This window comes from Collinsella sp. AM43-1, assembly GCF_003467925.1.
In the GTDB taxonomy this organism is placed as follows: Bacteria; Actinomycetota; Coriobacteriia; order Coriobacteriales; family Coriobacteriaceae; genus Collinsella.
Genome location: NZ_QSFR01000003.1, coordinates 5353 through 63023, shown reverse-complemented (window position 1 = coordinate 63023; position 57671 = coordinate 5353). Strand labels below are relative to the sequence as shown.

Sequence of the window (57671 nt, the reverse complement as noted above, 5' to 3'; positions counted from 1 at the left end):
GCCGGTTGATCCCCGACAGTTCCCATTCTTCTCGCAGAACTAAACTGGGGATGGGATTCGCTCTCAACCCCGATACTTCAACTAAGCATCTTGACCCCGTTGTGTTATTCTAGAACAGACGTTCGTGAGTAGTGCGCGGGGCCTTGCCTTGCGCTTGGTAAAAGACGAGGGGAGGTTGGCTTGGTTATTTTGGGCATCGACCCCGGTTTGGCTCATACGGGTTGGGGGATTATCGAGGAGCGGCGTGGCGAGGTTCGCTGCCGTGCCTATGGCTGCATCGAGACCAGCGCAGGCAGTCCGCTCGCGGTGCGCCTGTCGCATATCGCCCGCGACCTCAAGGGTGTCGTGGAGCGCTATCGACCCGATACCGCTGCTATCGAGAGCATTTACTTTGGCGCCAACGTTCGCTCGGCCATCCCTACGGCGCATGCCCGTGGCGCCGCGCTCGTGGCGCTTTCGGAATGCGCGCTCGAGATTGGCGAGTATACGCCTATGCAGATTAAGCAGGCTGTTGTGGGCACCGGCGCTGCGGACAAACGGCAGGTCGCGTATATGGTTCGTACGCTCACGCAGCTCGATCACGACCCGCATCCCGACCATGCCGCCGATGCCCTGGCCTGCGCCATCTGCCACGTTAACCTCAGCCGCACCCGGGCGCTTACCGGCGGCGAGTTCTATCAACAGAGAGGAACCGGATACTGATGATCTCCCAGCTCCACGGAACGCTTGTCGAGGCCACGATGAGCTCTGCTGTCGTCGATGTGTCGGGCGTTGGCTTTGAGCTCGGCATCTCGGGCAGCACTGCGGCCACGTTGCCGACGCCCGGCGGTGAGGTTCGCCTCTATACCCGTATGCAGGTGCGCGAGGACGCCATGACGCTCTTTGGCTTTGCTTCCAAGGACGAGCGCACGATGTTCGATCGGCTCGTGTCCGTGTCGGGTGTCGGTCCGCGCCTGGCGCTTGCCGTGCTCTCCACCTATACCGTGGGCCAGCTGTATTCTCTGGTGATGGCCGAGGACGACAAAGGCATGGCTAAGGTGCCCGGTGTGGGCAAAAAGACCGCCCAGCGCCTCATCCTGGAGCTCAAGAGTACCTTTGCCAAGGACAAGGGCTTTGTTCCGGTCGGCGTAATTCCCGGTCAGGTTGCGATGCCGGTTCCCGCCGCCGCTCCCTCGGCGATCGATGACGCCCGTGCGGCGCTCCTTTCCATGGGCTTTAGTCCGCAAGAGACCGAGGTTGCCCTGAGCGGGTATGATGGGCAGGATATGCGTGTCGAGGACCTGCTCGGCGCGGCGCTTAAGCGACTCGGAATGGATGCGTGATGTGGGAAGCCGATGACTCTCAGGACCTGTGGGCGACGCCCGGCAGCTCGCCGGCGGCATCCATGGCGCACGGTGAGCGCATGGTGGGCTCGGAGTTGACGCCCGAAGACCTCGATGTCGACCGTACCCTGCGTCCCCAGCGCCTGGACGACTACTGCGGTCAGGAGCATATCAAGCAGAGCCTGCGCGTGCTCATCGAGGCGGCGCAGAGTCGTGGCGAGACGCTCGACCACGTGATCTTCTCGGGCCCTCCGGGTCTAGGCAAGACCACGCTGGCTACGGTTATCGCCAACGAGCTGGGCGCTCAGATCAAGACGACGAGTGGTCCGGCCATTGCGCGTACCGGTGACCTGGCGGCTATCCTTACCAACCTGCAGCCGGGTGACGTGCTGTTTATCGACGAGATCCATCGTCTTAACCGTTCGGTCGAGGAAGTCCTGTATCCCGCGATGGAGGACTTTGCGCTCGATATCGTGATCGGCAAAGGCCCGGCCGCACGTTCGATTCGCCTGGATATCCCCAAGTTTACGCTGGTGGCGGCAACGACCCGCTCGGGTATGCTGACCGGCCCGCTGCGCGACCGCTTTGGCATTTCGTATCGCCTGGACTACTACACGGTCGAGGAGCTTGCCCAGATCGTGACGCGCTCGGCGACCATTCTGGGCGTGACGATCGACCATCCGAGCGCGCTCGAGATCGGCTCGCGTTCGCGTGGTACGCCGCGTCTCGCCAACCGTCTGCTCAAGCGTGTGCGCGACTATGCGCAGGTGCGCGGCGACGGCCCCATCGAGCTCGATATCTGCCGTCAGGCACTCGAGTTCTTCGAGATTGATGAACTTGGTCTGGACTGGATGGACATTCGTATCTTGGAGACGCTTGCCAAGACGTTCTCCGGCCGTGCCGTGGGCCTGACGACCCTTGCCAGCGCGGTGGGCGAGGACCCGGGTACGCTCGAGGATGTCTATGAGCCCTACCTGCTGCAGTGCGGCTTGATGATTCGCACGCCCCAGGGCCGCCAGGCAACGCTTCGCACCTTTGAGCACTTGGGCATCGAGCCAGCCGTTTAGAGGCGGGTTTGTTTTGGCTGGTCTGTAGGCTATCGCTGGGCATCGGGTAAACATATCGCCATTCATCGGTTACGGGTGTTTTACTATTGCGCGCCCGTGCTATGCTGAATTGGTCTTTTTCTCATCCGGTAACGAAAGGACCGCCCATGCCTACTGACATCGAAATCGCACGTTCCGTCACGCCGCTGCCTATTACCGAGGTGGCTAAGAACGCCGGCGTCGACGTAAAGCACCTGATTCCGTACGGCTTCGACAAGGCTAAGGTCGACTATTCACTGCTCAACGAGCCGACTGACCACCAGGCCAAGCTCGTCCTCGTGACCGCCGTCAACCCCACGCCCGCCGGCGAGGGCAAGACCACCACGACCATCGGTCTGGCCGATGGCCTGCGCCGTCGCGGCGTCAAGAGCGCCGTGGCCCTGCGCGAGCCTTCGCTCGGCCCCGTTTTTGGCGTCAAGGGCGGCGCCGCCGGTGGCGGTTGGGCCCAGGTCATCCCCATGGAGGATATCAACCTGCACTTTACCGGCGACTTCCACGCTATCGGTGCCGCCAATAATCTGCTGGCCGCTATGCTCGACAACCATATTCAGCAGGGCAACCAGCTCGGTATCGATGTTAAGCGCATCACCTGGAAGCGCGTCGTCGACATGAACGACCGTCAGCTGCGCCACGTTATCGACGGCATTGGCGGCAAGGCCCAGGGCGTGCCGCGCGAGGATGGCTTCGACATTACTGTTGCTTCCGAGGTCATGGCGATCTTGTGCTTGTCCACGAGCATCAACGACCTCAAGGAGCGCCTGGGCGAGATCGTCGTCGGCTACAGCTTTGCCGGCGAGCCCGTCCGCGCCCGCGACCTCAAGGCTCAGGGCGCCATGGCTGCACTGCTTAAGGATGCGCTCAAGCCCAACCTGGTGCAGACGCTCGAGGGTACGCCCGCGTTTGTCCACGGCGGCCCCTTCGCCAATATCGCCCACGGCTGCAACTCCATCATGGCCACGCGCATGGCTATGCGCTTTGGCGATGTCGCCATTACCGAGGCAGGCTTTGGCGCCGATCTGGGTGCTGAGAAGTTCCTCGACATCAAGTGCCGCATGACGGGCGTTCGTCCCAGCGCCGTCGTGATTGTCGCCACCGCCCGTGCGCTTAAGTACAACGGCGGCGTTGCCAAGGCCGACCTCAACGACGAGAACCTCGATGCCCTCAAGGCCGGCATGCCTAACCTGCTGCGCCATGTTGACAATATCCAGAACGTCTATGGTCTTCCCTGCGTGGTCGCCATCAACCGCTTCCCGACGGACACCGAGGCCGAGCTTGCGCTCATCGAGTCCGAGTGCCAGCAGCTCGGCGTCAACGTTAAGCTTTCCGAGGTCTGGGCCAAGGGCGGCGAGGGCGCGCTCGACCTGGCCGATGAGGTCATGCGCCTGATTGAGCAGCCGAGCGAGCTCAAGTTTGCCTACGAGGACGGCGCCGATGTGGCCGATGCCCTCGAGGCCGTCGCCACCAAGGTTTACCGCGCCGATGGTGTCGACTTTACGCCGGCTGCCAAGCGTCAGCTCGCCGAGCTGCGCGAGAACGGCTTTGGCAACCTGCCGGTGTGCGTCGCCAAGACGCAGTACAGCTTTAGCGACAACGCCAAGGCGCTGGGCGCTCCCGAGGGCTTCCGCATCACCGTGCGCGAGCTCAAGGTTTCCGCCGGTGCCCACTTTGTGGTTGCGTTGACTGGCAGCGTTCTGACCATGCCGGGTCTGCCCAAGGTTCCCGCGGCCGAAAACATCGACGTCGACAACGACGGCAACATTACCGGCCTGTTCTAAGCCTGCTGCCCATAGCTGCTTGTCCGCCCCGCCGTGCCCACAAGGCCCGGCGGGGCTTTTGTTTTCTAGCCGCGCTTGTCTTGTAGATATGGACGGGCTCTGTCCGTCACGGGCTTTTGCGCGGGTAGAATGCATGGATAACTTGATGCTTACGGGCGACGGAAAGGAATCGTTGCATGGATCAGGACAAGACAACCGTGATGGGCGGCTACGGTTCCGCGCAGGCTGGCGATAGCGCCGATGCGACCCGCGTTGTTCCCAACCCCGGTTATACCGACCCCGCCGCGACGCAGCCTTCTGCCGAGCCAACCCGGGTTATGGGCTATGGCGACACAGCGCGGGATTCTTATGCCGTATCTTCGCAAGGCCCCTATGGCAACGCAGCTCCGGACCCGTTTGATTACGCGCCGCAGGATTCTTATGCCGCCTCGACGCCGAATCCCTATGATGACCTGCCGCAAAATCCCATTCCGCAGCCTCAGCAGACGACGTATATGCCTCGCACGGCGCAGTCTCGCTACGAGTCGCGCGAGCCGTATCGCGAGTACCCCAAGTCGATTCCGCAATATGGCGAGGACGAGGAGAAGAAGCCGTCGCGTTCGTCGAGCGTGATCAAGAAGATCCTCATCGTGCTGGCGATCTTCTTTGCGCTGTCGGTTGTGTTTGCCATTGTGTCGGGCATGCTCAACAAGCGAGGGAGTTCAACGGCTGATACCGCTGCCGAGCAAACCGAGTCCGCCTCGTCTAGCACCGTCGATCTGAGCGATATCCCGGGGCAGTACTGGTCCAACGCCAAGAAACTTCTCAAGTCGCGCGGCGCCAATCTTTCGAATGCCGTGGTCCTGACTGATGATGGCTCAACGCCCGTCATCGATGCCAACTGGGTCGTTACTTCTGCTTACTATAACGACAGCGGCAACCTCGAAATTCAACTCACGCACAAGAATAGCTCGGGCAACTCGCCCGACGGCCAAAGCGGTACCGACAGCTCGAGTTCCAATACGCTGGAGGACTTGAGCAACAAGGCACAGGAGTTGGGAGACAAGGCGCAAGAGCTGGGCGATACGGCACAAAACCTGGGCGACACCGCGCAGAACTTGGGCGACATGGCGACGGGTGCCTGGAATGCACTGCAAAACGGCATCTCGGGCGCGCAGGGAAACTAGCTGTTAAGCGGGCTACAGCTGCTCGGCCGGACGGTCGGGCGAGCTAAAGCCCGAGTCAAACGTAACGACGCATGAGGCATTGGGTCGGCGCTCGTGCACGATGCGCGTGACGAGCTCCAACAGCTCCTCGTCGGATATGTCAAAGTCGTCGGGACGCACCAGGTCAAACGAAACGAACCCGTCGTGCTCGTGCAGGTCGTGGATGGAAAGCGCGGGGTCGATCTGCGCTACGCCGCGCTTGACCCAGCCGCGCAGGTCATCACCGGTTGTTGCGATGGGGTCGCAGTGCAGCGTAATGCCAATGCCCATCTGGCGTTTGATATCGTGCTCGATGGTGTCCAGAATCTCGTGGTGCTCAAAGGCATCACCCTCGCCGGGCATTTCCACGTGTGCGCTGGCAAACTGACGGCCGGGGCCGTAGTCGTGTACCATGAGGTCGTGCGTGCCCAGGACCTGGGGGTACGACATGATCCTGTCGCGGATTTCCTGGACGAGCTTGGGGTCGGGCGCTTGCCCCAGCAGCGGGCTGATGGCGTCGCGCACCAGGCCCATGCCGCTGATGCAAATGAAGACGCCCACGCCCAGGCCCGCCCAGCCGTCGAGGTCAAAGCCGGTCGTTTGCGAAATAAGCGCCGCTGCTAAGACCGAGCCCGAGGTGATGACATCGTTTTTGGAGTCCTGCGCCGTGGCGATGAGCGTCTCCGAGTCGATGCGGTCGCCCAGCGTGCGGTTAAACGCGGCCATCCAGAGCTTAACGAGCATGGACGCAGCCAGTGCCGCAAGGGAAACGAGCGTGTAGGCGGTGGGGGAGGGCTTGATGATCTTGGTAACGGACTCGAGCACCAGGTTGATGCCGACGGCACAAACGAGGACGGCGACAAACAGGCCGGCGAGGTATTCGTAGCGGCCGTGGCCATAGGGGTGGCCTTCGTCTGCCGGGCGGCTGGCAAGGCGGAATCCGAGCAGGCTCACGATGTTGCTCGAGGCGTCGGAGAGGTTGTTGAAGGCGTCGGCGATGAGCGAGACGGAGCCGGCGAGCAGGCCCGCGATGCCCTTGGCTAGGCACAGGGCAATGTTGAGGCCAATGCAGATAAGGCTTGCGGCAAAGCCCGCGTTGGTGCGACAAGTTGTATCGACCGGCTCGTCCTCACTGCCGGGAACAAGCGTATGTACCAGCCGATTTACAAATAGCATGGCAATCGTCCTCACAATCATGGTTAAGGGGATAGTGTAGCTCGCATGGGCGCACCGTGCGCCGATGCTCAGAAAATGCAGCAATGGTCTGCTGGTGCTAACGAGTGGGGCTTCTTGTCCGACCGGGTGCTCCATTTTGGGCCACATGGGTATGGGCATGTGCCTGCCCGCCCGACATACTTAATGTCGACAGCCCCTGCGCAAAGGAGGACGTATCCATGGACGAGATGTTTGCCATTAAATGCCAAAACTGCGGCGGCCCTATGTACTCACACCAGGCTAAACGCAGCTTTGAGTGCGCCTATTGCGGCACGGTCGTTCCGTGGCAGGCCGATGCGGGGGAGCCCAAGAGCGCCCTGGGCATTCGCCATACGCCACTGACGGTTGTCGATGGACTGCTTAAGCTCACCTATGTGTCGCAGCTCGAGCGCCCGGAGGACCCGGACTGGTATTTCTTCAATTCGTACTGGCGCAACCAGTCGGTTCTGGAGCATCTGCTGTGGGAGGACCGCGGCACGGCTCAAGAGTTCCAAGAGGCAGCGCACGTGAGCATTCCCTGCCCCTTCTGCGGTGCGTCCTTTGAGGGGTCATCGACCCAGCGCGTGTTTGAGTGCCCGTCCTGCGGTAATACGATCGGCGTTGCCGACCTGCTCAAACCCGGTACCTTTAGCAAGCGCCTGACTATGGGCGTTGGTGCGGAGTATGTACCTGAGCAGGGTATTCCCTGCGAAATCTCGCCGCAGCAGGCACGTGCCAACGCGCTGCAGCTGGTGCGCCAGTACCCCGACGCCTTTGCCGGGCACGACGTGGAAGACGCGATTCAAAATGACATGATGCTCTTCTACTTCCCCATGGCGCTCGCGGATCTACGCATGATGGCGTCCTTCCCGGGCAAGGGGCTGAGCAAGGAGACCCTGGTGTACTACGAGGTGCTCGACTGGGCGTATTCCAGGGCAAACTACCTGGACGTTCGCCTTATGGGGATTTTGGAGCCGTGGGACTTTGCCAAGGTTGGGCCGTTTGACCCGGCCATGCAGGAAGGTGACTTCCGCGTTGTCTCCGTCGATGCATCTACCAAGGACCAGGTGGTCATTGATAAGCTGGCGCTCGACATTGCCGGCAACGATGCCGAGGCGGTGCTGGGGCTCAATAAAAAGAGCATCCGCACCTGGGCGCGCAAGGCCCGCAAGCACAAGGATGGTTTGCTGATGGTGCCGGTCTACTTTGTCGATCGTCCGGCGACAGACAGCCGCGATGGCGAGCAGGTGCGCATTGCCGTAAACGGCCAGACGGGCCGCGCGGCCGCGGTGGTGTTTAGCGACAAGCGCGAGACGCATGTGGTGGCGCCACTCAACCCGAGCCTGCATCTGTCCGGTGAAAGCACTGTGCATGCCACGCCCATCGAGGTCAAATACGTTAAATCACCCTTCCTATATCAGATCGTGCGCCGTGGAGGCGGCGAGCAACCGCGCCAGGTTACAGCCGCCGTCGAGGGTTCCTACCGAGAAGAGAAGCCCAAGCGCCGTGGTCTTCTGGGTGCGCTATTTGGGAAGTAGGGAGTAGTGCCGGGGTGTCGGGCTGCATCACAAGGTCATTAGATGAATTTAAAAGTGCTGGGAACGTGCTAACATTGCCGATAGCCTTAATCTTGCAAAAGCGGAGGTCGGATTATGGGTTTTGCCGATCAGCAGCTTCAGATTCAGATACCGTATTCTCCTGACGACACGTTTAATGCCTTGAAGGCAGCTATGGAAAAGCTACCTAAAGTAAAAGTTGATAGCGCATCGCCCACAACAAGAACAGTTGCAGCCGAGATTGGTATGAGCCTTTGGTCCTGGGGTGAAAATGTCAGTATTTCGGTTGTTCCAGTTGAAGGTGGATCTGGCGTTACTGTCAACTCGTCATCTAAGGTCAGGACAAACGTACTAAACGGGGGCAAAAATGCAAAGAATATTGCCGAGATAGTCGATGCCCTATCGAAGGAGCTCGAGCAGTATCCGCAGGTTTCACAGACTATTGAGACGCTGGTGGATAGTGGTGATGTAGTTGCAAGGCCCGAGAGACTTGCAGCGCTGCGTGATAGTGGAGTACTTACCGAGGAAGAGTTTGCTGCAGAAAAGGCGAAAATCCTTTCGTAGTTAGACACGATGGTTGGATTTGCATTCTGGTATTGAACTTGTTTATACCAGGCTGAAAACATCGTGTGGAATAAAAGTGCGCAGTAGCCTCGCCTTATACAGCAATAGGGACCTCTTTGGGGCGTCCCGCCTTTGGTGCGTCGGCGAGTCGTGCCTCGATGGAAGCTTTGGACACCATTCGCTTGGTGCCATCCTTCCATGAATCCAACAGTTCAGCATTTATCAGTTGCGATACTCTTGCCGAGCTAACGCCAAGCATGCGCGCGGCATCCGCTGCGGTGACGGCGGGGGTATCGTTGAGTTCGCAACTGACGGCCACGGCGATAATTTTGCCACCGTGCTGCGGCTCGTGGCCAAAGTCCGGCGCAGGCAGGTCGACGCCACCCATAAGGTGATCGTCGACCATACATGCGAGAAAATCAGCGGCGCTTTCGACGGCGTCGTTTAGGTCGGAGCCGAACGTCCCACCTCCGCCCAGCGAGCCACATGGCACAGCGTCGACGACGCCGTCCGAATCAAAGACTCGAATTCCCATGTCACCTAGCGCCTTCGTGCGGGATTCCCGAAGTGACTAAAATGTGACCATAGAGGCAGTTTTAGCGAACCCCATGGGAGTGACACGCATGGACAACAACACCTTGCTGTTTCAGGACAAGGGTTCGGGTAGGTTTAAAGACGTCAAGATCTACCCTAACCGTATCGAGGTGCTCAAGAAGGGCGCTTTCGGCGGCAAGCACACCGAGATTGTCTACCTTAAGGACATCACGGGCGTCAATAGAATCAAAGGCCGCGATGTTTTTCTGCGTAACAGGCTGTTGACTGCTTGCGTCTTTAGCCTGAGCAGCCGTGCGAAGGCCCAGGAGTTTGTTAACGTGCTGAATATGGTGATGTAGCCTATGGCGGCGTTCGGGCCAAGGTAAAAATTGGGGGCACAGAACGGTGTCCTGCGCCCCTCGTCGGGTCGATGTGTCCAAAAGGGTCGGCTTGCCTATTCGCTAGCGCCTTCGCTGTCTTCGCGATCGTTGGCAAGCATTGCCGCGCCGGCGACCGTTGTCGCCACGGCGGCAGCGGCGAGCCCGGCGACGATGCCAGAGCCGTCGCCCGTGCCGGCGAGCTTCTCGCCCGATTCCTTGCTCTTGTTGCCCTTGCCGTTCTTGTTGGCGCTGCCCGCGTTGGTGCCGGTGCCGGTGTTGCCTGCACCGTCCGCGTTGCCCGAAGTCGTCACAGTAAAGCTTGCGGCTCCGTCGGTGGCGAGCGTGTAGTTTTGCGCCGCGTCGCCCAACAGGCCTTTCGCACGCACCCAATACGTCCCCGCGGCAAATGCCTCATCCTCGGCCATTGCCGTGCCCGGAGCGCCGTTTGCATCGTGCATAAACTCGAGCTGGGCGGTGCAGGCATCGCCTTCGAGCTTGCCGTCGAGCGGCGCCGCGATCTTTGCGCGCACGTCCTCGCCGGCCTTAAGGCCCTCGAGCCCTTCAAAGTGGGGCGTCAATGCGCGCGGGTCGATATCGATGGGCACGGAACCCTGCAGTTCCGTAACGGTCTCGTTGCCCAGGGCGTCGACATCCACGTATTCGATAGCAAACGTGTTGCCCGAAGCTGCCACGTTGAGTACGTTACTGCTGTCGACAAGGCGGAAACGACCCTCGCCAACGGTCTTTCCATCCCGGAGTGAGGCATCGCTCAACGAGTCGCCGTATGTCATGCGCATACGGGTCGGGAGGTAGTACGAAACGGTCTGCTTGTGCTTCGCATCGTAATTGCGCTGGTAGATGCTTCGGGCCAGTGCCGCATCAACAAAGTCGGACGCAATGATGCCAATGTGCTTGAGGCAGTCCTCCTTTGTGCTCTCATTTCCGGTGCTGTTTATATACTGGCTCTTGTATAGATGCTCGTTGACCACTCGTGCTGCGGTAAAAGGATTGCTTCCTTGCTTGTAGTTCGTGCAGCTGGTGTAGTTGATACACCAGCTGTGCTCCAGGACCTTTACCTTGGCCCCGTCATTGTCCTCGACGTCCACCATGATGCGGGCGAGCTTGGTTGTCTCCTGCAGCGCCATATCGACCCAGCCGATTTTGTCGGTTCCTGTGCATTCGTAATGGTCCTGGGCGTATACCTTGGTGCAATAGGGCTCTTCGTCACCCGTTTTCCCCACGGCTTCAAAGCCCCGCTCGTCTCGAACGAGACACATGGAGGTGCTGTCGGTGTGTGCTGCGATTTTGTCGTCCCATTGGGTGAGGTCGAGGCCCCATGTGTGGCTGCTTACGCTGTTGCCGGCGAGCCCAAACCGACGCAGCAGGACGATCTTTCCGCGCACCTCGCCCAGCGTGGGGATGCGACTCGATGTGTAGAACAGGTCGGGGTTCTCATCCAAAACCTTGCCAAAGGCCGTCGTGAGGCTTTCGTTGGTAGCCTCGCCATTGCCCCGCGACACGAGCATGATGAGCGCTTCTGTCGGGTTTTCGCTCAAAAACGTATTGAAGTACCCGATGACATCGGAGAGATGCATAAAGTTCCCGTCTTTTTTGAGCAGGTAACAAGCTCCGTGGTCGATGCCGGGGTCGCCGTTCTCGTCGTTCTTTCCAAGTCGGATATCAAAGTAGCGAATGCCTTCGAGCAACTGCGTGGGGATGTAATCCTGCTGGCATTTTGCTTGGGAGGATTGGGGCTCGGTGTCATTGTCCACGCTGCAGGTGCCCGAATCGTGCGTGCCCGGGATGCTCAGTTCGTCGAGGAACTTGCTGTTGTCGACGTATTTCATCCAACAGGGCCCGTCGACGTAGCTGCTGTACGTGATCCAGTCGAGGCTGCTAACCGTGGCATCGTTCTTTTTCATATCGTAACCGATAAGTTCGAGCTCCCACGGAATGCTCTTACTCTTATGGCAGATCTTATTGTTGTCCTGGTCTTTGCCGTCCGATTCTATTGCCAGGTACTTAATGTCTTTTTTCTCGGTTTCTTTCTCGACCGTGCGGTCTCGGATGATATAGGTTCCGTTTGACTGGCGTTTAAACGCAAAAGCGCGGCTGGGCTTGTCGTCATACTCGCCACTCCATACGTGGATGACCTTTCCATCTTTGTCCGAGTCGCCGTCGACCGACCAAATGCTGTAGCCCGTCTTTTTATGCTCTTCGAAATTGAGTAAGGTGCGGATGGCATACCAATTTGTATTATCTGCATCGGTCACTACGTGTTCAAGGATGAGTTTGCTGGACGTGCCGTCATTAAACAGGTGGCAGACGTTGCCGCGAACGTTGCCGTCTTGGTTGACGCTCGCGGTGCGAAAATAGCCCGCGGGGCGAAGGCGAATGATGAACTTGTCGAGGGTGGCCGCCGGTGTGGGCGTGTCTTCTGCAAATGCCGCGCGCACGGGAAGGCCCAGCGCCGCGGTTTCGGGCAGGCTTGCAAATGGCGACAATGCTGCGAGTCCTAGGCCCAGCGTAAATGCTCGACGACTGATGGCGTGGTGTTCGGTCATAACTCCTCCATTCGCGGGGTGCGGTTATGCGCTCGTTTTGGTCACTATACTGCCCGGATGTCTAAACGTGTTGGCTTAATTGTCTGCGCGGTGCTATTAATCGGCGGGCGGACGCGTTGGGGCGCTTGTCTATTTGTGTTGCTACCGCGCTGGGGGTGGTTTTGCCGTCCGGCACCCTCGCGTTCGCCGGCTATCGGCATAAGAAAGGGAGGGCCGGCGAGCCGATCCTCCCTTAGTACGAAACGCTGGGGCACCGCCGCTTGTTGGCGCTGCGCTCGTGTTTTTCGTTGCGCTCGCGAGTCGCTTAGCGCTTAATCTCGATATCGTCGAGCTTAACATCCATGGCCTCGGTCTTGGCCTTGGCGATATCATCGGCAAATTCCAGAGACTTCATCATGGTTTCGACGGCATCCTTGTGCTCCTCGACGTTGTCGATGCGCACGTAGACGCTGCCGCCGCCTGCTTCGGTGAAGTACTCAGTCGTCACGCCGCCCGAGTGTGTATAGGAAGCGTTGCGCCAAGTCTTGCCGTTGTACTTGACGGGGTCATTCTCGGTCCACTCAAAGCTGGCATTCCACTTTGCCTCGTAGTCGAACAGCTCGTCGGCGTTCTTGTCAGGATCGAAGACGGGGATGAAGCGATCGCTGGCGTGCTCGCTCTCGGTGAACTTAAACTGGGCCCTGTCGGCGGTATCGCCTGCGACGTCGGTGACCTCGACGCCCTCGGGGACCTCGACCTTAAACCAGATGAAGTCGGTCCTCATATCCACGGCTGGCTTTTCCGCACCGCCACCGCTGCCGGTAGCTCCACCGCTTCCGCCACAGCCCACCAGGGCAACTGCGGCAAAGAGACTCATGCAGAGGGTGAGAATCGCAAAGGCCTTCTTTTTCATGGTCGTGTCCTCCTCGATCTGTAACCGCCCATGGATTACCTGCCTTTACTGTACGCGCGGACGGCTCGCTAGGGTGGGCCATGTGTCCCATTCTGGGTGCCGGATTTGCGCCGTTAAGTGGCAATATGCGCGGGCGCAAAAGAGGGGAGGGCCGGTGCCGACGCCTATCGTTCGTCATAGAAATCCGCGATGGCCAGGTGTGCTGACGCTTATGTGCTTATGGGCTAGACTTAGCATCATTACGTGTTTGATGCGGTTGGCCGGCGGTTGCCGCCCGACCGATCTATATGACTTGAAGGTGCATGCGTATGAGCCAAGAGATGATGGACAAGACCTGTCGCGGGTTTGCCGAGGCGCTGGCCGCGCGCGAGCCGGTTCCCGGCGGTGGCAGCGCGAGCGCCTTTGTGGGCGCGCTGGGCGCCTCGCTGTGTGGAATGGTTGCCCGCTACGGTGCGACCAATCCCGCGCTTGCTGATCGTGCGGATGACCTGACGCGCGCGTTTGCCCAGGCTGATGAGCTGGCCCAGGAGCTTGTCGAGTTGGTTTCCGAGGACGTTCGTGCCTACAGGCGGGTGTCCGCGGCGTACGGTATTCCGCGTGACGATCCGGCTCGAGCGACCGCGATTCAGGATGCGCTGCATGTGGCAGCCATGCCGCCGTATCGCATTATGGATGCCTGCGGGCGCGCACTGGCGCTGCTCGAGGACATGGCCGATAAGGGTTCGCGTCAGCTGCTGTCCGATGTGGCGTGCGGCGCCGTGTTCTGCCGTGCCGCTATGCAGGGCGCGAGTTTGACGCTCTTTGCGAACACCACGTCTATGAAGGATCGCGCTCGTGCTGAGGAGCTCGAGACGGCGTGTGATGAGTTGCTCGACACATGGTTGCCGCGCGCCGATGCGCTGGCGCGCCGCGCCTCCGACGCTGCAAGGAAGAGGGGATAGCCATGGCTGAACTGCTGAAGGGTGCTCCCGTTGCTCGCGCTTTGACCGTGGAACATGCTGCTCGCTGCGCAGCCCTGCGCGAGCGCGGCGTTGTTCCGACGCTGGCCATCGTGCGTGTGGGCGAGCGCGAGGACGACCTGTCCTACGAGCGCGGCGCCCTCAAGCGCTGCGAAAAGGTTGGCATTGAGGCTCGCCGCATTTTGCTTCCCGCCGATGTTTTGCAGGACGAGTTGTTGGCCGCCATCGAGGACATCAATGCCGACCCCGCTGTTCATGGCTGCCTGATGTTTCGTCCGTTGCCCGCTGGGCTTGACGAGGATGCGGTTGCCGCGGCACTCGATCCCGCCAAGGATGTTGACTCCATGACGCCGGCCTCGCTGCTTACCACGCTTTCGGGGCGAGGCGAGGGCTTTGCTCCCTGCACGGCCGAGGCTGTGTTGGCGTTGCTGGACCATTACGACGTTGAGCTGGATGGGGCCAAGGTCGCGGTCGTCGGTCGATCGCTGGTGATTGGCCGTCCCGTTGCCGCCATGCTTACGGCTCGCAATGCCACGGTAACGACGTGCCATACGCATACGCGTGACTTGACTGCCGAGTGCCGTGCGGCTGATATTATGGTTGCGGCCGTTGGACGCGCGCGCACGATTGGCGCGGATGCGGTTCGCGATGGCCAGACGATTATCGATGTTGGCATTAATTGGGACGAGGCCGCTGGCAAGCTGGTCGGGGACGTTGATTTTGATGCTGCAGAGCCGGTTGTTGGTGCCATTACTCCCGTGCCGGGCGGCGTGGGGGCTGTGACCACCGCGATTCTCGCCAAGCACGTGATTGAGGCGGCGGAGCGCGCATCGAAATAGGCGTTTTTGACCACAGAGGTTGCCGAGGTCGCGGTTTCGCCCTTTTTGTGCCGAAGCGATACACTGTTGCCGTTTGATTTCTTCGCTCAAGGAGGATGCGCATGCCGTGCACAACGATTTTGGTTGGTAAGAACGCGAGTTACGACGGCTCGACGCTGGTTGCCCGCAATGAGGACTCGTCCAATGGAGTATTTGAGCCCAAGCGCATGCGCGTAGTACATCCCGACGAGCAGCCGCGTGTCTACACGAGCTTCCTGAGCCACCTGACCGTTGAGCTGCCCGACAATCCCATGCGTTACACAAGCGTCCCCGACGTTGTCCCGGGCCATGGCATTTGGGCCGAGGCCGGTTTCAACGAGCTCAATGTGGGCATGTCCGCAACCGAGACGCTCACCACCAACGAGCGCGTTCGCGGCGCCGACCCGCTCGTCGACTACGTGCCCGCCAAGGGCAACGAGGACGAGGACGGCTATGTTCCGGCGCAGCCCGGCGGTCTGGGCGAGGAGGACATGGTGACCCTGGTGCTGCCATATGCCAAATCCGCCCGCGACGGCGTACGCATTCTGGGTGACCTGCTCGAGCGTTATGGCACCTACGAGAACAACGGCATCGCCTTTAGCGACGTGGACGAGATCTGGTGGCTCGAGACCATCGGCGGCCACCACTGGATCGCCAAGCGCGTGCCCGATGACGCCTATGTGACCATGCCCAACCAGCTGGGTATCGACAGCTTTGACCTGGATGACGCCGAGGGCGCCCAGGCCGACCACATGTGCTCCGCCGACCTGCGTGCCTGGATGGCCGAGTGGCATCTGGACCTGACGCTGGGCGTCGATGGCGACGGCCCGGCTGCGATCTTTAACCCGCGCGAGGCCTTTGGCTCGCACAGCGACAGCGACCATGTCTACAACACGCCGCGCGCCTGGTACATGCAGCGCTGCCTCAACCCCAGCGATGTGTGGGACGGTTCCGAGGCCGACTACACGCCCGAGAGCGACGATATCCCCTGGAGCCGCGTGCCCGAGCGCAAGGTGACCATCGAGGACATCAAGTACGTGCTTTCGAGCCACTACCAGGGCACGGAGTACGACTGCTACGGCAGCAAGGGCACGCCCGCCACGCGCGGTGCCTATCGCCCCATCGGCATCAACCGTAACAGCCAGCTCGCCGTGCTGCAGCTGCGCCCCTATGCGCAGCCGGCCTACCGCGCCGTGCAGTGGATGGCCTTTGGTTCCAACTCGTTTAACGCGCTGGTTCCGCTGTACGCCAACGTCGAGACCATGCCCGAGTACTATGCCGATACGCAGGCTCGCGTGACGTCCGAAAACTTCTACTGGGCCAACCGCCTGATCGGAGCGCTGGCCGACGTCCGCTTCCATGAGTGCGGCCGCGCTGTGGAGGACTACCAGGAGAAGGTCGGTGGCATGGGCCACAAGCAGATCCATGACGTCGACGCTGCCGTAGCCGCGCTGCCCGAGGCCGAGGTGCCTGCCGAGCTTGCACGCGCCAACGAGGAGTTTGCCGAGCTCGCGCGCGTGGAGACCGATGCCCTGTTGGGCAAGGTGCTCTACACCACGAGCTGCGCCATGAAGAACTCTTTCGCGATGAACGACAACGTGAGATAGGGATTTCCCGTCGATCGAATAGCGCTTAAACGCTTTGTCGCTTTCACTCAATCTTGGGTACAAGAACGCCAATGCAGTTGTTTGTGATTGGAGACAACCATGGTTATGAAACTCGATCAGCTTGTTAACGGCGCCATCAACGTGGGCTTTGGCGCTGCCGCCGTTGCTGTCGAAGGCGGCAAGAAGGTCCTCGACGACCTTAACACCAAAGGCGAGCAGGTCCGCAAGGACACCGCCACCCCCGATATCGCCCGCAGCGTGTCCGACATGTTCGAGCAGGCCGGTGGCACCATCTCCGATCTGACCGAGCGCTTGGGCATGCAGGGCGAGACCGCGGCCCAGCGCGTGCTCGACGAGCTCATCCTGGCCCGCGTCCGCGTCATGACCGCCCCCGAGCGCACGGCCTTCCTGGCCCATGTGCGCGACATCGTCGATTCGGTCGAGGACAACGTGACCTCGGTGCCCGTCGAGTCCGTTGAGCCCGACGATGCGAAGGATACCGAAGAGGCCGAGTAGCAGCGCAGATGGCAGATTCCACCACCGATTACAACAATCTAGATCCCTTGGGTGACGAGGCGGCGGTTGTCGATGAGGTCGATGCCGTCGTCTCGGGCGCTCGCAAGAAGCCGCGCGCTGTCGATATGGTCCCCGAGGAGCCCGACGCGATGGCGCCGGACGAGGAATACCAGCTCACGCCGGCGGGTCGCCGCGAGCGCATCGGACAGATTGTTCGCCTGGTCAAAAAGTACCGCGTGTGGGATAACCTCACGCCGGTTCGTTTGCGCCGCCTGCTCGAGGAACTCGGCCCCATGTTCGTCAAGATGGGGCAGATTCTGGCCAACCGGTCCGAGATTCTGCCGCAACGCTTTTGCGACGAGCTGCGTCGTCTGCGCTCCGACGTGGAGCCGGTGCCGTACGAGGTCGTACTCAGTTGTCTGGAAGAAGAATACGGCCTGCGCCTGGGGGAGATGTTCGATGCGATCGACCCCAATCCGCTTGGTAGCGCATCGCTTGCGCAGGTGCACCGCGCACGTCTGGTGACGGGCGAGGACGTGGCCGTCAAGGTGCAGCGCCCCGGTGCGCAGCAGGTTATGGCACAGGACATCGATATCATCCGCTCGGTGGTGCGTATCGTTTCCAAGTTCGTCAACACCGATCAATTCGTTGACCTGCACGGTGTAGTCGAGGAGTTGTGGACCTCGTTTCGCGAGGAGACCAACTTTTTGGCCGAGGCCAAAAACCTCAACGACTTCTACGAGTTCCATAAGAGCGTTCATGGCGTGACGTGCCCTAAATCCTATCTGGACCTGTGCACCGAGCACGTGGTGGTTATGGACTACGTCGACGGCATTTCGATCGCCGATCCTGAACGCTTGGTGGCCGAGGGCTATGACTTGGAAAAGATCGGTGCCGCAATCGTCGAGGACTACTCGACGCAGGTGCTCGACGATGGCTTTTTCCATGCCGACCCGCATGCGGGAAACATCATCCTCAAGGATGGCATCGTCTACTTTATTGACCTGGGCATGGTCGGACGCATGTCGAGCCACGATCGCGGTATCGTAAAGGACATGATTTTCGCCGTGGCCGAGGGTGACGTGCCCAAGCTCAAGGATTCGCTCATGCGCTTCGCCGTGACGCGTGGCGACTCGGCTGAGCTCGATCATTCGGCCTTTTTGTCCGATTTGGACTTTATCGTTGCCGACTTTGCCGGGCTCGACCTTAAAGACCTGGATATCGGCGAGTTTTTGACCTCGCTGCTCAATCTGGCGCGCAAAAATGACGTTGAGCTGCCGAGCGTGGTGACGATGTTCGCCCGCGGCATGGTGACGCTCGAGGGCCTGTTGACCGAGTACATGCCCAACGTCAACATGATCCAGATCATCCAGACGCACATCAAAAACGAGAAGAGCACCTATGCCCGCATGCGTGATATGGGACGCGATCTGGCCGCGAGCAGCTATCGCGCGGCAAAAGGCTCGCTCGAGGCGGCCGAGTATTTGGGCTTGGCTTCGCGTATGCTCACGCGCGGCCAGCTTAAGGTGAACACGCAGATCATGAGCAGCGATAAGGCGCTGCGACAGCTGGGCGGAATTATCGACCGCATGTCGATGGCTATCGTGATCGCCGGTCTGTTTATCGGTTCGTCGGTGGTGTACTACGCGCGCATCGAGCCGGTTGTCCTCGGCATTCCGGTCATCGGCTTCTTTGGCTACGTGAGCGCGCTGGTGCTGGCGCTTATGCTGGGCCGCAATATCTGGCTCAACAGCCACGGCGGCAAGCACTAGAGGCTGCGACCGTCACCGCATTTTCCTATCGCAAACAATAGCTTTTACCTTGGGCTTCGCCTGCGTGCGAGGCCCTTTTGCGTGATACCATTTTGACGGTAATAATCGATGGCCTAGATGGTGGTGCGGAGACGCACGAATGCGCGGTTTTCCTGCGCGTTTGGGAGAATCGGGGTGCAAGTCCCCGGCTGTACCAGTAACCGTAATTCCTCTTGGCTCGGGATGTTCGCGTCGCAGATCGGACGGCGCGCCCGAGTCGTTAAGGTTAAGTCGGATCGCCTCCCATCTTGCGTGCGGCTGCGGCGTATGCCGCCGGTGTGCATAGGGCTCTGGAGGGAAGGAGGACCCCGATGGGGGAACTCGAGCGCAACATGCGCGATGACGTGGGGCAGCCTCAAGGCAACGCTCCAAGTACAGACAATGGGGGACAAATGGATATGTTTGTGGACGAGCGCCAGCGCGTCTCGCATCGCCGAGGCGCAATTGCGCGCGGCGTAGCCAAGCGCGGCCTGGTGGCATTCCTGGCCTTCGCGATGGCCTTTGGCACCACGCCGGCTCAGCTGTGGGCCGAGGGCGCCGAGGGCATTGCCGAGGCTGTGGCTCAGGCTGCGACGCCGAGTGAGGACGCAGCGCTTGCGGGCGGTGCCGCCGAGCAGAGCGGCGCCGAGGTTTCAGATTCTGGGAGCGCGCCCGCAGCTAGTGCCGCCACAACAGGGGCGGCAGCTGGCGACGAAGGCTCGGCGACGGGGGAGAACCCTGCCGCGAGTGAGCAGTCTTCGACGGTAGCCGCTGGCCAAGCAGGATCTGCCGCCGCGACTGCCGTCCAGACAGAGAACCCGACAGAAACCGGCGATGTCGCCAAGAAGCAAGTCGAGGTCTCGTTCTCGATTATCGGCATCGATGCCGACGGCAAGGCTCAGACCTGGGTGGCACCTACGCAACTCAAGCTCGACGAGGGCGCGACGGCTGCGGACGCCTTCGTTAAGCTGCAGCAGAAGGTGGGCTTCAAGGCGAAATACGATCCGAACACGGCATACGGTTTTTACCTCGAAAGCATCACGTCCCCGAGCGATGGCCGCACGCTTGCCTTCGATCCGGCGACTTATGCCTACTGGCAGCTGTTTGTTGACGGCGCGTCTTCCTCGGTTGGCGCGAGCGGCGTCAAGCTCACCCAGGGGCAGAAGATTGAGTTTGCCTATACGGCTGGTAGCTCGTCCCCTGTCGTTAAGGACCAGGTTGCCGCAAATGTGACCGTCATTGGTCGCGATGCCCAGGGCAAGACTCAGACTTGGGTCGATAACGCGCAGTATGTGGTGACGTCCGGCTCGAACGCACTTGACCTTACGAAGGTCGCGCTCGAGGCGAATGACATCGATGCCGTTGTTGCGGGCTCCTTCATTCTGAGCCTTAAGTACAACGGCGTTGAGCTGGGTAAGCCGCTCGATTATTCGACCTATTGGCAGCTGTTCATCAACGGCAAGTCGAGCGACTACACGGCAGACAATGTCACCATTCATGCTGGCGATACCGTTACGTGGTTCTACGGTGGCTGGGGCGACCAGTTGCCGTCCGATTCCGTCCATGCTTCCGTTCAGGTCCTCGGTAAGGACAAGGACGGCAAGCAGCAGGTTTGGGCTTCGACGGGCCAGACGAGTCTCAAGGCGGGTTCTACTGCCAAGGATCTCCTTGAGCAGACCGGCCTTACTCTCGATGCTGGCGAATCGTCTTGGGGCTGGTTCCTCAACGGCATTACTTCGCCGCTTGACGGTAAGACCTATAAGTATGATCCTGCGACCCGCAGTTATTGGCAATTCTATGTAAATGGCAAGTCCGCCACGGTCGGTGCCGGCAACTACGAGCTCCAAGAGGGCGACGCCGTCACCTTTATGTATGGTGCTGACGCCGATGCCCTCCCCGGTCAGGTTCTTGGGTCTGTCGATGTTGTCGGCCCCGATGTCAACGGCAACAATACTTGCTGGGGCTCGGCAAGCAGTGTTTCTTTGCCCGAAGGCTCTACTGCCCAGAACCTTATTGAGACGGTCCTGAAGGCCAAGGGCGTTACGTACAACGGCTCCCAGAGTGGTGAGTACTGGTTCCTCAATTCCATCAACTCGCCGTTCGATCACAAGCCGTATGCCTGGGATGCTGCGACCAATAAATCTTGGCACCTGTATATCAATGGAGAGCCCTCCTTACTCTGCGCCAACCAGATTACGCTCAAGAGCGGCGATAAGGTTACGCTTGCCTATACCACCGACGATTCGCCCATGCCCGATCCCGACAAGATTGTCGTGGACCCGAGTGCGACGACTCCTGATTGGGATGCCGAGTGGGCCGGCTACGGCAACAGCGGCAACGGTACGTCCGTTACGGACGCCAAGACGCCTGCGCAGGCCGCCGGTCTTAAGTGGGCCTTCGATTGGAAGGCCGAGTCTGGTCAGCAGTATGCCAACTGCAGCGAGCCTGTCATTGCTAACGGTTTTGTGTACATCGCGACCGAGAACGAGCTCATTAAGATCGATTCGTCCACGGGCAAAAAGGTTGCCTCTGCGCCGCTTGCCTCCAAGGTGAGCTATACCTCTCGTCCGATCTATACCAATGGCCTTATCATCGTTCCGCTCAACGGCGGTGCGGTCCAGGCGATTACTGCAGACAAGCTGATCTGCAAGTGGCTGACGCCTGGTTTGACGGACTTGACGCAGAGCTCCTGCACCGTCGTTTCGGACGGCGAGTACGTCTATGTAGGCTCGGTCGATATTTCGTATGACGAGAATTACAACGCGACCTACGGCAACGGCTCCCTGAAGCGTATCAAGATTGCCACGGGCGAAGTCTCTTGGCAGAACATTGACCCTTCCGAGGGCTATTATTGGACTGGCGCTGCGCTGACGGATAAGTACACCATTGTTCCTACGAGCGCGGGCACGCTTAAGTGCATTGATAAGACGACGGGCGATGTCGTTTCGGCCATGAAGCTCGGCGCTGTCGCAAATGCCGATTGCATTGCCGATCCGTCCAATGGTTCGACCTTCTATCAGATGACGCACGACGGAAAGCTCCATGTGATTTTGCTTTCGGCAAAGGGCGTGCTGAGTGAACAGAAGACGGTTGATCTGGGCCTTACGAATAATCTGAGCGCCCCTGCGGTGTCTGGTGACAATCTGATTGTCGGCGGACAGACGGCTACGGGCTCTGCTCTGGTTCTCTATAACCTGAAGACGGACAAGACCACGATGGTCGCTGCTGCCGACGGCAAGGCGCTGCCGGCTGGCCTCAACGGTATTGCTGCTACTCCGCTGGTGAGTGTTCAGGGCGGCAAGACCTATGTGTACTTCACCGTGAACAGCGCGGATAGCAAGGATTACGTCAACTACTCTGCTGGTGGTGGCGTGTATCGCTATACTCTCGGCGATGCAGAGGCGACGCAGATCTATGATGCGGCCGGCCATTACCAGTACTGTGACTCTCCGGTCATTGCCGATGCTTCTGGCAACCTGTACTACATCAATGATTCGGGTACTCTGTTCAAGCTGGGGGCTGTTGAGTCTTGGACGGTTGCCTTTAATTCCAACGGCGGGTCTGCTTGCGACACTAAGTTTGTTGCTACGGCCGACGGCAAGCTGGTCAAGCCGGCCGATCCGACGCGCGATGGCTACACTTTCGGTGGTTGGTATACCGATGAGGCTTGCACGCAGGCGTATGACTTCAGTACGCCAGTGACGGCCGATCTGACACTGTATGCCAAGTGGACCAAGAATGCCGTTAACCCTGGCGGCAATGGCGGTTCTGGCACTAATGGTGGCAACGGTGGCGCTGGCAACGGTTCCGGCGCTGGCGCTGGCACTGGCACGGGTTCCGGCTCCGGCTCTAAGGGCCAGCAGGCCGGCGGCGCTATCGCCCCGGGTCATAAGCCGACGACCAAGACGACGGTGTCGACCAAGACCGAGACCAAGGACAACAAGTCCGACAAGAAGGACACCGATAGGTCCGATAAGAAGGACGAGAAGAAGTCTGACAAGAAGGACAGCAAGTCCGACAAGAAGTCCGATTCCAAGTCCGATACGGGTGCTGCTTCCACGACCACTGCTAAGAAGTCCTCTAGTGCCTCCGAGCAGGAGGCTGGCACCAACCCGCTCGCCATTGTTGGCGTTGCCGCCGGCGTCATCGGTCTCGCCATCGTCGGCGTGTTCGTGTTCACCAAACGTCGGTAGGTGAGGGCTGTGTCCAATAAATCCAAGGACGCTGACCCCAAGCAACCAGATTCCTCGTTTATCCAGCTTGACGATGCAAAGCAACAGGGCGCCGCTTCGGCGGCGTCCGCCCTTCGTCGCAAGACGTTCCTCGGCGTCCTGACTGCCGCGTGCACCATTCTGATCGTCGTCTCGCTGGGTTTCGTCCATCCTTCCGAGAGCGGTGCCTGGTCCATCGACTGGATCATTCAGACCGTGACGGGGGAGAGCGTCGTCACCAAGGACACCAAGGTGTCTGGCTCGACTACGACTTCGGGCGAGGCCAGTTCCAAGGATTCCAAGTCATCGAATGACGCAAAAGATGAGTCCAAGCATTCTGATGAGTCCAAGTCCAAGGACGATTCCGAGTCTTCAAACAAGGAATCGGACAAGAACTCGGATAACAAGAAGTCCGAGGACCAGGACGGCAAGAAGTCTGGCGATAAATCCGCTGCCCAAAATACGGGAGCCGGTGATACTTCCAATGCGTCTGGCGGTGGCCAGTCGTCTGATGGAGCCTCATCCTCTAATGGTGGAAACGCCTCCTCGGGCGGCCAGAGCGGCTCGCAGGAGTCCAGCTACGTAACAGTGACGGTTTCGGTCACATCGAGCGCTGTGGGCAATCCTGTGTCTTCTGGTGGCACCTTTACCTTTAACGAAGGCGCTACCGTCTATGATGCCCTGTGCGCGCTGGGCCTTTCCGTTAACGCACATGGCTCGTCGTACGGCACGTATGTCTCCGCGATTGGTGGTTTGGCCGAGAAACAGCACGGTGGCACGAGCGGCTGGATGTACTCCGTCAACGGCACAACGCCCATGACGGCCTGCAGTAACTACGTTCTCTCCAATGGCGACAACGTGGTCTGGTATTACGTTACAGGCTAGGGACCTCGACATAGTGCGCCAGACGGGCGGTTCGGACAAACATCCGGGCCGCCCGTTTTTCATGCGAATGGGACTGGGTCGCCGGGTCTCTCGGCAAACAAAAAAACCGGTTGGAACGGGAATTCCAACCGGTTTTACATTCAAGCAAATAGTGAATCGACTACGACCGTGCGCCCTCGAGGAAGAAGCGGCGGCTGAAGTAGTTGTACCAGGTGACGAGGAACGTGGCGATGGCCTTCATGGCCTGGTAGCCGATGCTCAAAAACGTGACGCCCACAAACATGTACAGGTCGTTGAGGCCCAGGCCGATCACCGACAGGATGGTGAAGATCGTGAACTCGCGCTTGCGGCTCATGCCCTCGCGGTGGTCGAACACGTACTTCATGCTGAGCCAGTAGTTGACCACGACGGACGTGATGAACGAAACCGTGGTGCTCATCAAGAAGTCGAGGTGAAACAGCTCGACGAGCGCAATGAGCATACCCCAGTCGATGCCAAAGGAGACAAGACCCACGACAGCGAACTTGAGGAACTGCTTGGTATGAGGTTGTGCCAGTGCCTTGCGCACGTAATCACATCCAATGCGTTGATGAATCGAGCAGAGGATACTTTAGAGCTTTTGCAAGGGAAACGTAAGGTCCTTGCCAAGAACTATACGAACTCGCCAAATTTTCAAGAGCTAATCCGCAAACGTTGAAAACTTGCCCGTAAACGAGCAATGCCCGCGAACAACACGGCGCTCGACGCGCGTCATCCGTGGGCATTGTAAAGCTGTAAGGTTGCGAGTTACTTGGTCTCGTCGCCTTCCAGGAAGATCTTTCGGGTCACAAAGTTGTAGACCATGACAAGCGCGGTGGCGCAGATCTTGGCGATATTGGCCTCGAGTCCCAGGCCGGCGTTGAGTGTCAACACGATACCGTCGTTGAGTGCCAGGCCGATCACGGACAGCACGACAAAGATAATGAACTCGCGGCGGCGGCTTATGCCTTCCTTGTGCGCAAACACGTATTTCATGCTTGCGAGGTAGTTAAAGATGAGTGAGATGATAAAGCCGCTGGTGTTGGCGATTAGGATGTTAAGGCCCAGACCGTAGTGGAGCAGATTCATAATGCCAAAGTCGATGACCGTGGCAATGACGCCGACGACGCCAAACTTCATGATCTGCGCAAGGAGCTTTTGCATGGTACCTGCCTTATGGTGGCGCCGGGGCGCCGCGGGGATGACAAACTCAGCAAGTTTAGCCAATCCCCGCGGGTGGGGCTAGACGCGCTCCTCGATAGCACCGTTTCTATATGCATCGAGCAGCTGGCGCAGATCCTGGATCTGGCTGCGGATCTTGGCGCCGGTATCGGTGTCGCTCACCATGCGGCGGTGGTCGGCCTCGTCAAAGCGGTTGGTCTCGCTTTCGATGTCCACGTTGCGCGTGAGTGCCTCGGCAACGGTGGTAAAGGCCTGGTGCGACTTGAGGCGGCATCCTCGCGAGCTCGAGATAAGCGTGTAGCCGGCGATGCCCGTCTTGGGATGGTAAGCGCGGCAGAATCCGCCATCGATGACCAGCAGCTTGCCCTCGGCGCGGATGGGCTGCTCGCCCTTGGTGGTTTTAACGGGCGTGTGGCCGTTGATGATGTGACCGGTCGGTGAGCATGCCATGGGCGCGACGCCAAACTCGCGCATGATGTCGTCGCAGACCGAGGGCGACTTGGTAAGCGTAAAGTACGGGTCCATCGGCTCGACCCAGGTGCTCTTGTCGGCGATATAGGCGCGCTCAAAGGTACGCACCAGGCGTCCGCTGGCGGGTGAGTTAAAGCCAATCCACAGGTACCACATCCAGTCGAGAGCGTCGCGGTCGCCCACGCGCCAGGCGCGGCGGGCGATGTGGTCGCAAAAATCGAGATAATCGCGGCCAGCGTGCCAGGTGCCCAGGCAGTTCATGCTGCTAAAGGTGCCGTCTTCGTTGAGCGGCACGCAGCCGTGGAACAGCAGGTTGCCGTTGGCGACCTTGTACATCGAGCCGTGGGAATAGAGGAAATCGATATGGCGATGCAGGTGATCGGCGGTGACAAACTCGGACACGAGCTTGTCGATGATGTGCTGCTCCTGAGACGTGAGCGTATAGGGGTCCGCCGGGTCGACGGTGGGGAAGTCGTTGGTCGTGAGCGGCCACACGCTGCCGTCGGCGAGCGTGACCGTGCCGGTGCCGTGATCGATCTTGTCGAGTAACAGACGGTCGGTCATGTCGAACTCGGGATGGCGCTGGATAATCTGGCCCTCGAGCTTAAAGAGCAGGACGTTGATGGCCTTGATCAGTGGGGTGATGGACTCACCGGCGGTGTAGGTGGCATCGGCAAAGGCGACAAGCTCACGCAGCGAGATGCCGTAGTCGTTCTCCAGGATCTCGTAGTTGTCGTAGCGTAGGTTGTTGCGCAGCACCGTTGCGATGCAGGCGGGCTCACCGGCCGCAGCGCCCATCCACAGCAGGTCGTGGTTGCCCCACTGGATGTCGAGTGAATGGTAGGTGAGCAGGCGGTCCATAATCTTGGCAGCGCCGCCGCCGCGGTCGAAGATGTCGCCCACCAGGTGCAGGTGGTCGACGGCCAGGCGCTTGATGAGCGAGGCGAGCGACTCGATAAAGTCGTCGGCGCTGGCGGTCTCCAGAATGGACTCCACGATGCGCTCGTGATAACGCACGCGATAGTTGTTCTCGTCCGGATGCGTGTGCAGCAGCTCGTCGATGATGTAGGCGTAATCGCGTGGGATGGCCTTACGCACCTTGGAGCGCGTATAGCGGCTCGAAAGCGAGCGGGCGACCATGATGAGCTGGTCAAGCATCGTCCTGTACCAGGTGGGCGAGTCTTCGCGCCGGCTGCGGACCAGGTCGATCTTCTCGCGCGGGTAGTAGATGAGCGTGCACAGCTCGCCCTTTTCGTCAAAGGAAAGCGTGTCGCCAAAAATCTCGTCGACATGTTCGCGCACGACGCCCGAGCAGTTGTTGAGGATGTGCATAAAGGCTTCGTACTCGCCATGCACGTCGCTCATAAAATGCTCGGTGCCTTTGGGTAGGTTGAGGATGGCCGAGAGGTTGATAATTTCGGTAAATGCGGATTGTTCGGTGGGGAACTGTCTCGACAGCAGGCGCAGATACTTGAAGTCTTGCGGATTGCGATCGAATGCGACCATGAAACACCTTCCGATAGGGCTGGTAAAACTGATAAACAGTGTCAAACGTTTATCAGTATGCGCCGCTTTTGTTTCGATTGGGGATGGGCGGCCGAATTGTTAGCCGAACGGTTTGCTAAATCGATTTAGTGGAGGTAGATATGGCGGTTGAGTGGAGACGAAGCGGGTGATTTTGCCCACGTTGGCCCATGGCGGGGGATGGGGATGTTCATGATAAAGATATTGGATGCAAATGGTTCGCATTGGTAAATAGCGGACATTTGTATCGTATTTAGGCTTGCTGTGCGATAATTTGCGCAGCAATACTTAAGGAGCCTCATATGAGTGATTTTGTCCTGACCTGTGAATCTGCCGCCGATCGAACCCGTGAGTTCTTTGAATCGCGCAATATCCCCGTCGTGTGTTTTCATTACGAGATCGACGATGTTGTCTATACGGACGATCTGTATCAGTCGATTACGCCGGACGAGTTTTTTGCCCAGATATCCGCGGGCGCCATGCCCAAGACGTCTCAGGTGAGCGTGGGTGAGTACGAAGAGTTTTGGGAGCCGCTTGTTGCCGAGGGCAAAGACGTGCTGCACCTGACGTTGTCGTCGGGTATTTCGGGCACGTATGGATCGGCCTGCGTTGCGGCGCAGATGCTCGCGGATCGCTATCCCCAGGGCGGCAAGGTGCGCGTCATCGATTCGCTGGCAGCGTCTTCGGGCTTTGGCCTGCTGGCGGAATGTGCCGCCGACGTGCGCGATAGCGGGGCTTCACTCGACGAGACGGCCGCTTGGATCGAGGAGCATAAGCTCAACCTGCACCACTGGTTCTTCTCGACCGATCTGTCGAGCTACCTGCGCGGCGGTCGCATTTCGGCTGCGAGCGCGATCATCGGCACGGCGCTTAAGATTTGCCCACTTATGACGGTCGATTGCGAAGGTAAGCTGTCGCCACGTGAGAAGATTCGCACTAAGAAGCGCGCGATTTCCGAGATGGCTAAGACCATGATGGCACACGTGCAGGACGGTGCGGATTATTCGGGTAAGTGCATCATGTCGCACTCGGCGTGCCGCGAGGATGCCGAGGCAGTTGCGGCGCTGATTGAGGAACAGGTTCCGCAGCTTAAAGGCAAGATTGAGATCAATAACATCGGTACTCTGATTGGCTCGCATACCGGACCTGGTACGGTGGCGCTCTTCTTTATGGGCGACAAGCGCGTGGATTAATTTGCCCCATCACATCGCTGCATGATTGCTCAAACGAAAACGGCCCGCCTCACGTTTGTGGGGCGGGCCTTGCTGTTGGGGTTAGCGTTTCTTTCCTCGGAAGAAAAAGCCGTGCAGTGAGGGCTTGAGCCCGCGGTTGGCGCGACGCTCCTCGACGCGCTCGTGGATCGAAGCGACGCGCTCGATGACCTCGTCGGGAATCGGCACGTCGGGATTCATGTTCTCGACCTGGCTGACCTCGGCGGCGGAGACCTGGTCGATAATGGGCACATCGTCGTGCGAGATGACAGGTGTGGCGTCTTCCTTCATCTTGCGATAACGCTGCATCATGTCGGTCTGTAGCTGCTGTGCCGAAGGCGGCGTCCAGATGATGGCGTTGGCGCCGGCAGCGATGGTCTCGCGGATGCTCTCGGGCGTCTTGCCGCCCGGCGCGATGAGCGGCAGGTTGGGATAGTGCTCGCGCAGTTCACGCAGGACCTGCGGCGTGTTTTTGCCAGCGGCGATGTTAAGAATCTTGGCGCCGGCGCGCACCTTTGCGTGAGCATCGTCGTCGCAACGTACGACCGTGGCGATGACGGGGATGTCGGCGATGTTGGTGATGTGCTCGACCATCTCGGCGGTGGCGGGGGAGTTGACCACGCAGCCCGCCGCGCCCTGCATCTCGGAGACGGCTGCCATCTGAACGGAGCGCTTGCCGGTGGTGGTGCCACCGCCCACGCCTACGAAGACCGGGCACTCGGCGACGGTCAGCAGCGCCTGCGTAATGGCGGGCTGCGGCGTGAAGGGGTAAACGGCAAAGACGGCATCGGCGTTGGAGTTGCGGATGACCGCGACGTCGGTGGTGTAGATGAGCGATTTGATACGACGGCCGAAGAGCGTGAAGCCGCTGGCCTCCTCAATCTCGTCAGGCATGCGAAGGGCCGCCTTGCGCAGGCGCCCGTCGATGGGCAGCGGCTCCATGGGAAGCAGTCCGTTGGGGGTCACAGCTACCTGGGGTTCGGTGAACTCGTCTGCGAGCTCGACCTCGGAGAAATCGACCGAGGCGACAATGTCCTCGTGAACCTCGGCGGGCACATCGATGGGGGCTTGGTCGTTTGCCGCGGCAGGCGTGTCGAAAGAGCTGGTGCCGACGAAGGCGTCGACGCGCTCATTTAGATCGTTGAGGGTATCCATGGAAGCTCGATTCTATGTGATGACGGCCGGCGCGATGCAGCCGGAATTGCGAATGCTAAACCGTTTGACGAGTTGATTTTTCCCCGCCGCGTCCTCCGTTAGACCGAAGGGCGGCGAACGTGAAGGAGCTGTGGTGGCGGTGATCGGGGTGCTATCTTGAAAGTCCCGTTTAAAAGAGAGGTGACGCGGTATGGAATTTTCGGCAATGTTGGGCTCGATTGGCCTATGCGTGGGCGCAATCGTAGCCGCCGCGGTCATCTACTTTGTGGTCACGGCCATTAAGGGCAAAAGGGCCGAACGCAAGGAGCGCACGATGCTTAAACAGCATCGCGACCAGCAGGGCAAACGCGCACAGAGATAGCTTGTTGAGTTTTGGATCCGTGCGCTAGCTGCGTTTTCGGATCAGGGCAATGTAGAAGCCCTCAAAGTCGCGGCTAGGCGGAATGGTCAGCGTGCCGGGCATACCGTTGGCGACGGACGAGACGTGGCTGGCGGCGATGGCCTCGGTGAGGGCGTTGCACTCGATGCGTGGCTCTTCGCCAACTTCCTGAGCACGGCGCGTTTCACTTTCGCTCGGCGTGCCGTCGAGGGGGATAAGCTCGCAATCCATGTGCTTGTCGAGGGCCTCTTGCAGGGCGTCCTCGTTTTCCTGCGGCAAGATCGAACAAGTCGAATAGACGAGCGTGCCGCCCGGTTTAAGGGCTCCCATGGCGCGGTCCAGAAGTGCTCGCTGCGAGCGGGCACACTTGCTCAGCAGCTGCTCGGTCAGGCCGCGCAGGCTTTTCTCGTTGCCGCTGATGACGGTGCCCGTGCCGGTGCAGGGGGCGTCGAGCAGGATGCGGTCAAAGCGGAAGAACTCGTCGAGCTCGCGTGCGTCGATGCGCATGACGGGCACGTTTTTTGCGCCTTGGCGGTGGAGGTTGGCTTCGAGCTTCTCGGCGCGGGGAATGCTCATCTCGCAGGCGGTAAGGTGCGCCTGCCCCTGCGTGAGGGCGGCGATCTGCGTCGTCTTGCCACCGGGGGCTGCGCACATGTCCAGGATGTCCTCGCCTGCCTGTGCGCCCAGGACCAGCGGCGGCATCATGGACGACAGGCTCTGCAGGTAGATTTTGCCGTCGCGGTAGATGTCGAGATCCCACAGATCGGAAACCTGGGCCTCGGGCAGGATAAAGGCGTCCGGGTACCAGGCGACAGCGTTGTGGGCGATGCCGGCGGCATCGAGCGCCGCAGCGATGTCCTCGGCGGTTGCCTTGAGCGTGTTGGCGCGCAGCGTGACCGGGCGTGTGGCCGCGGCGCCGAAGCCCTCGATCATGAGCTCGGCATCGGCGGGCGCATAGGCGCCGGCGACCGTGTCGACCATAAAGCGCGGCAGGTCGGCGGCGCAAGGAAGGGCGGCAAGCTGGTCGGAAAGCTCGGTGGCGGCAAACTGCCTGAGCTTGAGCTCGGCCTTGACCTGCTTTTTCTGCTTACGACGACGCGGCTTGGACATCCGTCTTTCCTTCCCATTCCATTACATGTCGAGTGTTTAGTACTGGCTCTCGTGCTTGCTAAAGAAGTCGAAGCGCTGGGGCAGCGGCTTTACGCGGTGCTCGCCGGGCTTCTCGCCCAAGCTCTCCACAAACTCATCCGTGGAGGCGAAGATGTTATCCCAGCTAAAGAAGGCGACCGGGTCGATGTCGAAGTACTCGCAGATGAGCTCGCAGCCGGCAGGGACGATGCCGTGCATGAGCACGGTCACCACGCGCAGCTCGGTAAAGGCGTCGACGAGCGCCTGCGTCATTGCGGCGTTTGCCTCGTTACCCTCGAGCTTGTTGGCGGCCTTGGAAGCGTCGCTCCAGCGCTTGTTGGCGGCGCGCAGGTAGTCGTCGCACACGGCAAGCGCGCGGTGCGTCTCGAACTTGTACATAGCCTGCTCAAAGGCGAGAGCTGCCTGCTCGGCGGCTTCGACCACGGTGTCAGAAGCGGCACCGGCGGGGATGCAGCCGTTGCGGTAGGGGCTCTCGTCGCCTTCCTTGACGGCGACGCCGTAGAAGCAGCTGCGGGCCAGACGGTTGAACACGCCGGTCAGCAGCGCGCTCTCCTTAAGGGCCGGGTCGATAACGCGCTTGTCGTCGCAGGCGCGTACCTCGTTGCCGTCCTTGTCCTTGCCGGTCACACGCGTGTCGTATGCCTTGGGGCTAAAGCTCACCGGCTTTTCGGATAGGCCGAGCGACAGCCAGTGCGCGCGCATCTGCTCGCAGGTATAGTGGTTGAGCAGGTCGTCTGCCGGCGGGGGAGGCGTCTGCGAGGACGAGCTGGCCTTTTTGCCCATGTAGAGCAGGTGGTAGCAGGCGCTGACGGTGCTCTGCGTGAGGTCCCAGCCCAGGGCCTCCCACATGGCGGTCTGCGCGATGCAGTAGAAATAGATGTTGTCCTGACCGATGAACTGGTAAATCTGAGCGTCGTCAGAGCACCACCAGTCGCGCCAGTCGAGCGAGCTGTGCTGGTAGGTGGGTGCGGGCACCTGCGTGGAGTCGGCGGCGGGCTCGCCCATGAGGGCGGCATCCTGGGCGGCGACGCCCTCGGTCACGCCGGCGGCCTTGGCATCGCGCGCGAGCACGGTACGCGTATAGCTGATGGGCGCCCACAGGCTCTCGGGCCAGCACCAGCAGGTGACGTCGGAGACGCCATCGACCTCGGGCACCGGAACGCCCCAGTCGATGTTGCCGGTGATGCGGAAGGGCACGAGTGCCTTGCCGCTGCGGAAGCGCACGCCACCGTTGGCGAGCACCGCGTGGGCGTCGTCGCGCTCCTTCCAGCTGGGGAAGGTGACGGTAAAGCTGCTCTTGTTGCCCTCGGGCTCCAGCACGGTGTGCTCGGGGAGCTGGTCCTCGACGGCATCGAAGGCCTCGCGGAACTTGTTCTGGATGTAGAGCTGAGCCGGCAGCAGCCACTCCTCCATGGTCTTGGAGACCACGGAGCGAACCTGCGGGTTCTGGGCGAGCTTGGCGGTGTAGGTCTTCATAAAGTCGAGGTAGGCCGGCAGGTCAAAGTAGAGATTGTCGACCGGGCGCAGCTCGGGCACCTCGCCGGTGAGCTGGCTCTTGGGCGCGATGAGCTCCTCGGGCTCAAACTGGTGGCCCAGATCGCACTCGTCGGCATAAGCCTTCTCGGACTTGCAGCCCTGGATGGGGCAGCGGCCGATGACCTGGCGGCCGTTGAGGAACGTGCCGGCCTTGGCATCGTAGAACTGCAGCGTGGAGCGCTTGGAGATGGTGCCCTGCTCGTGCAGGCGCTCGATAATCTCGGCAGTCACCTCGTTGTGGATCTGGGCCGCCGGCTCAAGGCCCGAGCCGCCGTAGATGTCGCAGCTGATGTTGTAGTTGTTGAGGGTCGCGGCCTGGCGGGAGTGATTGGACTCGACATACTCGCCGATGGACTTGTCGTAGCCCTCGTTCTCCTTGAGCTTGCGGTAGCTCTCCATGATGGGCGAACCGTAGCAGTCGGTGCCCGAGGTGAAGATGACGTTTTCGCGGCCCAGGCGGTCGCGCAGGAAGCGGGCGAAGAAGTCGGCCGGGACAAAGACGCCGCCGACGTGGCCAAAGTGCAGACCCTTGTTGCCGTAGGGCTCGCCGGCGGTAACGATGGCGCGGCGCGGCCAGCTGGGACGGTCGTTCATGGAGTATTTGGATGCCATGGGACTCCTTCGCATATAGGTAAGAGCGCGGCCGGGCACGGGGTTCGGCGGCGCGGTGGTCAATTCGTGCATATCGTTCGACATTATCGCACATGCGGGCGGGTGCGTGGCAGGGGCGCTATCCTAAGATGCTATGAATGAGATTTCCAACATACATGCGTTTGAGGACGAGGATTTTCTACACGCTTGCTTCGTGTGGGGGATGGCCGTGATCGCGGTGTTTGCCGTGTGCCTGGTGCCGGTGTTTATGCTGTTGGGCGGGCCTGCGGACTTGGACGCGGCTGAGGCGGGCGGCTGGATGGCTGTCGTGGGCTGGATAGTCGGCTTGGCTGCGGTCTCAATGGCATCGTTTGCCGTGCACGAGCTGGTGCATGCGGTGTTTTTTAAGCTGCTGGCGCCTGCGGGCGCGCAGGTGACCTTTGGGGCGAATCGCGAGACGGCGATGATCTATGCCTGCGCCGAGGGCGTTGTGTATTCGCGCCGGCGGTACATGGCGGTTTGCCTGGCGCCGACGGTTGTTGTGACGACAGCATTTGCCCTGGGGTTTGCGTTCTCGGACTATCCGCTGCTGTGCTACCTGGCGGCTGGTCTGCACTTGTCGGGCTGTGTGGGTGATTGGTATTACGTGCGGACCATTCTGCGCGACCGCCGTATCGTCGCCTGCGAGGATACGTCCTTTGGCGTGCGCTTTTTCGCAAAGTAGTCTTTTTGGGACGGGGCTATTTTAGCTGCCATGATGTCGGGGTGAGTTTTCTGGGACGGGGATGTCGATGAAGTCGTTGTTGCTGCATGCGTGCTGTGCACCATGCTCGCTTGAGCCGGTTCGCCTGCTGCGCGAGGAGGGGTTTGAGCCCACGATTTGCTGGACCAATCCCAATATTCAACCGCGCGATGAATGGCGGCGGCGTCTGGACGAGCTGCGCCGGTGGTGTGCCGATGGCGACATCGAGCTCATCGAGGCGGGGGAGGACCGCGAGCGCTGGGAGGCCGGCGTGGCCCCGCTGGGTGCCGATCGGCCCCGTCGCTGTCGCTCGTGCTATGCCTTGCGCTTGGCCGAGGCATGCCGCGTTGCCCAGGAGCGCAGGTTTGAATATGTGGGTACGACGCTCGCCGTCTCGCCGTATCAGCTGTTCGACACCTGCAATGACGTGCTTGAGCGTTTGGCGGCCGCCCATGGGCTCACCCCGGTGATTCGCGATTTTCGCCCGTATTATCCCGAGGCTACGCGCCGTTCGCGCGAACTGGGCATGTATCGACAGAACTACTGCGGCTGCCGCTTTTCTGCTGTCGAGGCGGCCATGGACCGCGCCCGCATCCGCGACGAGCGCAAAGCCGCCAAAAAGTAGTTCGTTTGGGACGTCAGCCTGCTAGGATGTAGAGCGGACTTTAGCTATATAAGGAGTATCCGACGTGTCTATGCGTACCGATGATTTTGACTACAACCTTCCTGAGGAACTGATTGCCCAGGCTCCTGCCGAGCCGCGCGACTCCTGCCGCCTGCTGGTGGTGGATCGCAAAGGCTCCCAGGCGGGGAAGCCGCTGGAGCACGGCGGTACCGTTGAGCACCGCATCTTCCGCGACATCATCGACTATATCGAGCCGGGCGATGTGCTCGTCATCAACAAGACGCGTGTGATGCCGGCCCGCCTGATCGGTCGCAAAGCCGGCTCGGGTGGCGTGGTCGAGACGCTGCTGCTCAAGCGCCGTGAGGATGTTGACCCGCTGGGCCACGTTTGGGAGTGCCTGGTCAAGCCGGGTAAGCGCCTGAAGCCCGGTGCTCAGATTGAGTATCGCGCCGGTGGCGCCCATGCGCCCGAGGGGGCTCCCGTGGTGCTGACGGCCGAGGTCATCGACTTTGTCACTGATAGCCGCGGAGGCCGTCTGGTGCGCTTTGAGCCGGCCGGCTGCAATGCCGCCGGCGAGCCGCGCACGCTCGACGAGGCCATTCATGCTGCCGGTCACGTGCCGCTGCCGCCCTACATTACCGATTACGAGGGCGATCCCGAGAAGTACCAGACCGTCTACGCCATGAAGGAGGAGCACTCGGCTGCCGCTCCTACGGCGGGTCTGCACTTTACCCCCGAGCTCATGGCCGCTATCGAGGCCAAGGGCGCGAAGTTTGCCGCCGTCGAGCTCGAGGTGGGTATTGATACCTTCCGTCTGGTGGAGGAGGACGACCCCACGCAGCACGTCATGCACACCGAGCGCTACCACGTGTCACAGGAGGTTGTCGACGCCGTGCATAAGGCGAAGGCCGAGGGGCACCGCGTGATCGCCGTCGGCACCACCGCAGTACGCTCGCTCGAGAGCGCCTTTGACGCTGAGGCACCGGTGTCTGATCCGGCCGTGACGGCGCGCTATTTTGAGGGCCGCGAGGATGGGGCCGACACGCTCGGCCGCGGCGACATCGTGGTGCGCGAGAACGCGACGACGCAGCTCTACCTCATGCCCGGCTCGACCTATCACGTGGTCGACGCGCTGATCACGAACTTCCACGTGCCGCGCTCCACGCTCATGATGCTCGTGAGCGCACTTGCCACCCGCGACCAGATCATGGATGCCTATGCCGCCGCCATCGAGGAGCGCTACCGCTTCTTCAGCTTTGGCGACGCCATGCTCATTTTGTAGGTTACGGCGTTTTCCAAACGCCGTAACCGGCCGACGCTGCGCGGGCCGCATTTGGACAATCTGACGTTCAACTTCAAGGGCGCGACCAGAAGGTCAGCGCCCTTTCGTTTCACGTCACCTTGTCTCAAATGCGACCCGCTCGCTGTCGTTGCCAAAACACCGGCATTTCTTTGGTTGTCAAGAGGATGCCGCTCTAGCGGGTTTTCGCTGTCCGCGCCAAAACATCGGCGTCGCCTTTGTTGGCACTTGGGGACGTTCCTTATGTGCCGGCACCTGGGGACAGTCCTTGTAATCGTTGGGGAGTGGTTACTTGCTCGCGAACAGCCAGATCAAGATGATCACGAGAACTACGGCAACGATGCAGACGATGGCGCCGGTGAATTTGATGCGTGAGTCGCGGGTACGTTCGCGCACCGCGTCCTCGGTGGCCTCGAGCTGGGCGACTTCTCGCTCGGTCTCGGTGTGTTCGGCTTTGTCTCGGGCCAAGGATCCTGCAAGCGACTCAGTGATCTCTGGGTGGTCGTGCACTTCGGTCGCCTGTTCGATGATCGACTGCGCATGTGCGGCATCTGCTTGGGCGTTGGCGATGCTCTGCTCCTGGTCGCGGCGTGCCTTGTCCTCGGCAGTGATCTTCTCGCGCAGTTCGCGCTGACGAGTCGCGGCGGCTGTCTTCGCCGTCTGCAGCTCGTCGCGCGCGGCATCGGCTTCGGTCGTCACGGCTTGGTGCGCGCGTTTTGCGTCGGCGATAGGGGCTTGAGCCTGCTCGACGGCCTGCTCGGCTGCGGCAAGCGAGTGCTCAAGGTCGGCGGTGATACGCGGGACATCTTCTTCGGCTTTACGCAGGGCATCTGCCGTGTCGGAAATCTGCATCGAGAGCTCGCTGGTGCGCACCGTATAGTTGGCGGGATTTGCCGAGGGATTGCGTTGCAGCTCGGCATACTCATGACGCAGCGTCTCGAGCTGGGCGCGCGTGGCGTCGACGGTTTGTTGTGCGGCGGCAATGCCGGCGTCTCGCTCTGCCTTCACCTTGTCGCGGATGCGCTTGGAATCCTCAAGACGTCGAACGAGGCGGTTGCCGGTCTCGCGCGAGCTCGCCTCGCGGGCCTCCACGGCATCGAGCGCGGCCTTCAGACGGAGCTCAGTCGCGTCATCCTCTGTCTTCATTTGTTCGAGCTGACCCTTGAGCTCTGTCGCTTTGGAGGCGTGGGCATCACGGTCAATCTCGGCGGCCGCTGCAGTCTTTTGGGCCGTGGCAATCGCCTGGCGCTGGTCGGCGACGATCTGGTCGTAGCGGCCTGCGATATCCTGGCGCGTCTCGAGTTCCTCGGCCTGATCGGCAATGCGCTGCTCAAGTTCGGCCAGGTGGGCGCGGGCATCGGCAAGTGCCTTTTTCGCGGCGTTCATCTCGCGCATGGCCGAGGCACCCTGGGCGATAAAGGTGCCCACGGCGTTCGCAGTGTTCGAGACAGCGGTCCCCAGATCGCGGCTCGCGGCGGAGGAGTGCGGGGCGGTCGGGCGAGCGGTGTCGGCAGCGTCCGCATCGGCAGCCTGCGGCACGGCGATATTGCCGGTACCGCCCTCGATTACAGAAAAGCCTGCTGCGTGCGGGTCGACCGCATCGGCACCAATCGTGGGATGCTCGAGCTGCAGAAACGAGGGCATGGTGCTGCCCTGGTCGGCAACCGGAGTCTCGCCGGGTACGAAGGTCGAGGCTGCCTCGGCGGCCTCCTCTTCCTCGGCGTCAACGTCAGCGTCGGCCACGGCGTCTTTCATCGCTTTGACGGCATCCATCATGGAGTCCATGACGGCGTCGAGCTCTTCTTCCGAAGACACCTCGATGGGACCTGCTGCTTGCGGAGCGTTCTCAGCCTTGGGCTCAGTATCGCTCGGGTCCGGCTGCTCTAGCTGCTCTTCTTTGTCTTGCTCTGCGGCGACATTTGCGTCTGCGGCCTCGTCTGCGGCGGCAGGAGCCTCCTCGACAGCGGCATCAATGCCGCCATCGCTTCTGGTGGAAGTATCGCAGCCGTCAATGGTGTCTGCGGAGTTATCAATATGCTGTTGAGTCTGGGGGTCCAGCTCGTCTGTCATAGGCATGTGCTCCTCATCGTTGTTTGTCACCCTATGATAAAGTCTCGCGCCGACATCCCGCGCGCTGCAGCAAAGTTTCAAAACGTGTTCGATGGCTCGTGTCGATAGCAAAAACTCGGCCACTTTATCCAGTTTGTACTTGACAATCCCTTCGCCGAAAGACGTTATGCCGTTCGCCTACCGAGGCCTTTTCTATTCACTTGAACACGCTAAAGTTGCATGTCAGCTTTTGGCGCGTGAAGTTGGATGCGCGCAGTCGACGGGCGGGCCCGTCGCGATTTGAAAGGACTTTGTATGGGACTTTTCACTGGTAAGACCGTGATCGTCACCGGCGGCGGCAAGGCCACGCTCAAGGACGGCTCCGCTGGCTCCATCGGTTACGGCATCGATATCGCTTTTGCCAAGGAGGGCGCGAACCTCGTCATCACCGGCCGCAACGTTGCCAAGCTCGAGGCCGCCAAGGAGTCTCTCGAGGCTGAGTACGGCGTTAAGGTTCTTCCTGTTCAGGCCGATGTCTCCGCCGGTCAGGACAACGAGGCCGTCGTGCAGAACGTTATCGACAAGGCGATTGAGGAGTTCGGTCGCATCGACGCCGTCGTTAACAACGCTCAGGCCAGCGCCTCGGGCGTGACCATCGCCGACCACACCATGGATCAGTTTAACCTGGCCATTTACTCCGGTCTGTATGCCACCTATCTGTACATGCAGAAGGCCTATCCGCACCTGAAGGAGACCAAGGGCTCCGTGGTCAACTTTGCTTCGGGCGCCGGCCTGTTTGGCAACTACGGCCAGTGCAGCTATGCTGCCGCCAAGGAGGGCATCCGCGGCCTGACTCGCGTCGCCGCCAACGAGTGGGGCAAGGACGGCATCAACGTCAACATCGTTTGCCCGCTTGCTTGGACCGCCGCGCTCGAGAACTTCCAAGATGCCTATCCCGAGGCGTTCAAGGCCAACGTCCACATGCCGCCGGCAGGCCACTACGGCGACGTCGAGAAGGAAATCGGCCGCGTTGTCGTTCAGCTCTGCGGTCCCGACTTTAAGTATATGAACGGCGAGACCGTCACCCTCGAGGGTGGCATGGGCCAGCGTCCTTAGGGGTTCCGCCGTTCTACCGAACGGCGGACCGGCCGACGCTGCGCGGTCACCAGAGCGACAACTTGTCATTCAAAGAGGGCGGCATGACCAGAAGGTCTATGCCGCCCTCTTTTCATGCCAATTTGTTCGCCCTGGCGACCGCTCGCTGATGTTGTCAGAGCATCGGCGTTACCAGAGCATCGGCGTTGTCGGCAGTTGGGGACAGTCCCTAAGTGCCGGCAGATTGGGACACTCCTTTGCAAGATGGCGCTGAAGGCTGTCCCCAACGTCTAGTCGTTTAAGAACGTCCCCAACGACTAGCGCGGGAACCTGATCCTAATGCACTAGTTTCTGTCGAGTCGGTGCTTCTTGCGGGTTGCCCGTATAATGGTTTGCGTATGAACCGCAACCAAGGAGTTCCAGTTTATGGACCAGAACCTTTTTAAATTCGACCTGATCGCCGAGGACCCTACGACGCACGCGCGTGCCGGCGTGTTGCACACCCCGCACGGTGACATCGAGACGCCGATCTTTATGCCCGTGGGCACCAAGGCAAACGTCAAGGGTATTCCCACCGAGACCGTCAAGCAGCTCGGCGCCCAGATCGTGCTTGCCAACACCTATCACCTGTCCATGCGCCCCGGCGAGGACACCATCGCCGAGCTGGGCGGCCTGCACAAGTTCATGAACTGGCACGGCCCCATCCTCACCGACTCGGGCGGTTTCCAGGTCTTCAGCCACAACGATGCCGTCAAGCTCACCGATGAGGGCGTGCGCTTTATCGTCAACGATTACGACGGCCGCCACGTGTTTTGGACGCCCGAGGACAACATGGAAATCGCCATGAAACTCGGCTCCGATATCTGCATGCAGCTCGACCAGTGCCCGGGCTATCCCGCCACGCGCGCCTACGTTGAGCGCGCCGTTGAGCTGTCGAGCATGTGGGCCGAGCGCTGCTATAAGGCGCATACCCGCGATGACCAGGCGCTCTTTGGCATCGTTCAGGGCGGCATGCACCTGGATCTGCGCCTGCGTTCGCTGCGCCATCTGGAGGAGTGCGGCGACTTCCCGGGCTATGGTATCGGTGGCTATTCGGTGGGCGAGGATCACGAGACCATGTTCGAGACCCTGGCGCCGCTCGTGAGCGAGTACATGCCCAAGCATAAGCCGCGCTACCTGATGGGTGTCGGCAACCCGACCACGCTCGTGCGCGGCGTTGGCGTGGGCATCGACATGTTTGACTGCGTGCTGCCGACGCGCACCGGCCGTATGGGCACGGCATTCTCCAGCGAGGGTCGCCTCAACTTCCGCAACGCTCGCTTTGCGCACGACGACGGTCCCATCGATCCCACCTGCACCTGCCCGGTGTGCACGGGCGGTTACAGCCGTGCGCTCATCCGTCACATGGTCACGCAGAAGGAGATGCTCGGCGGCATTCTGCTTTCGATGCACAACATCTACTACCTGCTCAACCTTATGCAGCGCGCCCGCCAGGCCATTATCGAGGGCCGCTACGGCGCGTTTGTGAGCGACTGGATGAACAGTCCTGCGGCGGTGGACTACTAAGAGCGGCGCGGGCGCTTGCAGAGCGCGGGCAATGGCAAGGGGCGAGCACCGGCCGGTCATCACGTTCGCTAACACCGTCTGCGCGACCGATGACCGATAGCTTGCAAGCACTTGATGCATCGTGGGTACCATCCCGAATAGTTGATGTTCGGGCGGGTGTTTGGCGCATGGCGTCGACCCCGCCCGTTTTTCTTTTTCTCGATAGGAGTACCCATGATTAAGAACGAGAATGTCGAGGGCGAGCCAGCCTACGACGAGACGTACCGCCGCGGCCCCGTGGTCATGCGCGGCCCCATGATTCCCAAGGACAATACCTACGCCAACCTGCTGGCGCCCGAGGACTCGACCGACTGGCTGCATGCTGATCCGTGGCGCGTGCTGCGCATCCAGGCAGAGTTTGTCGATGGTTTTGGCGCGCTTGCCGAGCTTGGTCCTGCGGTGACCATCTTCGGTAGCGCCCGCACGCCCAAGACCGATCCGCTCTACAAGGCGGCGCGTACCGTCGGGCGCAAGATCGCGCAACGTGGCGTGGCGGTCATCACCGGCGGCGGCCCCGGCATCATGGAAGCGGCCAACAGGGGAGCGGCGAGTGTCAACGGCAAGTCGGTCGGCTTGGGTATCGAGCTGCCGCACGAGCACGGGCTCAACAAATACGTGAACCTTGGCATGGACTTCCGTTACTTCTTTGTGCGCAAGACCATGTTCGTCAAATACAGCTCGGGCGCCATCGTGTTTCCTGGTGGCTTTGGTACGCTCGACGAGATGTTCGAGGTGCTCACGCTGGTACAGACGCACAAGGTCAAGCGCATGCCGCTCGTTTTGGTGGGAACCGAGTACTGGCAGGGCCTGTTCGACTGGCTCAACGGCCCGGTGATGGACGCCGGTATGATTAGCCCGCTCGATCCGGAGCTGGTGCACATCACCGACGACCTCAACGAGGCCGTTGACATTGCCCTGAGCGGGCTGATGTAGGGTGCTGTGACTGTTGTTATAGCAATGTGAACGGCATACTGATGCTATTTAACATCAGACTGCCATCGAAATTGGGTATACTGATGCAAAAGACGAGGCGAGGAGGTCGCGTATGTCTACTGCAACGGTTAAGCCTACGACGGTTCGCATCGAAGAGGGGCTCAAGGAACAGGCGACTGAGTTCTTGGATACGGTTGGTCTGAGTCTCAATTCGTATCTCAACCTTGCTGTTCGGCAGCTGGTAAATCAACGAAAGATTCCTTTTGAGATCGTAGGAAGGGCGGAGGTGCCCAACGAGGCAACGAGGCGTGCCATGGTGATCGCCGAAGCTCATGAGTTGGGGATTCTGCCGGACGACAGCCCGTCATTCAATAACGCTGATGAGCTTATATCATTCCTCGATGAGGACTAGCGATGTTTGAGATTAAGGTCGAGGCTCAGTTTAAGGCGGATTACAAACGGACGATGCGCATCCATCCGCAGCTAAAAACCGAGTTTAAGGCGGCAGTCGCAGAGCTTGCGGCTCACGGCTCGCTTCCCGCGGAATATGGTGCCCACGAGCTTTCAAACCCGGGCGGCAACTACAACGGCCACATCGATTTCCATCTATCCGATGGCTTGGTCGATGTGGTCGTTCTCTACTTGCCGCATAAGACTAATCCTGTGATCCGGCTGGTCAGAATGGGCTCGCATGAGGAACTATTCCAGGGCCCGCAGGGCTGATTGCTCGCTTATGATTCGCGGGGGAATAGGGATTGATTCGCGGCCGATTGGCCAAAAATGGCCCCTATTCCACCGTAACTGTTGGAGACGTCCCGTTCGTGGCTGCGACCTCCGGTTCTCCTCTTCGCTGGATTTCGCTTAAAAGTTCGGCTGCAACTTCGCTGCTTTTGAAACGGATGCTGCAGTCCTCTTTCTTAGGAAAGGCCAGTAATGGAATGGTTCCGTACCAGACGGTTTCCTCGTCAATTACTGACGCGCACAGGCGCCCTTCGGCTTTGATGGAATAGTCGACGTTCATCTCGGTAAAAATCGCTTTCACGTCATTGTGCGGAGTCGAGGCAATTGAAATCTCAAGGGCAATCCCACGGGCGGCGGCGCCTGTGAGTACGGCAGCGAGCTTTGCGAGGCATGCAGCGGATGCGTAGGGCGCGGCAATAAAAATGCTTTTCGTTGCGCGCGCGATGTCATCCGCTAAGGCCTCCACGGCCCTTGCCGGCCTAACGAGGATGTTTTGATCGGCCCGTTTGTTGTCATTTGCTGCAAAGACTTCATATCCTAGCTTTGCGTAGGTCTTGAGTCTCTTCTGGTACATACGCGCGAGCATGGGTATCGACAAATCAACATAGTCGAATATCTCAACCCGCTGCTTGCCCTCGTGACTTCTATGTAGTCTGCCTGCCTGCTGCGTTATGCTGCCGTCCCAAGATATCGGTGTGGCAATGAGCAGAGTGTCAAGGTAAGACAGGTCGAAACCCTCGCTCAGAAGGCCTTCGGTTGCGATGATAATTCGATGCTCATGCTCGAAGCCGGGAAGGCTGTTCAGTATTGCCTTTCTTTCTTTGGCGTCGATTTCTCCGGTTAAGAGTATAGGTTCGTGTCCGCGGCTTTGAAGCAGCCTACATAGCTCTTCGGCATGTTTTTTCCTTTTGGATAGCACAAGCGGATGTCGACCGTTTGACGCGGTCTCGAGGGCATCGTCGACAATTGCTTCGTTTCTCGCTGTGTGCGCACACAGGAGATCGAGAACTTGATTAAAGGACGCCCCTGGTTCGTAGGCGGGTAGTCGAACTCCGGTAAAACGCGGCCTAACAACGCGCTGAATTCCCTGTTGGATTGCTTGCGTTTTTGGATCAATGGCATGGCGAAGCGGGCCGCAGAGCATTGAGAGTGCTCGCGTGAGTCCGTCCGAGCGTTCGGGCGTCGCGGAAAGGCCGTATACATATTTGGCTGGAGCGGACTTGAGGACGAGCTCAAGCTGTGGTGCGGCTGCATGGTGACATTCATCACAGATGATGAGGCCGTAATCACGAACGAACTCCTTGGCTATTGGTTCTTCGGTCTGGGGGTCCTTGCTGGACAAAGACTGGAATGAAGCAACGTCGATGAGATGGCTTATGGCGGTTTTGCCTCCTCCGATTTGACCAATGAGCGGAGGCTGCCTTTTGCTGATTCGTCCTTTTGGGGTTCGGACGGGCTCTCTGTTGTCCGTGATGTCGAGAAATCGTTCGAGCTGGGTTTTCCATTGGGCAATGAGCGCAGTCTTGGGAACGATGACGAGCGCTGGAAGACCGATGGCAGCAATAAGATAGGCTCCAATGACGGTTTTCCCGAAACCCGTCGGTGCAGACATGATCCCGTCTTCATGGCCGAGCATTTGTTCAGCGGCAATTTGCTGTTCAGGGCGAAGAGTCCCTTTAAATGTCATTACAATTGGATTTCCAGACTGGCGCTTGTCTGAATAGTGGGCAGCAACGCCGGCTTCTTGAAGCAGCCGCTCAAGCTGAGTCTTGCAGCCTCTGGGAATCGCGACGCAGCCGTCTCTAAGTTCGCTGAGGTCTATGTACCGCGGTTTGCCGAATACCGATTGATGCATAGATTGCGCGCGGAAGAATTCTGGGTTGGCAAATGTTGCAAGCCTGCGGACTTCCATTTGAGCTGCGGGACTCAGAGATTTTTCGGGGATATAGAGCATATCGGCCTGCGTGACGGACAGCGATGACGGGAGGTCCCGCGGTGTGAGCGGAAGCCGCTTTCGCGGCCTCTGGGAATGCGGTGCGGCGGTGTTTGCCGCCGTCGCAGCCGCTATTCCGTGCGACCTATTGTCGATGCTCTCGATCAGATTTTGCACCGTCGTGCGCGGGATTAACTGGATTTGAGAAAGGTAAAGCCATTGATCGGGAAAGGGCTCAAATTGCTCGTCAACAAATACGCTGTTCCCTTTTCGCTGCGCTTTTCCTTGAAAAGGCAGCGCTATGAGATTTCCAAAGCCTCCCTCAGGAATGGTGGACTGTGCGGGCAGCATCCGGTCAAAAGCTTCAAAGGTGATTGTCTTGTTGAGCGCCGCCGCTTCGGTGATAAGGCTGCTTCCAAATTCTCGTGCGATCTTCGCGCTGGTGAGCTCTAGGAAGAAAAACCAGACATGTGTGCCGTTACCTGATCTCGATCGCTCGACTGCAGCATCGATTCCATGGTTTTTTGCGACAAGCCGAATGGCGTTTGTCGCTTCTTTCCAATCGGCTCCGTCAAAGTCGATGACCAGGACTTTTGTGTTGCTGTCATTATCGAGAACATATTGACCTATGACGTCTCGGAGTCTGTCGTCACTGCCCTTGAAATGGGAGATGATCGCGGTATCGCTCAACTCGGGGAAGACGCGGTTGCCGCATTCAGCGCATTTGGTTTTCTGACGATTTGCTTTGGGACAAATGCCTGACTTCCACTCGTTTGCGCAGGCGGGCGTATAGCCGATTCCCCCGTCTTTTCTGCGGTACCCATGGGCGTAAACATCTTTGCGGCCAGTAAAGAGATTGCGAAAGAGCTCGAGTTTGTCGCGCGCTGGGCTCGCACTGGTGACGACACCCTCGACCTGCGCCCGTCTATCGAAAGATTCGCCAGCTTTCTCCCATTCTTCCAGTGTTGCGTAACGGATGTCTGGACCGTTGCCGCAGATGACGATTTGGCTGTGCGGCTCCGATACATGGGCGACGATTTTCTTGAATTGGAATAGCGTGCCCCCGATGAGGGCGTATTGATGCGTGACGGTGCTCATGTAAATGCCGTTCTTGTCGGAGTTCATTGAAATGAGGGTACGTTATTTTGATTTTTAAGGGACTCGGCTCTGATTTTGGTTCGGCGATAGCGGAGTACAGCTCCGTGAGTGGTGTTTGGCTGATGTCAAAATGTGCGGTAGCTGTTGCTGAATGGGTTTTGGCGGCCATGAGGTGGGCTGGAGGCGCAGGAAACTATCCTCGAATAGACCCTGTGGGCAAAAAATGGCAAATATGAGTACTGTGGTTTGAGCAGTAACATATCATCAGGAAAGTATTTAAGACCAATCGATTCGGATTGGATATAATCAACCCTATAAACATGGCGATTCGGGACTTTATGACGCTCGGAATTGGCGGAAGACGGCAAATTCAGCCAGATTTCGCTGTTACTAAACTGGTAACAGTACTCATATTTGCCATTTTTTGCCCAGAGGGTATCGCAAGGGGGTTGGACAAAGCATCGATCGCCGCCAATTTCTCGATTGGCTGGTTGGGCGGCAATGAAGTTGCGGCGTAATGGGAAGCGTTTCGCGGCCTTTTGGCTAAAACGGCCCCTTTTCCGCCGCGACTCCTAAAAAGACGCCGGCGCGCCTTGAGTTGCGGCGCGTCGGCGTGATGGCTTTGTTGTGGCTGGGTGTACTTCGGTTGTTCGACGGCTTTGGCATGTCCGATCTTGCCAGGCAAGCCTTTGTTACTGTTTAACGTTTGCCCAGATAAAACCTGCCAAAATAAACCTGTCCCTAATTGGCAGGTTGGTAGTGGGGGCAGTAGCTGATGGCTATTGCGTCGACGCCTACATGGGTGGCGATGATGCAGCCGATGGGGCCGGTGCCGGCGTCTACGTAGTCTTGGCCCGCGAGCGCTTGGCTGACGAGCTCCTGCTCCTCGGCGGCGCCGGTCGTGAGCACGCGCACGCTTGAGCCCGGGTGCTCGTCCAAAAACGTGAGGCAGTCTGCCATGGTGCTGGCGACGATACGCTTGGCGCCGCGGCCCTTTTTGATGGCCTTGATCTCGCCCGACTGCCACTCCGGCGAAACGGCTAGGCGAATGTTGAGCATCTGCGTGAGCTGGCCGGCGAGCTTGGGCGCGCGGCCGTTCTTAACGAGGTTCTCGAGCGTGCGGGGAATCAGCAGCAGGTGGGCGTCGGGCAGCGTCGCGCGGATCTGCGCCTCGGTCTCGTCCAAGCTGCGGCCGTCTTCGCGCATGGCCAGTGCGTACTCCACCAGCAGGCCCTCGGCGCCCGAGCCAGTGCGCGAATCGATGCAGCGCACGTCGAGCTCGTGGGTCTCGGCGACCAGGCATGCGTTGGAATAGCAGGCGGACCATTCGCTGCACAGCGAGATAAAGATCGCGCTATCGTGGCCGTCGGCGCGCACGCGGTCAAAGAGTGCCTTGAACTCGCCGGCGCTCGGCTGCGAGGTGTGTGGCAGCTGCTCGGAGCCGGCCATGCGGGCGACGTATTCCTCGGCGGTAATCTGCACCTGGTCGAGCAGGTCCTCGCCCTCGATAATCACATGTAGCGGAATGACGTAAATGCCAAGCTCTTGAGCACGGGCGGGGGAGATGTCCGACGTGGAGTCGGTTATGATGGCAAAAGACATAATTGCACCTTTCATTGGGGCGCTTGCGTGCCGCCTTCTGAGAGCAAAGTGCGACAAGTATAGTGGAGTCATTCCACATTTCTAGGTTCAATTGTTGAATAGTCAACAGTTTGAAGTGTCGGTGTGGAAATCATCAACTGGGGAAGAGGAATGCCGATGGAGGCGTTGGAGATATGCAGGCGGCCGGTTGTGCTGTTCGATTTTGACGGCACGGTGGCCGATACGGGCCGGGCGGTGATGACCTCGACGCGCAAGACGTTGGCCGCGCGCGGGTTTTCGGAGGCGCAGATGGGTGACCTGCGCCGCATGATCGGGCCGCCCCTGTGGAAGAGCTTTCACGACTTTTATGGCTTCTCCCGCGAGGAGTCGCTTGTGGTGGCTGACGAGTACCGTGCCTTTTTTGATGAGCTGGGACCGGAAGAGTATCCCGTGTTCGACGGAATCCCCGAGCTGCTCGATGGCCTTGTCGCGCAGGGACATCGCTTGGCCGTGGCAACGTCACGCATGGAGGCGAAGTGTATCGACATGGTGGGAGAGCTGGGACTTTCTCAGTTTGAGGCGGTGGTTGGCATGAATCCGCCGCAGGGGCGCGAGACCAAGGCCGATTCGGTCCGCGACGCGTTGGCGGCCTTGGGTGCGGTCGCGGACGAGGCTGTGATGATCGGCGACCGTTTTAACGACGTTGAGGGCGCGCACGCGATGGGCGTGCCGTGCATCGGCATTTATTCGGGTGCGGCGGCGCCGGGGGAGCACGAGGCGGCGGGCGCCGATGCGGTGGTGCACTCGGTGGCCGAGCTTGCTAAACTTTTCGCTATCTAATAGACGTAATGTGAGGGGCGGGCGTGATCGCCGCTCATGGGTTAGGAGGTCGTCCATGAATCAGGTGGAGCAGAGCGTTGCCGAGTATGTTGACGAGGTCTGGGAAGATGTCGTCGCCGATATCGAGCAACTGGTGAGCTATCCGTCCGTGGCAGTTTCTGCCGATGCAGAGCCCGGCGCGCCGTTTGGCCGCCCGGTCCGTGACGCGCTCGACTGTGCGCTCGGCATCGCGCAGAAGCTTGGCTATCAGACGAGCGACGACGAGGGCTATGTGGGCATTGCCGATATCCCTGGCCGCGGCGACAAGCAGCTCGCGACCATCTGCCACGTGGACGTGGTGCCCGCCGGCCCGGGTTGGAACACCGACCCGTTTGCGCTGGAGCGTCGCGAGGGCTGGCTGCTCGGCCGCGGCGTTATCGACGACAAGGGTCCGGCGGTGCTGTCACTCTACGCCGGCGCCTATCTGCTCAAGCACGGCATTACCCCGCGCTATACTTTCCGCGCGCTGCTGGGCTGCGATGAGGAAGTGGGCATGTCCGACGTTCACCATTATCTGGAGAACCACGCAGACCCCGACTTTTTGTTTACGCCCGATGCCGAGTTTCCGGTCTGCAATGCCGAGAAGGGCCAGTTTGGGGCGACGTTCGTGAGTCCCAAGATCGACGGCGGGCGCATCGTGTCGTGGAGCGGCTCCGAGGCGAGCAATGCCATTCCGTCGCAGTCCATCTGCGAGCTCGCGATTGCCGCCGATGAACTGCCGGCGCCCGTTGAGAACGCCGACCGCCTGGAGATCACGGCGCTTGATAACGGGCATGCGCAGATTTTCGCCCACGGTATTGGCGGCCACGCTTCGATGCCTGAGGGCACCATCAACGCCGTCGGCCTGATCGTGTCGTATCTGCGCGAGGCCGAAGACGCGTTTGGTGCACGCGACGAGCGCCTGCTGACGCCTGCCGAGCACGAGTTCGTCAAGTTCCTGGCCTTTGTGCATGCGGATGCCTATGGCCGCGGCCTAGGTATCGATGCGACGAGTCCGGCGTTTGGCCCGCTTACCTGCAACGCTGGCGTCATCCGCGTGGCGGATGGCCATATTGAGCAGGTCATCGACGTGCGCTTCCCCGACAGCACGAGTGCCGATACCATCCGCGAGCAGCTCGAGCCGCTCGTGGGCCGTTTTGGCGTGACGTGCCAGCTGGGTCGCGCGAAGGTGCCGTTCTCGGTGTCTGCCGACGATCCGGCCGTGAAGGCGCTTATCGATACCTATAACGAGTTCACCGGCAAGCATGCCGAACCCTTTGCCATGGGCGGCGGCACGTATGCGCGCAACTTTGCCCGCGCCGTCTCGTTTGGCCCCGAGGAGACCGGCCTGGAGCTGCCCGCATGGGGCGGCCAGATGCACGGCCCCAACGAGTGCGCCAACGAGGACCAGCTCAAGCAGGCGCTCAAGATCTATATTGTTGCGATCCTCCGTTTGAATGAATTAGAGCTTTAAGGTCTCGCGGTTTCCCAATCTAAGTTGCGGTGGAATAGTTCCTAGAATGGGCCATTTGATGGCCAAACAGGAACTATTTCACCGCAACTTTGTTTTTATTGGTGTAAAAGGCTGGCCATGCTTGCCGGCGGGTTTGTTATTCGTTTGTAAAGGCTGGGCCGCGCTTGCGGTAAGGGTCTATCAAATGCCCGTAAGAAACAGCAGTCGGCGCGGGCGCTGCCCGATCGGGGACGTATCTTTCCAAACAGCAAAGCGGGCAGGGTGTCCGCGAGTCGCATGTATGAAAGGAAGATCATGCTCGATCAGGCTTATTCTCGTCGTCAGTTCCTCGGCCTCGCTGGTGGTCTTGCCAGCATCGTCGGTCTCGGTCTCGTAGGTTGCGGCGGCTCCGGCGAATCCGACGCCGCCGACAAGGGTAGCGCCGCTGCTGCCGAGTCCGTCTCGGGCGAGGTGACCTACGACGGCGCCTCCTCGTTCCAGGCTCTCGTCGAGGCCGCTGCCGAGAAGTTCATGGACGCCAACCCGGACGTCTCCGTCTCCGGCTCGGGCAACGGTTCGGGCAAGGGTCTGACCGCTGTTGCCGCCGGCACCGTTACCATCGGTAACTCAGACGTCTTTGCCGAGACCAAGCTCGAGGCCGACCAGGTCAAGAATCTCGTCGACCACGAGGTTGCCGTCGTGGGCATGGGCCCCGTCGTTTCCAAGAACGTCACGGTCGACGACCTGTCCCTCGAGCAGCTCAAGGGCATCTTCTCCGGCCAGATTACCAACTGGAATGAGGTCGGCGGCGACGACGCCAAGATCGTCGTTCTCAACCGCAAGGCCGGCTCCGGCACCCGCGCCACCTTCGAGGCCGCCGTCTTTGGCGACGAGGCCGTCGACTTTAAGGGCGACGCCGAGCTCGATAAGTCCGGCGATGTCCAGACTCAGATGGGCAGCACCGACAACGCCATCTCGTACCTCGACTTCTCGCACTTCGACGACTCCAAGTTCAACGCCATCAAGGTCGAGGGTGTCGAGCCCAAGAGCGCAAACGTCACCGACGATTCCTTCAGGATTTGGGCTACCGAGCACATGTACTGCGCGAAGGACGCCGACGAGGCCACCAAGGCCTTCCTGGAGTTCATGCTCTCCGACGACGTCCAGGGCAAGCTCGTCGAGGAGCAGGGCTTTATCCCCGTCTCTGCCATGAAGGTCGTCAAGGACGCCAGCGGCAAGGTCTCCTCTAAATAAGTAATCGCCCCCGGAAAGGTTTGCAATGGCAAAACAGCTGCCAAAGCGCGACCTTGAGAACGTGGGCCTAGTCGTCACGGGCGCGTGCGTAGCGCTCGTGACGCTTGTCGTTGCCGCGCTCATCTTTATGGTCGCCCAAAAGGGCCTCTCGGCTTTTCTCAAGGACGGCGTTTCGATCGTCGAGTTCTTTACCGGCACCAAGTGGGACCTGGCCAACACGGCCGAAAACGGTCTGCCCTATACCGGCGCCCTGCCCCTGATCGTCACTTCGTTTGCGGTCATGGTGCTCTCCACGCTTATCGCGCTACCCATCGCCATCGGCTCTGCCATCTTTGCGGTCGAGATCCAGCCTAAGTTTGGTTCCAAGGTCTTCCAACCACTGATTGAGCTTTTGACCGGCATTCCCTCGGTCGTCTTTGGCCTGATCGGTTTTCACGTGGTCGTCGGTCTTATGAAGAGCGTTTTCCACGTGAGCACGGGTCTGGGTATCTTGCCCGGCGCTATCGTGCTGGCAGTCATGATTCTGCCGACGATGACCACGCTTTCGGTCGATGGCCTGCGCGCCGTGCCCGATAGCTACCGCCAGGGTTCGCTCGCGCTGGGCTACACCCGCTGGCAGACCATCTGGCACGTGGTGCTCAAGTCCGCCATGCCGTCGCTCATGACCGCAGTCATCCTTGGCATGACCCGCGCCTTTGGCGAGACGCTCGCCGTGCGCATGGTCATTGGCGGCATCGAGGCCATGCCGACGTCGCTGCTGTCGCCGGCGTCTACCATCACCACCACGCTCACCACGTCCATGGCGGTCTATGCCGAGGGCTCGGCCCAGGACGACGTCCTGTGGGCGCTCGGCCTGCTGCTGATGGGCATGAGCCTCATCTTTATCCTGATCATCCATCTCATTGGCCGCAAGGGGGCGAAGGCTCGTGGCTAGCACGCGCATCCATATCGACGAGGCGAGACTCGGGCGTGTCCAAAGGCAAGACCGTATCGCCACGGGCGTGCTGACGGCGATTGTCGCCATCGTCATGCTTATCGTCGTCTCCATGGTGGCCTACATCCTGTTCGAGGGTATCTCGACGCTGTTCCAGCCGGGCTTTCTCACGCAGCCCGCACGCGCCAACGGAACGCAGGGCGGCGTGCTCTACCAGCTGTTCGACTCGTTCTATCTGCTGCTGATTACCCTGATCATCTCGGTGCCCATCAGCCTGGGCGGCGCGGTCTTCCTAGTTGAATACGCGCCCGACGGTCCCATTCGCGACATCGCCTCGACCGCCATCGAGACGTTGTCTTCGCTGCCCTCCATCGTCGTCGGCATGTTCGGCTTTCTGGTGTTCTCGGTGCAGCTGGGCTGGAAGTACTCCATCATCTCCGGCTCCGTCGCGCTCACCATGTTCAACATCCCCATCCTGGTGCGCGTGATTCAGCAGGCGCTCGAGGACGTGCCGCAGGCCCAGCGCGATGCATGCCTGGCCATGGGCCTCACTCGCTGGGAGGCCACACTGCACATCCTGATTCCCGAGGCCATGCCCGCCATCGTGACCGGCATCGTGCTTTCGGCCGGCCGCGTGTTTGGCGAGGCCGCGGCGCTGCTCTTTACCTCGGGCATGAGCTCGCCGGTTCGCCTGAACTTCTTGAGCTTTAACCTGTCGAGCCCCACCTGCGCCTGGAACGTGTTCCGTCCCGGCGAGTCGCTGGCCGTGCACATCTACAAGATCTATGGCGAGGGCAGCCCCGAGGCCCAGCAGATCGTCTGGGGCACTGCGGCACTGCTGATGATTTGCGTGCTGCTGTTTAACGTAGTCGCCCGTATCGTGGGCAAGCAACTGGCAAGGAGGATGACGGCCGAATGAGCGAGACGAATGCGACGCCCGCAACCGAGGCGGCATCGTCCGACACCCAGGACTTTTTGTCGAGCGTGGGGGAGAGCGAGAAACGTGTTCGCGTGAGCGGCAAGGCCGTGAGCGACGAGGTCGTGCTCTCCACCAAGGACGTCAACGTGTACTATGGCGACCACCATGCGCTGCACAATACGTCGCTCGACTTCCACAAGGGTGAGATCGCGGCGCTCATCGGGCCTTCGGGCTGCGGCAAGTCGACCTTCTTGCGCAGCCTCAACCTGATGAATCGCGAGATTCGCGGCTGCCGCGTGGAGGGCGAGATCAGCTACCGCGGACGCAACGTGAACACCAAGACCGAGAATACCTACGAGCTGCGCCGGTCCATTGGCATGGTGTTTCAGCAGCCCAACCCCTTCCGCAAGTCCATTCGAGACAACATCACGTTTGCGCCCAAGCGCCACGGCATCACCGACCGCGACGAGCTCGATCGCATGGTCGAGGAAAGCCTGCGCGGTGCGGCCCTGTGGGACGAGGTCAAGGACAAGCTCGACAAGAGCGCCTACGCGCTTTCGGGCGGTCAGCAGCAGCGTTTGTGCATCGCGCGCACGCTGGCACTCAACCCCGACGTAATCCTGTTTGACGAGCCCTGCTCGGCGCTCGACCCCATCTCGACGCTGGCGATCGAGGACCTCATGTCGTCGATCGTGGCCGACCGCGCCATCGTCATCGTGACGCACAACATGGAGCAGGCGTCGCGCGTGTCCAACCGCACGGCGTTTTTCTACATGGGCGATATGGTCGAGTACGACGAGACCGACGAGATTTTCCAACGGCCCAAGGATAAGCGGCTGAATGATTACCTCACCGGCATGTTCTCCTAGTCCGGGACATGCTTGAGGCCCGCGGCGGCCACGGTTGCCGCGGGACTGATTGGAGAGGCGGGTCATCTCTTTTACGAGATGGCCCGCCTTTTTGCTCTGCGACCGAAACGACCACCACAAAGGGGACAGGCACCTTCGTGGTGGTTTGGGGTGGGGCTCGCTGCTATCATGGACAACGTTGAATTTCTACGAAGGAGCAGGGCATATGGCGATTCTTTTGGGATGCGATTCCGTCAGCCTAGAGTTTCCCACCAAGCATATTTTTAATAGCGTAACGCTCGGCGTGGGCGAGGGCGACCGTATTGGTATTGTCGGCAAAAACGGCGACGGCAAGTCGACGCTGCTGAGTGTACTCGCCGGCACGCTGGAGCCCGACGACGGCCGCGTGACGCATCGCCGCGGCACCACGATCGGCCTGCTCGGCCAAAAGGACAACCTGGTCGATACCGACACCGTGCATCATGCTGTCGTCGGTGACACGCCTGAGTACGAGTGGGCCTCGAGCCCGCGTACACGTCAGATCCTCGCTGGCCTTATTAGCGATGTGCCCTGGGAGGGCATGGTGGGCGAGCTTTCGGGCGGCCAGCGCCGTCGTGTGGACCTCGCGCGCCTGCTGATCGGTGACTACGACGTGCTCATGCTCGACGAGCCCACCAACCACCTGGACATGCGTACCATCAACTGGCTTGCACGCCATCTTAAGGCTCGCTGGCAGCGCGGCCAGGGCGCCATGCTCGTGGTCACGCACGATCGCTGGTTCTTGGACGAGGTCTGCACTAGCATGTGGGAGGTCCACGACGGCCAGGTCGACCCCTTCGAGGGCGGTTACTCCGCATATATCCTTCAGCGCGTGGAGCGCGACCGCATGGCCGCGGTTACCGAGGAGCGCCGTCGCAACATGGCGCGCAAGGAGCTTGCATGGCTGAGCCGTGGCGCCCAGGCCCGTTCCACTAAGCCCAAGTTTCGCGTGGAAGCCGCCCGCGAGCTGATCGCCGACGTGCCGCCCGTGCGCGACGAGCTGGAGCTCAAGCGCCTCGCCGTGAGTCGCCTGGGCAAACAGGTCATCGACGTGATCGACGTGGACGCCGGCTATGCCGATACCGACGGCGCGCCCAAGCAGGTGCTCTCCGATGTGACCTGGCTTATCGGCGCGGGCGACCGCTATGGTCTGCTGGGTGAGAACGGCGCCGGCAAGTCGACCTTGCTCGACGTGATTCAGGGCAAGATCGCGCCCCTGCGCGGCCGCGTGAAGATCGGCCAGACGGTGCGCTTTGGCGTGCTGTCGCAGCAGCTCGAGGAGCTCGAGCCCTACATGGGTGACAGGATCCGCGAGGTTCTGAGCAACTATAAGAAGTATTATGTCATCGACGGCAAGGAGACCTCGCCCGAGAAGCTCTGCGAGCGCCTGGGCTTTACGACGCAGCAGCTCTGGAGCCGCATCGGCGATCTTTCGGGCGGCCAGCGCCGTCGCCTGTCGCTGCTGCTGACGATCCTGGACGAGCCCAACGTGCTTATCCTGGACGAGCCCGGCAACGACTTGGATACCGACATGCTGGCGATTGTCGAGGACCTGCTCGACGGCTGGCCGGGCACGCTGATCCTGGTGACGCACGACCGCTTCTTGATGGAGCGCGTGACCGACCAGCAGTGGGCGCTGCTTGACGGTCATCTGACGCATATGCCCGGCGGCGTCGACCAGTACCTGCGCCTGTGCAACGCTACTGCCGAGGGCGAGCCCGTGGGCGCGCCGAGCGCCAAGACCGGCACGTTCGACACCGGCGCCGCAGCGGTTGCAGCCGAAAAGCCCAAGTCGAGCGGCCAGCCCAACGGACTTTCCAATGCCGAGCGCCAGAAGCTCCGCCGCGAGGTGAGCTCGCTCGAGCGCAAGATGGAGACGCAGCGCGCTCGCGTGGAGGAGGCCGAGGCTGCGATGGCTCAGGTCGATCCCACCAACTACACGGCGCTGGGCGAGCAGCAGGCAAAGATCGACGAGGCCCACGCCGCCATGGACGAGCTGGAGATGGCATGGCTCGAGGCGAGCGAAAAGCTCGAGGGCGAGGAGTAGACGAGGATGATCAAAGCCGCGTTTTTCGATATCGACGGCACGCTGCTGAGCTTTAAGACGCACCGGATTCCGGCGTCGGCGCAGCGGGTGCTCGATAGCTTTCACGAGCAGGGGATCGCATGCGTGATTGCTACGGGTCGCCCGACCTACCAGATGCCCGATTGGCTGTTCGACTTGGGTTGGGATGCGTACATTACGCTTTCGGGCCAGCGCTGCTTTGATGCCGAGGGGGTTTACCGCAGCTGTCCGATTGACCCGGACGACGTTGCGGTGATCGTGGGCCAGGTGGCCGAGGGGCGCTACGACTCGCTGTGCATGCAGGGCGAGAATTCGTTTGTGAACCGCCTGTCCGAGCGCGTGGTGACGGCTGGCAGTAACGCGGGGATTGTCTACCATGAGGAGCCGTTTGAGCACGCCTTTGACGCGCCGGTCTACCAGTTTTGCGCCTTTGTTGATCCGGCCGACGAGCATATCGTGACCGATTCCGTGTCGCATTCGCTCACTACGCGCTGGTGCGATCTGTTCTGCGATATTATTCCCGCTAACGGCGGCAAGGACCTGGGCGTGGCGGCGACGCTGGAGCGCTTGGGCATCGACGCGAGCGAGGCGATCGCCTTTGGCGACGGCGAGAACGACCTGTCGATGTTCTCGGCCGTGGGCACAAGTGTGGCCATGGGCAACGCGCAGGATACCGTGAAGGCCGTGGCGACCTACGTGACGACCGCCGTGGACGACGACGGCATCTACAACGCCGCCAAACACTTTGGCCTGCTGTAGCTGCGGATTCGGCATCTGGGGACGTTCCTTTTCTGCCGGCAGCTGGGGACACTCCTTGCGGGGCGTCCCCATTTTGTTTTCGTCCCGCATGTTTTGTGAAACACGGCTAACTTTTAGGCAAAGTAGTAAGACATGGGCAACTTTTGCGGTAAAGTAAATCAAGCAAAAGTATCCAAAGGCTAACTAGAAGCCATCGCGAAAGGCGGCCCATGGCCCTGCGTGAATCTGGAGAAGACTATCTCGAATCTATCTATGTGCTCTCGGAACGGCAGGGTACCGTTCGTTCGATTGACGTTGCCGAATACCTTGGCGTAACCAAGGCAAGCGTCTCCAAGGCCATGGCGACGCTGGAAAGCAACGGCTATGTCGAAATGGGCAAGCGCGATGTGCACCTGACGGAGCGAGGGCTTGAGGTCGCCCGCCAAATGTGGGAGCGTCACTGCTTTTTTGTAGAGCTGCTCGAGGAAGCAGGCGTTTCGGCAGAGGTTGCCTCGCAAGAAGGTTGCCACATGGAGCATTGCCTGAGCGAGGAGAGCTTCGAGAAGCTGAGGGCGATGTTGAGCAAGGAAGATGCGACGGGTCCAACAACGGAAGCCTAATTGACCCCCAATAGTGCGGAGTTCGCGCAAAACGCGAACCAGCGAAAGGGGATAGGGGATTCGAACAACAGCGAGTCCGACGCAGTCCAAAGTGGAGCAATCGGTGCGCGACGCCACCACAGCTGAGCCATCTCTGCGTTCCCAAAGAGGCGCGCTGTCACGCGCCAAAGGCGCGGGACAGCGACCGGGACCAGTAGCCCCATCAACTAAGTCCAACTCAGACAAGGAACCCCGCCAGCAAGCGATGCCCAAGAACCGCCAGCAACGTCACCGCAGGCCGGGTCCGGGCTTGGTTTTGAAAACATTCCGCACTGATATCTTCTGTATTGAAGACGTCGATGATGCACCCGTATACCATTGACGTCGACACCATCAGATGCGGACCGCGCGGTGACTCCACATTCCGCTGGCGCCCACAGGGCTGCCCTCGTTTCCTGACATGTCCCGCGCGGCCCGCGGCGAGCCGAGACCGCCGCATGACCTAATAGGAGCATGGAGCGATACCGCGGACCCGAACAACCGCATTCTATCGCGCCCCGTCAGTGTGCCGTCTGCCCGGTCCAGGCGAGCACGGAAAGAACGGAGCGAGACATGAGAACCGAATCGACACCCGGCGCCCGCGGGCCGGTCTTCTGCGGGGTCGACACCCACGCCGACTCGCACTGGCTGTACGTCCTCGACTGGAGGGGCCGCAAGGTCCTGTCCCGCCAGTTCCCCGCCGACGCGGCGGGATACGAGGCGCTCGCCGGGGCGATCGCGGCGGCCGGGGAGCCGGCCTGCGTCGCGATGGAGGGGACGTCGTCCTACGGGGCGGGCCTCACCAGGCACCTCGCGTCGCTGGGGATGCCCGTGCGCGAGGCGCTCTCCCCGGCGAGGACGCAGAGGAGGCGCCCGGGACAGGGAAAGTGCGACGAGGCGGACGCGGAGAGGGCCGCCCGCGCGGCGATGTCCGGCTCAAAGCTCGGGACCCCCAAGAGCCAGGACGGGTGGGTCGACGGGGTGCGCTGCATGCTCGCGGCGCGCTCCGGGGCGGTGAAGGCGCGGACCTCGGCGATCAACACCGCGAGGTCCCTGCTCACCACCGCGCCGGAGGGGCTCAGGTCGAGGTTCCGCGGGGTGGCGGGGCCGA

49 protein-coding genes (1 of these 49 running past the window's edge) are annotated in these 57671 nt (G+C 60.4%); 36 read left to right on the top strand and 13 right to left on the bottom strand.

The genetic code is table 11. From position 1 onward, the window contains the following. The 6 genes from DW925_RS02050 to DW925_RS02025 form a co-directional block, all read left to right on the top strand. Window positions 1–43, top strand: partial view of a hypothetical protein gene (locus tag DW925_RS02050; RefSeq protein WP_117583972.1) — the 3' end only. Its footprint begins 1943 nt before the window's first position; only the last 43 of its 1986 coding nucleotides appear in the window; its start codon lies beyond the left edge, outside the window; it ends in the stop codon at window positions 41–43. 137 nt (window positions 44–180) lie between these two features. Beyond that, the gene (gene ruvC, locus DW925_RS02045) at window positions 181–702 is read left to right on the top strand and encodes a crossover junction endodeoxyribonuclease RuvC (RefSeq protein ID WP_035137351.1); all 522 of its coding nucleotides are present in this window, start codon (window positions 181–183) and stop codon (window positions 700–702) included. Continuing rightward, window positions 702–1322: a Holliday junction branch migration protein RuvA gene (ruvA, locus tag DW925_RS02040; RefSeq protein ID WP_117583973.1), complete on the top strand. Its 621-nt coding sequence runs from the start codon at window positions 702–704 to the stop codon at window positions 1320–1322. Before ruvC ends, ruvA begins: the two co-directional genes overlap by 1 nt. Further along, window positions 1322–2389 carry a Holliday junction branch migration DNA helicase RuvB gene (gene ruvB, locus DW925_RS02035; RefSeq protein WP_117583974.1) on the top strand — a complete coding sequence of 356 codons (1068 nt, stop codon included), beginning with the start codon at window positions 1322–1324 and terminating at the stop codon, window positions 2387–2389. Before ruvA ends, ruvB begins: the two co-directional genes overlap by 1 nt. Before the next feature lie 146 nt (window positions 2390–2535). After that, window positions 2536–4203: a formate--tetrahydrofolate ligase gene (locus tag DW925_RS02030; protein ID WP_117583975.1), complete on the top strand. Its 1668-nt coding sequence runs from the start codon at window positions 2536–2538 to the stop codon at window positions 4201–4203. A 176-nt stretch (window positions 4204–4379) separates the two neighbouring features. Further along, a complete protein-coding gene (locus DW925_RS02025; protein WP_089572154.1) occupies window positions 4380–5369 on the top strand; it encodes a hypothetical protein in 990 nt (329 codons plus the stop codon). Between the two features lie 12 nt (window positions 5370–5381). Here DW925_RS02025 and DW925_RS02020 read toward each other — a convergent pair whose 3' ends face one another. After that, complete coding sequence (locus DW925_RS02020) at window positions 5382–6563, bottom strand: cation diffusion facilitator family transporter (protein WP_117583976.1); 1182 nt, start codon at window positions 6561–6563, stop codon at window positions 5382–5384. 218 nt (window positions 6564–6781) lie between these two features. Between DW925_RS02020 and DW925_RS02015 the strand changes: the two genes are divergently transcribed. After that, complete coding sequence (locus DW925_RS02015; RefSeq protein WP_117583977.1) at window positions 6782–8119, top strand: hypothetical protein; 1338 nt, start codon at window positions 6782–6784, stop codon at window positions 8117–8119. A gap of 114 nt (window positions 8120–8233) precedes the next feature. Continuing rightward, window positions 8234–8701, top strand: a complete 468-nt coding sequence (locus tag DW925_RS10180) for an SHOCT domain-containing protein (RefSeq protein WP_117583978.1) — start codon at window positions 8234–8236, stop codon at window positions 8699–8701. A gap of 94 nt (window positions 8702–8795) precedes the next feature. Here DW925_RS10180 and DW925_RS02005 read toward each other — a convergent pair whose 3' ends face one another. Continuing rightward, a complete protein-coding gene (locus DW925_RS02005; RefSeq protein WP_117583979.1) occupies window positions 8796–9236 on the bottom strand; it encodes a helix-turn-helix domain-containing protein in 441 nt (146 codons plus the stop codon). An 88-nt stretch (window positions 9237–9324) separates the two neighbouring features. Here DW925_RS02005 and DW925_RS02000 point away from each other — a divergent pair, with 88 nt between their 5' ends. Then, a complete protein-coding gene (locus DW925_RS02000) occupies window positions 9325–9594 on the top strand; it encodes a hypothetical protein (RefSeq protein WP_117583980.1) in 270 nt (89 codons plus the stop codon). A 95-nt stretch (window positions 9595–9689) separates the two neighbouring features. On the opposite strand, the gene DW925_RS01995 is transcribed toward DW925_RS02000, so the two are convergent. Both DW925_RS01995 and DW925_RS01990 read right to left on the bottom strand, forming a co-directional pair. Next, complete coding sequence (locus DW925_RS01995; protein WP_117629585.1) at window positions 9690–12179, bottom strand: phosphatidylinositol-specific phospholipase C; 2490 nt, start codon at window positions 12177–12179, stop codon at window positions 9690–9692. Between the two features lie 304 nt (window positions 12180–12483). Further along, on the bottom strand, window positions 12484–13071 hold the full coding sequence (locus DW925_RS01990) for a hypothetical protein (protein ID WP_117583982.1): 588 nt from the start codon (window positions 13069–13071) through the stop codon (window positions 12484–12486). Between the two features lie 308 nt (window positions 13072–13379). Here DW925_RS01990 and DW925_RS01985 point away from each other — a divergent pair, with 308 nt between their 5' ends. The 7 genes from DW925_RS01985 (at window position 13380) to DW925_RS01955 (ending at window position 23896) form a co-directional block, all read left to right on the top strand. Further along, window positions 13380–14012 (top strand): cyclodeaminase/cyclohydrolase family protein, encoded by a 633-nt coding sequence (locus DW925_RS01985; protein ID WP_158551663.1) that lies wholly within the window; start codon window positions 13380–13382, stop codon window positions 14010–14012. Window positions 14013–14014: 2 nt separating this feature from the next. Next, window positions 14015–14869, top strand: a complete 855-nt coding sequence (locus DW925_RS01980) for a bifunctional 5,10-methylenetetrahydrofolate dehydrogenase/5,10-methenyltetrahydrofolate cyclohydrolase (protein WP_117583984.1) — start codon at window positions 14015–14017, stop codon at window positions 14867–14869. A 101-nt stretch (window positions 14870–14970) separates the two neighbouring features. Beyond that, the gene (locus tag DW925_RS01975) at window positions 14971–16494 is read left to right on the top strand and encodes a C69 family dipeptidase (RefSeq protein WP_117629586.1); all 1524 of its coding nucleotides are present in this window, start codon (window positions 14971–14973) and stop codon (window positions 16492–16494) included. 99 nt (window positions 16495–16593) lie between these two features. Continuing rightward, window positions 16594–17010, top strand: coding sequence for a hypothetical protein (locus tag DW925_RS01970; protein ID WP_117583986.1), 417 nt, complete (start codon window positions 16594–16596; stop codon window positions 17008–17010). 8 nt (window positions 17011–17018) lie between these two features. Then, on the top strand, window positions 17019–18782 hold the full coding sequence (locus tag DW925_RS01965; protein WP_117629587.1) for an AarF/ABC1/UbiB kinase family protein: 1764 nt from the start codon (window positions 17019–17021) through the stop codon (window positions 18780–18782). Window positions 18783–19213: 431 nt separating this feature from the next. After that, complete coding sequence (locus DW925_RS01960) at window positions 19214–22993, top strand: DUF4430 domain-containing protein (protein WP_158552055.1); 3780 nt, start codon at window positions 19214–19216, stop codon at window positions 22991–22993. 9 nt (window positions 22994–23002) lie between these two features. Continuing rightward, the gene (locus DW925_RS01955; protein WP_233505679.1) at window positions 23003–23896 is read left to right on the top strand and encodes a DUF4430 domain-containing protein; all 894 of its coding nucleotides are present in this window, start codon (window positions 23003–23005) and stop codon (window positions 23894–23896) included. A 160-nt stretch (window positions 23897–24056) separates the two neighbouring features. On the opposite strand, the gene DW925_RS01950 is transcribed toward DW925_RS01955, so the two are convergent. The 3 genes from DW925_RS01950 to DW925_RS01940 form a co-directional block, all read right to left on the bottom strand. Further along, window positions 24057–24464 carry a GtrA family protein gene (locus DW925_RS01950; RefSeq protein ID WP_117629589.1) on the bottom strand — a complete coding sequence of 136 codons (408 nt, stop codon included), beginning with the start codon at window positions 24462–24464 and terminating at the stop codon, window positions 24057–24059. Window positions 24465–24682: 218 nt separating this feature from the next. After that, entirely contained in the window at window positions 24683–25078 is a 396-nt protein-coding gene (locus DW925_RS01945) for a GtrA family protein (RefSeq protein ID WP_117629590.1), read from the bottom strand. 78 nt (window positions 25079–25156) lie between these two features. Next, the gene (locus DW925_RS01940; RefSeq protein WP_117790253.1) at window positions 25157–27073 is read right to left on the bottom strand and encodes a fructose-1,6-bisphosphatase; all 1917 of its coding nucleotides are present in this window, start codon (window positions 27071–27073) and stop codon (window positions 25157–25159) included. A 320-nt stretch (window positions 27074–27393) separates the two neighbouring features. On the opposite strand from DW925_RS01940, the gene DW925_RS01935 reads away from it, so the two are divergent. Beyond that, complete coding sequence (locus DW925_RS01935) at window positions 27394–28284, top strand: DegV family protein (protein ID WP_117629592.1); 891 nt, start codon at window positions 27394–27396, stop codon at window positions 28282–28284. A gap of 81 nt (window positions 28285–28365) precedes the next feature. Here DW925_RS01935 and DW925_RS01930 read toward each other — a convergent pair whose 3' ends face one another. Beyond that, window positions 28366–29457, bottom strand: a complete 1092-nt coding sequence (locus DW925_RS01930) for a hypothetical protein (RefSeq protein WP_117629593.1) — start codon at window positions 29455–29457, stop codon at window positions 28366–28368. 190 nt (window positions 29458–29647) lie between these two features. On the opposite strand from DW925_RS01930, the gene DW925_RS10095 reads away from it, so the two are divergent. Next, entirely contained in the window at window positions 29648–29818 is a 171-nt protein-coding gene (locus DW925_RS10095; protein WP_156058414.1) for a hypothetical protein, read from the top strand. 24 nt (window positions 29819–29842) lie between these two features. Here the strand turns inward: DW925_RS10095 and DW925_RS01925 are convergent, their stop codons facing one another. Both DW925_RS01925 and DW925_RS01920 read right to left on the bottom strand, forming a co-directional pair. Beyond that, window positions 29843–30946, bottom strand: coding sequence for an RsmB/NOP family class I SAM-dependent RNA methyltransferase (locus DW925_RS01925; RefSeq protein WP_117629594.1), 1104 nt, complete (start codon window positions 30944–30946; stop codon window positions 29843–29845). A gap of 36 nt (window positions 30947–30982) precedes the next feature. Beyond that, complete coding sequence (locus DW925_RS01920) at window positions 30983–33133, bottom strand: methionine--tRNA ligase (protein WP_117629595.1); 2151 nt, start codon at window positions 33131–33133, stop codon at window positions 30983–30985. Window positions 33134–33266: 133 nt separating this feature from the next. On the opposite strand from DW925_RS01920, the gene DW925_RS01915 reads away from it, so the two are divergent. From DW925_RS01915 to queA, 3 genes are all read left to right on the top strand, one after another. Further along, window positions 33267–33836, top strand: coding sequence for a DUF3267 domain-containing protein (locus tag DW925_RS01915; protein ID WP_117564474.1), 570 nt, complete (start codon window positions 33267–33269; stop codon window positions 33834–33836). Window positions 33837–33903: 67 nt separating this feature from the next. Further along, a complete protein-coding gene (locus DW925_RS01910) occupies window positions 33904–34479 on the top strand; it encodes an epoxyqueuosine reductase QueH (RefSeq protein WP_117564473.1) in 576 nt (191 codons plus the stop codon). 70 nt (window positions 34480–34549) lie between these two features. Next, complete coding sequence (gene queA, locus DW925_RS01905) at window positions 34550–35761, top strand: tRNA preQ1(34) S-adenosylmethionine ribosyltransferase-isomerase QueA (RefSeq protein WP_117629596.1); 1212 nt, start codon at window positions 34550–34552, stop codon at window positions 35759–35761. 306 nt (window positions 35762–36067) lie between these two features. Here queA and DW925_RS01900 read toward each other — a convergent pair whose 3' ends face one another. Next, window positions 36068–37849 (bottom strand): hypothetical protein, encoded by a 1782-nt coding sequence (locus tag DW925_RS01900; protein ID WP_117629060.1) that lies wholly within the window; start codon window positions 37847–37849, stop codon window positions 36068–36070. A gap of 294 nt (window positions 37850–38143) precedes the next feature. Here DW925_RS01900 and DW925_RS01895 point away from each other — a divergent pair, with 294 nt between their 5' ends. From DW925_RS01895 to DW925_RS01875, 5 genes are all read left to right on the top strand, one after another. Then, window positions 38144–38944 carry an SDR family NAD(P)-dependent oxidoreductase gene (locus DW925_RS01895; RefSeq protein ID WP_006235414.1) on the top strand — a complete coding sequence of 267 codons (801 nt, stop codon included), beginning with the start codon at window positions 38144–38146 and terminating at the stop codon, window positions 38942–38944. 405 nt (window positions 38945–39349) lie between these two features. After that, entirely contained in the window at window positions 39350–40489 is a 1140-nt protein-coding gene (tgt, locus tag DW925_RS01890) for a tRNA guanosine(34) transglycosylase Tgt (RefSeq protein WP_022093813.1), read from the top strand. 213 nt (window positions 40490–40702) lie between these two features. After that, window positions 40703–41461 (top strand): TIGR00730 family Rossman fold protein, encoded by a 759-nt coding sequence (locus tag DW925_RS01885; RefSeq protein WP_117629061.1) that lies wholly within the window; start codon window positions 40703–40705, stop codon window positions 41459–41461. Window positions 41462–41573: 112 nt separating this feature from the next. Continuing rightward, window positions 41574–41873, top strand: a complete 300-nt coding sequence (locus tag DW925_RS01880) for a type II toxin-antitoxin system RelB/DinJ family antitoxin (RefSeq protein WP_117583791.1) — start codon at window positions 41574–41576, stop codon at window positions 41871–41873. 2 nt (window positions 41874–41875) lie between these two features. Beyond that, the gene (locus DW925_RS01875) at window positions 41876–42184 is read left to right on the top strand and encodes a type II toxin-antitoxin system YafQ family toxin (protein WP_117583790.1); all 309 of its coding nucleotides are present in this window, start codon (window positions 41876–41878) and stop codon (window positions 42182–42184) included. A gap of 64 nt (window positions 42185–42248) precedes the next feature. Here the strand turns inward: DW925_RS01875 and DW925_RS01870 are convergent, their stop codons facing one another. Both DW925_RS01870 and DW925_RS01860 read right to left on the bottom strand, forming a co-directional pair. Next, window positions 42249–45233 (bottom strand): DEAD/DEAH box helicase family protein, encoded by a 2985-nt coding sequence (locus tag DW925_RS01870; protein WP_158549276.1) that lies wholly within the window; start codon window positions 45231–45233, stop codon window positions 42249–42251. Window positions 45234–45974: 741 nt separating this feature from the next. Further along, a complete protein-coding gene (locus DW925_RS01860; RefSeq protein WP_158556505.1) occupies window positions 45975–46835 on the bottom strand; it encodes a DegV family protein in 861 nt (286 codons plus the stop codon). A 156-nt stretch (window positions 46836–46991) separates the two neighbouring features. Here DW925_RS01860 and DW925_RS01855 point away from each other — a divergent pair, with 156 nt between their 5' ends. The 10 genes from DW925_RS01855 to DW925_RS10175 form a co-directional block, all read left to right on the top strand. After that, window positions 46992–47654 carry an HAD hydrolase-like protein gene (locus DW925_RS01855; protein WP_233524904.1) on the top strand — a complete coding sequence of 221 codons (663 nt, stop codon included), beginning with the start codon at window positions 46992–46994 and terminating at the stop codon, window positions 47652–47654. Window positions 47655–47709: 55 nt separating this feature from the next. Further along, on the top strand, window positions 47710–49146 hold the full coding sequence (locus DW925_RS01850; RefSeq protein WP_117790252.1) for a M20 family metallopeptidase: 1437 nt from the start codon (window positions 47710–47712) through the stop codon (window positions 49144–49146). Between the two features lie 294 nt (window positions 49147–49440). Further along, a complete protein-coding gene (locus DW925_RS01845) occupies window positions 49441–50379 on the top strand; it encodes a phosphate ABC transporter substrate-binding protein (RefSeq protein ID WP_117790251.1) in 939 nt (312 codons plus the stop codon). A 25-nt stretch (window positions 50380–50404) separates the two neighbouring features. Then, entirely contained in the window at window positions 50405–51313 is a 909-nt protein-coding gene (gene pstC, locus DW925_RS01840; RefSeq protein ID WP_117790250.1) for a phosphate ABC transporter permease subunit PstC, read from the top strand. Next, window positions 51306–52232, top strand: a complete 927-nt coding sequence (pstA, locus tag DW925_RS01835; RefSeq protein WP_199577025.1) for a phosphate ABC transporter permease PstA — start codon at window positions 51306–51308, stop codon at window positions 52230–52232. Before pstC ends, pstA begins: the two co-directional genes overlap by 8 nt. Further along, a complete protein-coding gene (gene pstB / locus DW925_RS01830) occupies window positions 52229–53101 on the top strand; it encodes a phosphate ABC transporter ATP-binding protein PstB (RefSeq protein WP_199577024.1) in 873 nt (290 codons plus the stop codon). The genes pstA and pstB overlap by 4 nt, the downstream gene beginning before the upstream one ends. 205 nt (window positions 53102–53306) lie before the next feature. Further along, the gene (locus tag DW925_RS01825) at window positions 53307–55166 is read left to right on the top strand and encodes an ABC-F family ATP-binding cassette domain-containing protein (RefSeq protein ID WP_117790248.1); all 1860 of its coding nucleotides are present in this window, start codon (window positions 53307–53309) and stop codon (window positions 55164–55166) included. Window positions 55167–55172: 6 nt separating this feature from the next. Next, on the top strand, window positions 55173–55943 hold the full coding sequence (locus DW925_RS01820; protein WP_117790247.1) for a Cof-type HAD-IIB family hydrolase: 771 nt from the start codon (window positions 55173–55175) through the stop codon (window positions 55941–55943). A gap of 209 nt (window positions 55944–56152) precedes the next feature. After that, on the top strand, window positions 56153–56542 hold the full coding sequence (locus DW925_RS01815) for a metal-dependent transcriptional regulator (RefSeq protein WP_117583779.1): 390 nt from the start codon (window positions 56153–56155) through the stop codon (window positions 56540–56542). Window positions 56543–57133: 591 nt separating this feature from the next. After that, window positions 57134–57671, top strand: a 538-nt coding sequence (locus DW925_RS10175; RefSeq protein ID WP_199577023.1) for a transposase, incomplete at its 3' end; no start/stop codon positions are given.

Coding starts and splice junctions, on each gene's coding strand:
- DW925_RS01860 (WP_158556505.1), bottom strand. CDS start 46,835: ATGTCTTTTGCCATCATAACCGACTCCACGTCGGACATCTCCCCCGCC.
- DW925_RS10180 (WP_117583978.1), top strand. CDS start 8,234: ATGGGTTTTGCCGATCAGCAGCTTCAGATTCAGATACCGTATTCTCCT.
- DW925_RS01940 (WP_117790253.1), bottom strand. CDS start 27,073: ATGGTCGCATTCGATCGCAATCCGCAAGACTTCAAGTATCTGCGCCTG.
- DW925_RS01825 (WP_117790248.1), top strand. CDS start 53,307: ATGGCGATTCTTTTGGGATGCGATTCCGTCAGCCTAGAGTTTCCCACC.
- DW925_RS02020 (WP_117583976.1), bottom strand. CDS start 6,563: ATGCTATTTGTAAATCGGCTGGTACATACGCTTGTTCCCGGCAGTGAG.
- DW925_RS01965 (WP_117629587.1), top strand. CDS start 17,019: ATGGCAGATTCCACCACCGATTACAACAATCTAGATCCCTTGGGTGAC.
- DW925_RS01930 (WP_117629593.1), bottom strand. CDS start 29,457: ATGGATACCCTCAACGATCTAAATGAGCGCGTCGACGCCTTCGTCGGC.
- DW925_RS01815 (WP_117583779.1), top strand. CDS start 56,153: ATGGCCCTGCGTGAATCTGGAGAAGACTATCTCGAATCTATCTATGTG.
- DW925_RS02025 (WP_089572154.1), top strand. CDS start 4,380: ATGGATCAGGACAAGACAACCGTGATGGGCGGCTACGGTTCCGCGCAG.
- DW925_RS01845 (WP_117790251.1), top strand. CDS start 49,441: ATGCTCGATCAGGCTTATTCTCGTCGTCAGTTCCTCGGCCTCGCTGGT.
- DW925_RS01980 (WP_117583984.1), top strand. CDS start 14,015: ATGGCTGAACTGCTGAAGGGTGCTCCCGTTGCTCGCGCTTTGACCGTG.
- DW925_RS01990 (WP_117583982.1), bottom strand. CDS start 13,071: ATGAAAAAGAAGGCCTTTGCGATTCTCACCCTCTGCATGAGTCTCTTT.
- tgt (WP_022093813.1), top strand. CDS start 39,350: ATGGACCAGAACCTTTTTAAATTCGACCTGATCGCCGAGGACCCTACG.
- DW925_RS02015 (WP_117583977.1), top strand. CDS start 6,782: ATGGACGAGATGTTTGCCATTAAATGCCAAAACTGCGGCGGCCCTATG.
- DW925_RS01985 (WP_158551663.1), top strand. CDS start 13,380: ATGAGCCAAGAGATGATGGACAAGACCTGTCGCGGGTTTGCCGAGGCG.
- DW925_RS01960 (WP_158552055.1), top strand. CDS start 19,214: ATGGATATGTTTGTGGACGAGCGCCAGCGCGTCTCGCATCGCCGAGGC.
- DW925_RS01910 (WP_117564473.1), top strand. CDS start 33,904: ATGAAGTCGTTGTTGCTGCATGCGTGCTGTGCACCATGCTCGCTTGAG.
- DW925_RS01820 (WP_117790247.1), top strand. CDS start 55,173: ATGATCAAAGCCGCGTTTTTCGATATCGACGGCACGCTGCTGAGCTTT.
- DW925_RS01900 (WP_117629060.1), bottom strand. CDS start 37,849: ATGACAGACGAGCTGGACCCCCAGACTCAACAGCATATTGATAACTCC.
- DW925_RS01895 (WP_006235414.1), top strand. CDS start 38,144: ATGGGACTTTTCACTGGTAAGACCGTGATCGTCACCGGCGGCGGCAAG.
- DW925_RS01975 (WP_117629586.1), top strand. CDS start 14,971: ATGCCGTGCACAACGATTTTGGTTGGTAAGAACGCGAGTTACGACGGC.
- pstC (WP_117790250.1), top strand. CDS start 50,405: ATGGCAAAACAGCTGCCAAAGCGCGACCTTGAGAACGTGGGCCTAGTC.
- DW925_RS02005 (WP_117583979.1), bottom strand. CDS start 9,236: ATGGGAATTCGAGTCTTTGATTCGGACGGCGTCGTCGACGCTGTGCCA.
- DW925_RS10095 (WP_156058414.1), top strand. CDS start 29,648: ATGGAATTTTCGGCAATGTTGGGCTCGATTGGCCTATGCGTGGGCGCA.
- pstB (WP_199577024.1), top strand. CDS start 52,229: ATGAGCGAGACGAATGCGACGCCCGCAACCGAGGCGGCATCGTCCGAC.
- DW925_RS01925 (WP_117629594.1), bottom strand. CDS start 30,946: ATGTCCAAGCCGCGTCGTCGTAAGCAGAAAAAGCAGGTCAAGGCCGAG.
- DW925_RS01875 (WP_117583790.1), top strand. CDS start 41,876: ATGTTTGAGATTAAGGTCGAGGCTCAGTTTAAGGCGGATTACAAACGG.
- DW925_RS01850 (WP_117790252.1), top strand. CDS start 47,710: ATGAATCAGGTGGAGCAGAGCGTTGCCGAGTATGTTGACGAGGTCTGG.
- DW925_RS02000 (WP_117583980.1), top strand. CDS start 9,325: ATGGACAACAACACCTTGCTGTTTCAGGACAAGGGTTCGGGTAGGTTT.
- DW925_RS01995 (WP_117629585.1), bottom strand. CDS start 12,179: ATGACCGAACACCACGCCATCAGTCGTCGAGCATTTACGCTGGGCCTA.
- DW925_RS01885 (WP_117629061.1), top strand. CDS start 40,703: ATGATTAAGAACGAGAATGTCGAGGGCGAGCCAGCCTACGACGAGACG.
- ruvA (WP_117583973.1), top strand. CDS start 702: ATGATCTCCCAGCTCCACGGAACGCTTGTCGAGGCCACGATGAGCTCT.
- ruvB (WP_117583974.1), top strand. CDS start 1,322: ATGTGGGAAGCCGATGACTCTCAGGACCTGTGGGCGACGCCCGGCAGC.
- DW925_RS01920 (WP_117629595.1), bottom strand. CDS start 33,133: ATGGCATCCAAATACTCCATGAACGACCGTCCCAGCTGGCCGCGCCGC.
- DW925_RS01880 (WP_117583791.1), top strand. CDS start 41,574: ATGTCTACTGCAACGGTTAAGCCTACGACGGTTCGCATCGAAGAGGGG.
- DW925_RS01970 (WP_117583986.1), top strand. CDS start 16,594: ATGGTTATGAAACTCGATCAGCTTGTTAACGGCGCCATCAACGTGGGC.
- DW925_RS01855 (WP_233524904.1), top strand. CDS start 46,992: ATGGAGGCGTTGGAGATATGCAGGCGGCCGGTTGTGCTGTTCGATTTT.
- DW925_RS01945 (WP_117629590.1), bottom strand. CDS start 25,078: ATGCAAAAGCTCCTTGCGCAGATCATGAAGTTTGGCGTCGTCGGCGTC.
- DW925_RS02030 (WP_117583975.1), top strand. CDS start 2,536: ATGCCTACTGACATCGAAATCGCACGTTCCGTCACGCCGCTGCCTATT.
- DW925_RS01935 (WP_117629592.1), top strand. CDS start 27,394: ATGAGTGATTTTGTCCTGACCTGTGAATCTGCCGCCGATCGAACCCGT.
- DW925_RS01915 (WP_117564474.1), top strand. CDS start 33,267: ATGAATGAGATTTCCAACATACATGCGTTTGAGGACGAGGATTTTCTA.
- queA (WP_117629596.1), top strand. CDS start 34,550: ATGCGTACCGATGATTTTGACTACAACCTTCCTGAGGAACTGATTGCC.
- DW925_RS01870 (WP_158549276.1), bottom strand. CDS start 45,233: ATGAGCACCGTCACGCATCAATACGCCCTCATCGGGGGCACGCTATTC.